At 41.9% G+C, this 57671-nt stretch carries 45 protein-coding genes and 1 pseudogene (1 of these 46 running past the window's edge); 7 read left to right on the forward strand and 39 right to left on the reverse strand.

What is annotated here, in order from left to right; translation table 11 throughout:
- The 5 genes from DWY07_RS10080 to DWY07_RS10100 form a co-directional block, all read right to left on the reverse strand.
- Positions 1-840, reverse strand: the 5' portion of a protein-coding gene (locus tag DWY07_RS10080; protein ID WP_117822951.1) for a HAMP domain-containing sensor histidine kinase. The gene continues 549 nt to the left of window position 1, outside the view; 840 of the gene's 1389 nt are visible here — the first part of the coding sequence; the start codon lies at positions 838-840; its stop codon lies beyond the left edge, outside the window.
- Entirely contained in the window at positions 834-1502 is a 669-nt protein-coding gene (locus DWY07_RS10085; RefSeq protein ID WP_021943577.1) for a response regulator transcription factor, read from the reverse strand. Before DWY07_RS10085 ends, DWY07_RS10080 begins: the two co-directional genes overlap by 7 nt.
- A gap of 148 nt (positions 1503-1650) precedes the next feature.
- Positions 1651-4227, reverse strand: a complete 2577-nt coding sequence (clpB, locus tag DWY07_RS10090; RefSeq protein WP_117822953.1) for an ATP-dependent chaperone ClpB — start codon at positions 4225-4227, stop codon at positions 1651-1653.
- Between the two features lie 146 nt (positions 4228-4373).
- Positions 4374-5522, reverse strand: a complete 1149-nt coding sequence (locus tag DWY07_RS10095) for a HAMP domain-containing sensor histidine kinase (protein ID WP_117822955.1) — start codon at positions 5520-5522, stop codon at positions 4374-4376.
- Positions 5519-6199: a response regulator transcription factor gene (locus DWY07_RS10100; RefSeq protein WP_117808733.1), complete on the reverse strand. Its 681-nt coding sequence runs from the start codon at positions 6197-6199 to the stop codon at positions 5519-5521. The genes DWY07_RS10095 and DWY07_RS10100 overlap by 4 nt, the downstream gene beginning before the upstream one ends.
- Before the next feature lie 98 nt (positions 6200-6297).
- Here DWY07_RS10100 and DWY07_RS10105 point away from each other — a divergent pair, with 98 nt between their 5' ends.
- From DWY07_RS10105 to DWY07_RS10115, 3 genes are read left to right on the forward strand one after another with little or no spacing between them, the layout of a single operon-like run.
- Complete coding sequence (locus DWY07_RS10105) at positions 6298-6441, forward strand: CD1871A family CXXC motif-containing protein (RefSeq protein ID WP_117785383.1); 144 nt, start codon at positions 6298-6300, stop codon at positions 6439-6441.
- Positions 6434-7339, forward strand: a complete 906-nt coding sequence (locus DWY07_RS10110) for a 4Fe-4S binding protein (RefSeq protein ID WP_117822957.1) — start codon at positions 6434-6436, stop codon at positions 7337-7339. Before DWY07_RS10105 ends, DWY07_RS10110 begins: the two co-directional genes overlap by 8 nt.
- Positions 7340-7391: 52 nt before the next feature.
- Positions 7392-8291, forward strand: a complete 900-nt coding sequence (locus tag DWY07_RS10115) for a TlpA disulfide reductase family protein (RefSeq protein ID WP_117822959.1) — start codon at positions 7392-7394, stop codon at positions 8289-8291.
- A gap of 90 nt (positions 8292-8381) precedes the next feature.
- On the opposite strand, the gene DWY07_RS10120 is transcribed toward DWY07_RS10115, so the two are convergent.
- From DWY07_RS10120 to DWY07_RS10155, 9 genes are all read right to left on the reverse strand, one after another.
- Positions 8382-14282 carry a leucine-rich repeat protein gene (locus tag DWY07_RS10120; protein WP_181983908.1) on the reverse strand — a complete coding sequence of 1967 codons (5901 nt, stop codon included), beginning with the start codon at positions 14280-14282 and terminating at the stop codon, positions 8382-8384.
- A gap of 59 nt (positions 14283-14341) precedes the next feature.
- Positions 14342-14992, reverse strand: a complete 651-nt coding sequence (locus DWY07_RS10125; RefSeq protein ID WP_242997336.1) for a TetR/AcrR family transcriptional regulator — start codon at positions 14990-14992, stop codon at positions 14342-14344.
- Between the two features lie 152 nt (positions 14993-15144).
- On the reverse strand, positions 15145-17562 hold the full coding sequence (locus DWY07_RS10130; RefSeq protein ID WP_117822965.1) for an HAD-IC family P-type ATPase: 2418 nt from the start codon (positions 17560-17562) through the stop codon (positions 15145-15147).
- Positions 17563-17705: 143 nt separating this feature from the next.
- Positions 17706-18233 (reverse strand): phosphatase PAP2 family protein, encoded by a 528-nt coding sequence (locus DWY07_RS10135; protein WP_117823230.1) that lies wholly within the window; start codon positions 18231-18233, stop codon positions 17706-17708.
- Positions 18234-18350: 117 nt separating this feature from the next.
- Complete coding sequence (locus tag DWY07_RS10140; protein ID WP_117822967.1) at positions 18351-19325, reverse strand: hypothetical protein; 975 nt, start codon at positions 19323-19325, stop codon at positions 18351-18353.
- 218 nt (positions 19326-19543) lie between these two features.
- On the reverse strand, positions 19544-19669 hold the full coding sequence (locus DWY07_RS13525; RefSeq protein WP_021943566.1) for a hypothetical protein: 126 nt from the start codon (positions 19667-19669) through the stop codon (positions 19544-19546).
- A gap of 83 nt (positions 19670-19752) precedes the next feature.
- Positions 19753-20217: an Hsp20/alpha crystallin family protein gene (locus tag DWY07_RS10145; protein ID WP_117822969.1), complete on the reverse strand. Its 465-nt coding sequence runs from the start codon at positions 20215-20217 to the stop codon at positions 19753-19755.
- Between the two features lie 346 nt (positions 20218-20563).
- A complete protein-coding gene (locus DWY07_RS10150; protein ID WP_021943564.1) occupies positions 20564-22357 on the reverse strand; it encodes an ammonium transporter in 1794 nt (597 codons plus the stop codon).
- Between the two features lie 337 nt (positions 22358-22694).
- Positions 22695-23867, reverse strand: coding sequence for a sugar transporter (locus tag DWY07_RS10155; RefSeq protein ID WP_117822971.1), 1173 nt, complete (start codon positions 23865-23867; stop codon positions 22695-22697).
- 475 nt (positions 23868-24342) lie between these two features.
- Here DWY07_RS10155 and DWY07_RS10160 point away from each other — a divergent pair, with 475 nt between their 5' ends.
- Positions 24343-25764, forward strand: a complete 1422-nt coding sequence (locus DWY07_RS10160) for an alanine/glycine:cation symporter family protein (protein WP_117822973.1) — start codon at positions 24343-24345, stop codon at positions 25762-25764.
- Between the two features lie 611 nt (positions 25765-26375).
- Here the strand turns inward: DWY07_RS10160 and DWY07_RS10165 are convergent.
- From DWY07_RS10165 to DWY07_RS10240, 16 genes are all read right to left on the reverse strand, one after another.
- Positions 26376-27314 carry a D-2-hydroxyacid dehydrogenase gene (locus DWY07_RS10165; RefSeq protein WP_117823232.1) on the reverse strand — a complete coding sequence of 313 codons (939 nt, stop codon included), beginning with the start codon at positions 27312-27314 and terminating at the stop codon, positions 26376-26378.
- Between the two features lie 287 nt (positions 27315-27601).
- Positions 27602-29188: a glycerophosphodiester phosphodiesterase family protein gene (locus tag DWY07_RS10170; protein WP_117822975.1), complete on the reverse strand. Its 1587-nt coding sequence runs from the start codon at positions 29186-29188 to the stop codon at positions 27602-27604.
- Positions 29189-29205: 17 nt separating this feature from the next.
- Positions 29206-29595 (reverse strand): glycerol-3-phosphate cytidylyltransferase, encoded by a 390-nt coding sequence (gene tagD / locus DWY07_RS10175; RefSeq protein WP_021943559.1) that lies wholly within the window; start codon positions 29593-29595, stop codon positions 29206-29208.
- 1 nt (position 29596) lies between these two features.
- Positions 29597-31639, reverse strand: coding sequence for a CDP-glycerol glycerophosphotransferase family protein (locus tag DWY07_RS10180; RefSeq protein ID WP_117785279.1), 2043 nt, complete (start codon positions 31637-31639; stop codon positions 29597-29599).
- A 120-nt stretch (positions 31640-31759) separates the two neighbouring features.
- Entirely contained in the window at positions 31760-33946 is a 2187-nt protein-coding gene (gene ppk1 / locus DWY07_RS10185; RefSeq protein WP_347465491.1) for a polyphosphate kinase 1, read from the reverse strand.
- 70 nt (positions 33947-34016) lie between these two features.
- Positions 34017-34676: an HD domain-containing protein gene (locus DWY07_RS10190; RefSeq protein ID WP_117822979.1), complete on the reverse strand. Its 660-nt coding sequence runs from the start codon at positions 34674-34676 to the stop codon at positions 34017-34019.
- A 414-nt stretch (positions 34677-35090) separates the two neighbouring features.
- Entirely contained in the window at positions 35091-36428 is a 1338-nt protein-coding gene (locus DWY07_RS10195) for a citrate/2-methylcitrate synthase (RefSeq protein WP_347465503.1), read from the reverse strand.
- The gene (locus DWY07_RS10200; RefSeq protein WP_117808847.1) at positions 36406-36927 is read right to left on the reverse strand and encodes a MarR family winged helix-turn-helix transcriptional regulator; all 522 of its coding nucleotides are present in this window, start codon (positions 36925-36927) and stop codon (positions 36406-36408) included. The genes DWY07_RS10195 and DWY07_RS10200 overlap by 23 nt, the downstream gene beginning before the upstream one ends.
- Before the next feature lie 943 nt (positions 36928-37870).
- Complete coding sequence (locus DWY07_RS10205) at positions 37871-38809, reverse strand: transketolase family protein (protein WP_117822981.1); 939 nt, start codon at positions 38807-38809, stop codon at positions 37871-37873.
- On the reverse strand, positions 38797-39633 hold the full coding sequence (locus tag DWY07_RS10210) for a transketolase (RefSeq protein ID WP_117808845.1): 837 nt from the start codon (positions 39631-39633) through the stop codon (positions 38797-38799). Before DWY07_RS10210 ends, DWY07_RS10205 begins: the two co-directional genes overlap by 13 nt.
- Positions 39634-39663: 30 nt before the next feature.
- Positions 39664-40380: an NAD-dependent protein deacylase gene (locus DWY07_RS10215; RefSeq protein ID WP_117808855.1), complete on the reverse strand. Its 717-nt coding sequence runs from the start codon at positions 40378-40380 to the stop codon at positions 39664-39666.
- A gap of 95 nt (positions 40381-40475) precedes the next feature.
- Positions 40476-41705: a CdaR family protein gene (locus DWY07_RS10220; RefSeq protein ID WP_117822983.1), complete on the reverse strand. Its 1230-nt coding sequence runs from the start codon at positions 41703-41705 to the stop codon at positions 40476-40478.
- Positions 41695-42639, reverse strand: coding sequence for a diadenylate cyclase CdaA (gene cdaA / locus DWY07_RS10225; protein WP_117808843.1), 945 nt, complete (start codon positions 42637-42639; stop codon positions 41695-41697). The genes DWY07_RS10220 and cdaA overlap by 11 nt, the downstream gene beginning before the upstream one ends.
- A 115-nt stretch (positions 42640-42754) precedes the next feature.
- Positions 42755-43732, reverse strand: a complete 978-nt coding sequence (locus DWY07_RS10230) for a hypothetical protein (protein WP_117808842.1) — start codon at positions 43730-43732, stop codon at positions 42755-42757.
- 2 nt (positions 43733-43734) lie between these two features.
- Complete coding sequence (locus DWY07_RS10235; RefSeq protein WP_117808841.1) at positions 43735-44154, reverse strand: hypothetical protein; 420 nt, start codon at positions 44152-44154, stop codon at positions 43735-43737.
- 115 nt (positions 44155-44269) lie between these two features.
- Entirely contained in the window at positions 44270-45301 is a 1032-nt protein-coding gene (locus DWY07_RS10240) for a cellulase family glycosylhydrolase (protein ID WP_226801031.1), read from the reverse strand.
- Between the two features lie 233 nt (positions 45302-45534).
- On the opposite strand from DWY07_RS10240, the gene DWY07_RS10245 reads away from it, so the two are divergent.
- Entirely contained in the window at positions 45535-46278 is a 744-nt protein-coding gene (locus DWY07_RS10245) for an AraC family transcriptional regulator (RefSeq protein WP_181983909.1), read from the forward strand.
- On the opposite strand, the gene DWY07_RS10250 is transcribed toward DWY07_RS10245, so the two are convergent.
- The 3 genes and pseudogenes from DWY07_RS10250 to DWY07_RS10260 form a co-directional block, all read right to left on the reverse strand.
- A complete protein-coding gene (locus DWY07_RS10250; RefSeq protein ID WP_117822987.1) occupies positions 46252-46569 on the reverse strand; it encodes a hypothetical protein in 318 nt (105 codons plus the stop codon). The two genes, DWY07_RS10245 and DWY07_RS10250, sit on opposite strands and share 27 nt — an antisense overlap.
- Position 46570: 1 nt before the next feature.
- A pseudogene (locus DWY07_RS13445) lies at positions 46571-46756 on the reverse strand (alpha-amylase family glycosyl hydrolase); the annotation flags it as partial.
- 76 nt (positions 46757-46832) lie between these two features.
- Entirely contained in the window at positions 46833-47384 is a 552-nt protein-coding gene (locus DWY07_RS10260; RefSeq protein ID WP_242997337.1) for a PTS sugar transporter subunit IIC, read from the reverse strand.
- Positions 47385-47635: 251 nt separating this feature from the next.
- Here DWY07_RS10260 and DWY07_RS13110 point away from each other — a divergent pair, with 251 nt between their 5' ends.
- Positions 47636-48937: a hypothetical protein gene (locus tag DWY07_RS13110; RefSeq protein ID WP_181983911.1), complete on the forward strand. Its 1302-nt coding sequence runs from the start codon at positions 47636-47638 to the stop codon at positions 48935-48937.
- 881 nt (positions 48938-49818) lie between these two features.
- On the forward strand, positions 49819-50838 hold the full coding sequence (locus DWY07_RS10270; protein ID WP_117822991.1) for a PD-(D/E)XK nuclease family transposase: 1020 nt from the start codon (positions 49819-49821) through the stop codon (positions 50836-50838).
- Positions 50839-50975: 137 nt separating this feature from the next.
- Here the strand turns inward: DWY07_RS10270 and DWY07_RS10275 are convergent, their stop codons facing one another.
- The 6 genes from DWY07_RS10275 to DWY07_RS10300 all read right to left on the reverse strand — a co-directional run bounded on the left by DWY07_RS10275 (position 50976) and on the right by DWY07_RS10300 (position 57467).
- The gene (locus tag DWY07_RS10275; RefSeq protein WP_021943205.1) at positions 50976-51287 is read right to left on the reverse strand and encodes an AzlD domain-containing protein; all 312 of its coding nucleotides are present in this window, start codon (positions 51285-51287) and stop codon (positions 50976-50978) included.
- Positions 51280-52020 carry an AzlC family ABC transporter permease gene (locus DWY07_RS10280; RefSeq protein WP_117822993.1) on the reverse strand — a complete coding sequence of 247 codons (741 nt, stop codon included), beginning with the start codon at positions 52018-52020 and terminating at the stop codon, positions 51280-51282. The genes DWY07_RS10275 and DWY07_RS10280 overlap by 8 nt, the downstream gene beginning before the upstream one ends.
- 27 nt (positions 52021-52047) lie before the next feature.
- Positions 52048-52668, reverse strand: a complete 621-nt coding sequence (locus tag DWY07_RS10285) for a GDSL-type esterase/lipase family protein (protein ID WP_117822995.1) — start codon at positions 52666-52668, stop codon at positions 52048-52050.
- A 647-nt stretch (positions 52669-53315) separates the two neighbouring features.
- Positions 53316-55220, reverse strand: a complete 1905-nt coding sequence (locus tag DWY07_RS10290; protein WP_117785376.1) for an ABC transporter ATP-binding protein — start codon at positions 55218-55220, stop codon at positions 53316-53318.
- 13 nt (positions 55221-55233) lie between these two features.
- Positions 55234-56985, reverse strand: coding sequence for an ABC transporter ATP-binding protein (locus DWY07_RS10295; protein WP_117822997.1), 1752 nt, complete (start codon positions 56983-56985; stop codon positions 55234-55236).
- Between the two features lie 17 nt (positions 56986-57002).
- Positions 57003-57467 (reverse strand): MarR family transcriptional regulator, encoded by a 465-nt coding sequence (locus tag DWY07_RS10300; protein WP_008402340.1) that lies wholly within the window; start codon positions 57465-57467, stop codon positions 57003-57005.
- Positions 57468-57671 lie beyond the last annotated feature (204 nt).

A 57671-nucleotide genomic window follows, 5' to 3' on the forward strand; every position in this document is an offset into this window, starting at 1 on the left:
TGCTTCTTTATCCTGCTTCTTTTCTGCCACCTCTCTCGACACCTGGCATTGTGCATGCATAACAGCAATAGGCGTACGAAGTTCATGGGATACATTCGCATTAAATTCTTCCTGACGTTCCAACTCCTGCTGCACTCTCTGGTACAAATGATTATTTGCATCTGTTAACATCTGAAGTTCTTTAAAACATCCTTTGTATTCCAGACTATCCGTAAAATCCAGATTCTCCCCGCTCTTTTTTATCGATTCATTCAACTGTCTCATTGGTACAGCGATCAGATATCTTAATAAAAGGGCAAATAAAATAAAAAATACGCCAACAACTCCTATCACCAAATATGACTGATGCCACAGTCCGCGATAATTTTCTTTCACCGCCTGTTCCGACATCATAGCACATACCAGATAAAAACTGTCATCCTCCGTTCCATTCTTCCTTTTTCCTCGTCTGGTTGCTACGTAATAACGCTCTCCCTGAAAGGTTACTTTTGTAAGACTCTGTAATCCGATATCAAGCCCGGTTCTGGAATCATCCGGCATTCTGCCATCAAGAAAACTTCCGTCTCTTGACTGTAAAAACACATATACATTTTCGTTATAAGTATCTTTCTCTTCCAGATCGTAAAAATCGCTTTTTATATACGGATTCTCATTCTCATCAAATCCTATATTTTTTTTTGCACGTTTCACTTCCTGCGCCAGTTCTGTATAAGCCAGATATTTAGTATCCTCTTTGATCAGATTCTTCTGCATCAACAAAAGACATATCGTTCCTGCTGCAATGATAAGTCCACAAACAATAACAGTAAAATTAATAAATGAGATTTTCCTTTTTAACATTCCAGTCTATAACCTACTCCCCGGATCGTATGTATCAGTTTTTCTTCAAAAGGATCATCGATTTTTCTGCGAAGATATCGAATATATACATCAACTACATTTGAATTGATATCATCATCAATGCTCCATATATTTGCACGGATCTGCTCTCTTGTGACAACAATGTTCCTGTTACGCACCAGATATTCCAGAATTGCATATTCCCGGACTGTAAGATCGACAGTCACACCATCCCGGACAACCCGGTGATTATTTGTATCAATCTGTAATGACCCATAATTCAAAATGCTGTCATTACTTATATGTACAGTACGAAGCATTACCCTTAACCTTGCGAGCAATTCCGAAAACTCAAACGGTTTTGTCATATAGTCACTGGCTCCTGCATCCAGTCCCCTGACAATATCCTGCGTTTCGGACTTTGCAGTCAAAAAAAGCACCGGAACCTGTATTCCTTCTGCCCGGATTGTTTTTAAAACCGACATACCATCTTTCTTCGGAATCATAATATCCATTATAGCTCCATCGTAACTTGCCGTCTCCAGATAATCAAGTGCTGCCTGCCCGTCAAAACAGGCATCTACATTGTATCCTTCTTTTGTCAGTTTATTACATATTATATGATTCAGATCCAATTCATCTTCAACAACCAAAATGCGCATGGACACAACCTCCCTATCTTAATATACAATGGCATACCATCATTAAAATAAGATTAAAGGGACTGACACCGAAAAATATTTTCAATGCCAATCCCTTTTATCATGCTTATTTTAGTTGTCACCAGGCATTTACTACCTGTTTATATTACTACTTCTCATTTCTCGCTGTCAATTTCTGACCGTCATAGTCAATGATGATCGCTGACTGGGTGGATACTTCACCTGCAAGGATCATACGGGCAACCAGTGTCTCAACATTCTTCTGAATAAAACGCTTCAATGGTCTTGCACCATAGACCGGATCATAGCCCTGATCGATGATCGCACTCTTAGCCTCATCCGTAAGCTTGATCGTGATCTCCTGTCCAGCCAGACGTTTGTTCAGATCCTTGACCATAAGATCAACGATACTGCCAATATTCTCTTTGCTTAATGACTTGAAGATGATCGTCTCATCGATACGGTTCAGGAACTCCGGACGGAAGTGCTGTTTCAGTTTGTTCATAACTGTCTCCCGTATCTCATCCGTGATCTCGCCACCGCCTTCTGCGATATCCACACCACCGATATTCGATGTCATGATGATGATCGTATTCTTAAAGTCTACCGTTCTGCCCTGTGAGTCCGTGATACGTCCATCATCCAATACCTGTAATAATACATTGAATACATCCGGGTGTGCCTTCTCTACTTCGTCGAACAAGACAACCGAATATGGTTTCCTACGGACTGCCTCGGTAAGCTGTCCGCCTTCATCGTAGCCTACATATCCAGGAGGCGCTCCGATCAGTCTGGATACACTGTATTTCTCCATATATTCACTCATATCGATACGAACCATGTTCTGTTCATTATCAAATAAAGCTTCTGCCAGTGTCTTTGCAAGCTCTGTCTTACCTACACCGGTTGGTCCAAGGAACAGGAATGAGCCGATCGGCTTGCTTGGATCCTTGATTCCTGCTTTGGAACGGATAATCGCATCGCTGACATATTCAACAGCTTCATCCTGACCGACAACCCTCTTATGAAGTTCATCTGCAAGATTCAGTGTCTTACTCTTTTCACTCGCCGTCAGTTTGGCTACCGGAATACCGGTCCACTTGGATACAATCTCCGAAATTTCTTCTTCTGATACGACCTCATGTACCAGCTTTCGTTCTTTCTCCGATGCAGACTGCTCTGCCAGTTCCAGCTCTTTCTGAGCTGCCGGAAGTTTGCCATACTGCAATTCGGCTGCTTTGTTCAGATCGTAATTTCTCTGGGCAACCTGAATATCATTCTTGATCTTCTCGATCTCCTCTTTCAGGTTACGGATCTTCTCAACGCCTGCCTTTTCATTCTCCCATTTGGCTTTCAGGTTATTTGCTTTATCCTTTAATTCTGCAAGCTCTGACTGTATATCCGCCAGTCTCTGCTTACTCAGGTGGTCTTCTTCTTTCTTCAGTGCGGCTTCCTCGATCTCAAGCTGCATGATCTTTCTTGTGATCTCATCGACTTCGGTCGGCATGGAATCCAGCTCCGTCTTGATCATCGCACAGGCTTCATCGACAAGGTCGATCGCTTTATCCGGAAGGAAACGATCTGTAATGTACCGATTGGAAAGTACCGCTGCACTTACCAATGCGCCATCCGAGATCTTAACTCCATGGAACACCTCGTATCTTTCCTTGATACCACGAAGAATGGAGATCGTATCTTCTACCGTCGGTTCATCGATCTGTACCGGCTGAAAACGACGTTCCAGTGCTGCATCCTTTTCAATGTACTGTCTGTATTCGTCAAGTGTCGTTGCACCGATACAATGCAGTTCGCCACGGGCAAGCATAGGCTTTAACATATTGCCTGCATCCATTGCACCATCTGTCTTACCGGCTCCAACGATCGTATGCAGCTCATCAATAAAGAGGATGATCTCACCTTCTGATTTCTTTACTTCATCCAGAACCGTCTTCAGACGTTCCTCAAATTCACCACGATACTTGGCACCGGCAACCAGCGCACCCATATCCAGTGCGAATATCTTCTTATTCTTCAAGCCTTCCGGCACATCACCTCTGACAATACGCTGTGCCAGACCTTCTGCAACCGCTGTCTTACCTACACCGGGTTCACCGATCAGAACCGGGTTATTCTTGGTCTTACGGGAAAGGATCCGGATCACGTTTCGTATCTCAGCATCTCGTCCGATAACCGGATCAATCTTCTGCTCTCTTGCCCGTTCCACCAGATCATATCCGAACTTCTCCATTGCTTCATAGGAATCTTCCGGATTCTCACTGTCTACCTTTTTATTTCCTCTGATATCTGCCAGAGCCTTTAAAAATGTGTTCCGATCAATCGCCCATGTTTTAAGCAATGGCTTCACATCGGAATCGGCTTTTTCAATCAGTCCAAGGAACAGATGCTCAACTGATACAAAGCTGTCTCCCATTTGCTTTGCTTCCTTTTCCGCCTGAATAAGTGCCTTTGAAAAATTATTTCCGGCATACAGATTTCCGCCACTTACCTTTGGCAGTGATGCAAGTTTATCTTCCACCCTATTTACCGCTGCTGTTACATCTATATCGAGTTTTTCAAAAATCTTCGAAATAAGGCTTTCGTCTATCTCAAGCAATCCTGCAAGTAAATGAATCTGTGCAAGCTCCTGATTATCATATTCCAGGGCTTTATCTTTCGCTTTTTCTATTACTTCAAGCGACTTTCTTGTATATTTGTCCATATCCATAATCATTTACCTCCTGACATATAAAAACTACTGTAATTCAAGATACACTTTCATTACAGTAGTTAACATAACACTTTTTGTTAGCACTGTCAATAGGTGAGTGCTAATTATTTTGTTTTATTTTTTCACACACATTTCAGGAATGATCACTGGGTAAAACTCACATCAAAAATCGTACCTCCGGATGGATTAGACCGGACTGTAATTGTCCCATCATGCGCACTTACGATTTCATGAACAAGCGCAAGTCCAAGTCCGACACCACCAAGTTCCCGGCTTCTGGATTTATCCACACGAAAGAACGGTTCAAACACACGCTGCCTGAGTTCCTCCGGGATTCCATTTCCGGTATCCTCTATTGACAGGTAAATATGTTTTTCCTTTTGATATGCGGTCACTGTAACCCGTCCCCCAGAATGATTATATTTTATAGCATTCTCAACAAGATTGTATACCATCCTGTAAATAAGGATATCACTTCCGATCATCCTTATATCCGTGCATTTTCCAATAAGTTTTATATTTTTTTCCTGTGCAAGCGGTTCCAGATCCGCCAATACTTCATCAACAAGAGCATTGACCATTATTACATCGTCTCTCCCCACAGTTTGAAGCTCGCTCATATCCAGAAGGGTTTTTACCATTTTACCGAGTCTGTCATTCTGTTCCGTAACCATCTTTATCGTTTGCTCGGTATCTGCATCATTGCCCGGATGCGGATTGGAATTATATGAATCAAGCTGTATCTGCATTAAAGATAATGGGGTTCGAAGCTCATGTGCCGCATTTGCGGTAAATTGTCTCTGTATATCAAATGCATCCGAGAGACGTTCAAGCATCTTGTTATACGAAACACTCAGTTGGTTCAGTTCTTTAACATTGTTTTCTTCTATTCGTGAATCTGCCAGATTTTGTGCCTGTACCTCTTCAATCTTATCAGAAAACTTACCAATCGGCTTTAGGGCATGTCCACTGATAAAATACGTGGCCACACCACCCAGAAGCGCCAGCAAGGCTGAAATTATCAGGCTGTTTTTTTTGTAGTCTGCCTTGTTATTGTACACCTGAACGGAAAAATCATTTGCAAAATCATCCCAGTTATCCTCCGGAATGCTGATATATATTTCATCCGAAGAGCTTCCGTTATCATCTCCCCTGGCATCAACAGTCTCTTGCAGAGAATCAATATAGTACACACCATTTTTATAAATAAGCATAGTCAGACATCCACATATAAGCGCAATATATAATGTAATTATACATGTAAGTCTCCACTGTAGCGATATTCTTTTCATCTGTCGGCCTCCTCTCGTATTTTATACCCTTCTCCCACCTTGTTCAAAATCGGATCATATCCAAGCACTGCCTTAAGCTTTCTTCTAAGCGAGGACATATGTACTCTGATTGCTCCACTAAAGCTGTCCACGGATGCATCCCAGACATGCTCCATCAATTCTTCCTGACTTACCGGTCTTCCCAGATTGAGAAGCAGATATTCTAAAATACCATTTTCTTTTCTTGTAAGGGAAACCTTTTCCCCTTTTGCATATGCCTCACGTTTTATCGTATCAAAGCTTATCCCGCCGCTTTCCAGACATACATCCTTCTGCACAAATTTTCTTCTTGTCAGACTTCTGATACGTGCTTCAAGTTCCTTTATATGAAATGGTTTTTCCATATAATCATTTGCACCTGCATCCAGTCCCTCAACCTTATCCGCGATCTGTCCTCTTGCAGATAATATAATAACCTTTGTCTCCTCATTTTCCCGTCTGAGTTCTCTTAAGATTTCCATTCCATCCATACCGGGCAGATTCAGATCCAAAACGATCAGATCATAATCCTCCGTAAGGATACATTCAAGAGCCTCTTCCCCATCATAACAGGTATCCACTTCATACCCAACACCATACAGGCTTTTCGCAACCATATCACATATTTGTTTCTCATCTTCAACTATTAATAATCTCAAAAATCTTTCACCTGTTTCTTAACAAAAATTTTACAACAGCTATTGTATAATACCTAAGTCAGCTGGTCAACAAACACAATCAAGAAAGGAGCTGCAATATCTTGAAGTACAGGAAAATATCTCAGATCGTTTTACTCATCACAGGTATAGCAATGATCAGCTATGGTGTAGTCAGAGGTGAAGCGGCTGCCGTGCTCAGCAAAGCAATAAAATTATGTCTGGAGTGTGTAGGAATTGGATAAGAACAAATCAATATCAAAAAAAACAGCCAGAATACGCGGATGGATACAGGCAGCTGCCACGCTGCTTACCAATATTCACATCCCCAATTTATTTAAAGGCAAGATCTATCAGGGCAAAGCGAAAACAATATGCGTACCGGGATTAAACTGTTACTCCTGTCCCGCTGCAACCGGAGCGTGTCCGATCGGGGCATTCCAAGCAGTTGTCGGCTCATTCAAATTTAAATTTTCTTACTACATAACCGGTTTTTTCATTTTACTCGGTGTGATTCTCGGAAGATTTATATGTGGATTTTTGTGTCCATTTGGATGGTTTCAGGATCTGCTTCACAAAATTCCCGGAAAAAAGTTTTCCACAGCCAGGCTGAAACCGTTAAGATACCTGAAATATATCATCCTGATCGTTTTCGTTATACTTCTGCCGATGCTTGTAACGAACTCCATAGGAATGGGTGATCCGTTCTTCTGTAAGTATATTTGCCCACAGGGTGTTTTAGAGGGAGCTATACCACTTTCACTTGGAAATACCGCTATACGGTCTGCTCTCGGAAAGCTTTTTTCTTTTAAGTGCCTTATTTTAATTACGGTTATTATACTGAGTATTTTGTTCTACAGGCCTTTCTGCAAATGGATTTGTCCGCTTGGAGCAATCTATTCATTATTTAACAAGGTCAGCCTTCTGAATATCAAGGTTGAAAGCAGCAAATGTGTCGGATGCGGTAAGTGTTCAAAGGCATGCAAAATGGACGTCGATGTCTGTAAGACTCCGAATCATCCGGAATGCATACGATGCGGAGCATGTATAAAGGCCTGTCCAAAAGACGCGATCTGCTATCAGTTTATGGGAAGACCATGTTCCCAAAAGGGACATAAGCAATCTTCCAAAACCAACGTGTAACAATCAGCCACACTAATATTATCTAAATTATTATTTAAAGGAGCAATTATCTATGAAGACAAAAAAAACATTACTATCTATTATCACTCTCTGTGCAGCATTATCTCTCACGGCATGTAGCGGATCAGGATCTGCCACAACTGAGAGTTCACAAAAAACCCAGACAGAAGCCACCACTGAAGCTGCGGACAATTCCAACACGAAGCTGGATGATTTATATCAGCAGGAGAACCAGATTTTTGCAGATCATGCGGATGTATGGAACAAGGTATTTGGCATGATGAATAAAAGCAGCGCTGATCCAAGCGGAGATTATGCCGATTATCTGGCCGGCACCGTGGAATCAAACAAGGAATCCTTTACAGATGATGAACTGAAAACACTTAACGATGATATTGAAACCATCAGACAGATTGAAAAGCAGATATCCGAAATCGAAAATAATAATACAGGATCAGAAAGCACCGACCAGAACGACAGTTCCGAAGAAATCACACCTTTCAAAAGTTTCTCCGGCAAGGATTTTGATGGTAATTCTGTTGACGAAAGCCTGTTTTCCAATAATGCAGTAACTGTCGTTAATTTCTGGTTTACTGGCTGCAAACCTTGTGTCGCAGAATTATCCAAGCTTAATGAATTAAACGATGCCATCAAATCGATGGGAGGCGAGGTAGTAGGTATCAACACAGAGACCTTTGACGGAAACGAAGATGCTATCAAGGAAGCCGCAGCCATTCTTGACAGTCAGGGTGCCAAATACCGCAATATTTCCATTGACTCTGATTCAAACATAGGTAAATATGCCTCCGACATCATGGCATTTCCTACAACCATACTTGTCGATAGGAATGGTAATATCGTCGGAGATCCTATGCTCGGCGGTATCGATGACCAGAATAACTATGACACTCTTATGAAACAGATCCAATCAGTAATCGATGCTGATAAATAGAATAAATAATCAGATTCAGGGGCAGGATAAAAAGCAAACTTTTTATCCTGCCCCTGATTACATTCTTAATCATGCTCCTTTGTCTTAATCTTATTTTGTTATCTTGACCTTCTTTACTTTACTGTATTTACCATATACTTTCCTGCCTGTAGAATCCTTCTTATATGCACGGACCCGTACATAATAGGTCTTTCCTTTTTTCAGCTTCTTTATGGTCTTCGTTCTCTTCGTTGTATTGACAACCTTCTTGCCCTTGGTGAACTTAGAATTGGTCGCGTATGTGATCTGATATCCCTTTGCTCCGGATACCTTTGAATACTTCACAACCAGATTCCTGCCATTCGTATTCGTAACCTTAAGTCCGGTTGTCTTCTTCACCTTTATCTTCGACCACTTCGCATATACGGTATAATTCTTCTTTGAGCCTTTCTTGATCGAGGTTATCTTCTTCGTATAATTACTATTTGTATACCATCCCTTGAATGCATATCCCTTCCGGGTCGGTTTCTTTAATATAACCTTCTTCGCTGATGTATAGGTCTTCGGATTCTTCTTGTTATTCTTACCCTTATTTAACTTATAAGTAATCGTATATTTTTTCTGGCTTAACTTGCTGACCTGACGTTTCTCAACCTTCTTACATACAGAGCAGGTTCTGCTTTCTTCCCCTGCATTTGAGGTAGTCGGCTTCACTGTCACTGTCCATGCAGTCCAGGTATGACCCTTTGCTGCTATACTGACATTTGTCTGCACTGTCTTTCCACAGGTATCACAAACATAATGTCCACTTCCTGCCGCCGTACAGGTTGCTTTCTTATCTGTTACCAGACGCTTTGATACATGCTTGCAGATAAGCTGTGCCAGCTCTCTTCTCTCAACCGCTCCACATACAGAACAGGTTCTTGTTTCTTCTCCTGCCGTATCATAAGTAGCAGGTGTAACAACCTTCCATTCTCCACAGGTATGTTGATCCGCAAATTCTACTATGATCTTCTGTGGTTTTGTCACATTTTTGATCGTATACTTTCCATCTGCAAATTCTATCCTTGTGCCATTTGCAGATACAAGAACACATCGACCGGCTGCAGCCTTAACTGTAAAGGAATAATCCTCGCCATAACTGATTGTTTCTCCCTCTTTCTCCGGAAGGATCGTATAATCATCCCCACCGGATGGGATTGTAACCTCATACCGGTTCGGGATCACATCTTCTGCTTTCACATCTATGATGTAGTCTTTTCCAATGTTCTTAATAGTATAGCATCTGCCATCTGTCTTAAGTGCCTCTGCCACTTCATCAGACAGTTTATAATAGTTACCATCAAATCCCCTCACCGCTTCGTATACATAGACAACCGCATGGGCATTGCTGTATCTATCTCTTGCCGATAATGTATAGTCTGAATCTTCAACTACGTCGCCACCTGTTTCTTCCAGATAGTCCTGCGCATTCTCTGTAAGTGTAACTCTGTAATACTCGATGCATCCGTCAGGTTTCGTATTTGTCGCTCTGTTCATCGAAAGCTTAAGATCCCGACCGGTTACATCCGATCCCTCTAATCTGACACCAGCGGTTTCACTCTCTGCCTTCCAGTTATTCTCATAATACTTTATGGCTGCTAACTGATATTCTGCCTCTTCTAATTTCTCAAACCGATAAGAGCCATCTTCTGCTGATGTCGTCTTTTTTGTATCACCGTTTCCTTTTAATTTAACTGTTACACCCGGTACAGGATTGCCTTCGGGATCGCGAACAGTTCCGGAGATCGCATAAGTCTCTATATTCTTTTCAAAGATTGCGGTGTAGGTCTCGCCCTCAAAAACACCGTTTACCGCAGTTGGATAGAGTCCGGTTATGGAATAGGACGGACTACCCTCCTTGCTGTCAACCCACTTCACGAAATGCCAGCCAAGATCTGCCACCGGAAGAACTCCCTTTGGTGTTCCGCTTACTGCCTTGATCGTCTCTGTCAATTCACCGGAACCGGTCTTGTCACCTACCCATTTTACTGTTCCATGCTCGCCGGCCTTGTAGGTAAATGTAACTTCTGTTTCCTTTGTTGTAATCTCTACCGTATGATTTGCTGAGATATCGGATATCGTATAATTGCCATCCTCATCCGGCTTCAGTGTCTTTCCATCCAAGCTTACCCCTTCTAATATGCATCCTGTATCCGGTGTTACTGTAAATACAACAGTCTCACCGGTCTCGGTGATAAGCTCTGTCACTTTCTTCTTATCAACGCTTGCCGATGCATAACTACCTTCCGTCAATTTAAATTCCAGAGTATACAGGTCATATGCTTCTGCATATACATCCTTATCTGTAGTTAATACATGCGTGAAATCATACAAGGTCGTATGTTCCTTATCTTCATACCAGTCGAATGTATGAATCGCATCATTCTTTCCTGTTACAGTCGGTGCCTGGGTCTCGGTAACTGCATGGTTGTAATTCGTATATCCATATCCTGCAAGATCTTTACCACCGGTCGTATAATGGAAGGTCATCTGCATAACGCTTCTGCTTGTTTCTTCCTCTGTTAAATCAAGATACGGATATCGTTCGATTTCTGCTCCGCTTATTATCTGTTTCCATACAAATAACTGCTTTCCTCCGGAAGCCTTCAGATCTTCATTGATACCATTCTGCAGTTTCCAGGCAGCCTTACCGGATTCAAAATCTTCCGCTGTCATAGCTTCATTATCAGTAAATGTCACCTTATGTCCCTTCAAATCCATGGAATATCCGTAAGCTTCCACATCAATATCTCCCACATAACAGCAGGCAGATACCACTGCATTTCCCAAATAAGATGAAACACAACCTGCAATAGGCGCTGCAAATGCATGCGGTTCATTATTCTGGAAGCTGGTTGCAACATTTGTTGTCTTTATATTCATGGAATAATTATAGCAGTCTCTTATCAGAGCATTCTCTACCCCTCCTACAATTCCTCCGGTATGGGAACCACCTTCAACATCTCCTGTATTATAACAGCCATAGATCGTACCCTTACTACATATTGCATAAGCAGCAATACCTCCGGCGCAACTGTCCGAAGCTGTAACAGCTCCTGTATTATAACAATAATAGATTCCATACTGTGACAGAGAAACCGGAACCAATTCCTCCGCTTCCGTAGAACCGCTTCCCGAATCATCTGAAGATCCGCCGGATGTATCTTCCCACCCCCCAATAGATGGATTTACGATTATTACATCACCGCCTTCTGCCACACCGGTTCCTGCTGCAATACCTCCGACATATGTTCCTGTAAGTGCTCCTTTATTATAGCAGTTAGCAACATATCCCTTGTTATCTCTTACAATACCGGCTGCCTGACCGGTTGATGTAATTGGCGCTTCATTATAACAGTTCAGGATCTTGCCCTTATTCCAATCACAAATTCCTCCCACATCTCCGCTAATGCGTCCTCCGGTATTATTGATTGCTCCACGATTGACACAGTTTTTTACAATGCCATAATTCATATCTACTATGCCAAAGCAATTTTCACGCTGTTTATCGATCCATTCTACATCTGCTGTATTCACACAGTCATCCATAATTCCATAATTCTTATATACAAAAACAGCACCGCCATGCCCACAATATTTTGTGCGCAGTCTTCCGGCTGTACAGTTCGTAACGGATCCATTATTGAACCCTGCAAATACTGCACATGCAGTTACATAAGACTTCTCTATCGTCAGATTCTTTAAAGCTCCCGATCTGCCGATATATCCGATCAGTCCGCCCTGATTATCATATCCCGGATTTTTCCGATACAAGCCCCGGATCGTCTTATGATTTCCGTCAAAAACTCCCTGATATATAATGTTATATTTCGTAAAATTAACATTATAAGATCCGAGAGATGGCCAGTTGATCACATTTGTCGTTTCATCTGTCCATACATCCCATTCACTTGTATCATTCATCTCAATATCATTGCAAAGAACGACATTCTCCGACAGATGTGCCGTAGCATCATCTCCGTTTCCATTTACATAATCAGCAAACCAGTATAACTGTCCGGCATTGCTTACTGCATAGTATCCTATGTAATTTTCGTCTAATCCAAATGCCTTACAATTCTCCGCCGTGACCTGCTCAGCCGGCTGATAGGAACCATCCACCGTTGCAAATCCATTTTCATCATAGGTCAGGCTCTTGCTGACTTCTCCACATGTACTACATTCTGCCGTATAGGTATATATGCCATCCTTTACACCGGCCAATTTCCAACCCACCTTTTCCTCATGGAAAGTGATGTGATCTCTTGGCACACCAAAGGTCTCTGTCAGGCATCTGTAAACCTCAAATGAATGTACTGTATAATACATCATCTTTAAACCTTTCCCTATCGTCTCTTTCGATGTAGTTCCATAATCTGTTAAAGTTAACTGCAAAGAATCCTTATCTGTGTGCGGAATCTCCACTATCGTTCTGTTCCACGAACCACAAAATACATTCATATTTAACTCTTTTAAAGAAAGAGGCAGCTTAATCTCACGTTGTTCTTTCAGATTTGTATTATTTTCTTTATATGTAGAAAATAAGCCTTCCGGCAAGGTATTCAAGGCACATCCGTCTTCAAATGTTATGTACTTGATTTTTGCATTTCCGCCACCATCCAATGAAGTCGCTGTAAAATCCGTCAAGCATTTTGGATATTCAAGGCTTCGCAGATTACTGATGCTAAATGCCCGGGTTCCAATGGTAGTCACGTTCTGCATATACGGCAGCTCGGTTATATATATATAACGGAACGCTTCATCTTTAATTGTCTTAACACTGTCCGGAATCCGGAGTGATGATACCTTTGAGCATCCCATGAAAGCCTGCTCTTCAATTATCTCTAACTGATCAGGAAGTTGTATATCGGTAACATTACCGCAATATGCAAATGCTGCTTTTCCAATTGATGTCACGGAATCCGGAATTGCGATCTCCTGTAATCCGTCACAATCATAAAATGCACATATACCGATCGTTGTGACTGTACCAGGAATCACAAGCTTCTCCATCTGATCCAGATTTCGGAATGCTGATTCTCCGATCGTTGTAAGTCCTTCCGCTAATTCAACATCTTTCAAAGCGTAACAGGCATAAAAAGCTTCCTTTCCTATGCTTTCAACCTTTGAGCCTTTTTCGAACCGGATCGTCTCAAGATACTGTGAATTATAAAAGCACCTCTCCGGTATCGTTTCAATGGAAGCCGGAACCGTAAATTCTTTTAAAGACTTACAACCGTAAAGTAAATATTGAACATTCTTTCCAAATGAAGTAAGCTTGCATCCTTCCTCAAATGTAATCTTCTCCAGTGACTCATCCATATAGAACATGCCATGATGGAACGAACCTGAATTGAATTCTGTAACAGATGCCGGAATCGTGATCTCCTTCAGCTTCTTCTGTTGCTGCACCAGTGCTGTTGTTAATTTCTGCATCGTACTTGGAAGATAGATATATTCATACTGGAGATTTTCTGGTGGACTATATACATTAAAATATGTCAGTCCTTCTCCAACTTCTACCTGCACGATATTGTACTTGGCAAATACGTCTGCATAACCTGAGAATACACTAAACTCACCAGCCCTGCTGCTGTTTGTATCTACGCCTCCATATGTGATCGTAGCAATATATTTTTTCACTGATGTATCTTCTGTATCCACTGCATCTGCTGTGTCTGCCGTAGCTTCCGTATCTGCTGTATTTTCTGCAGCTGCATAGATCCGCCATATATTTCCGTTGTTATCTTTTTCCTCCACCAATGGTTCACCAGTCTTCTGATAGTGATATCCGGTTTCTTCATTGGTTACTTCACCAGTATCTTCACCAGATTCTGCCCCGGCCGCGTCATCTGTCTGTGCATACGTTGTCATTGACCCATAAAGTGTTATGGGCGTCGCAACCGCAAGCATAGCAAGCATGGCGGCTGCCAGATAATGCTTTTTTCTCTTTGTTTTTAATTTACTCATATTTACCTCCCTTTCATTCATGCACGTATCCCTTATATCCCTAGTACCCCTGCATCCTGTTATACGGATGCTGTCGCATAGTTTATGATCATTTCCTTTAAACGTATCAACTCCGGCATATAATCCCTGTTATCCTCTGCGCCCCATATAAAGCCTCCCGCGTAGTAGGTACATGCTGCCATCATCGTATGTACGGTCACACGCATAAATTCATCCTCCGGTATATCCGTGCGAAGGGTATGATCTTCCTTTGCTTTCTCATACATCATATGCAATCGAGTATCAGCCGAATACACCGACGCATGAAGCCTCTCAAGCTGTTCCGGATCTACGCCCTCATGTGTGACGTAGTGATTAAAGTTATCATTGTACTGAAGCAGTTCCTTATGGTTCAGGTACATTTCAATATAACTGTCCAGCGTGAATATGAATCGTCCGACTGCCGGAATATCCTGAACCGATGAGATTGGTCTGTTCTGATCCAGCTCGTCCAGATATGCTTTCCACTGTGCCGCACAGACTGCAATTACAAGCTCTGTCTTATTCGAATAGCACCGGAATAAGGTCGCCCTGCCGATACCGACCGCCTCAGCGATCTCGCCCATACTTACCGCTTCAATCTTCTCTTCTACAAAGATGCGAAATGCAGTATTCAGAATCCGCTGTCGACGTTCATTTTCTTTTGCTTTTTGTTTCTCTGATTTGTTCATTACCGTGTTCCTTTTTGATACGTACTGTATCATTTATTTTATAAGAAATAATATGTAATGTCAATGCGCATAAACACATCTTATATATAAGTCAAGGATTTTTTCCTGACCTCAAAAAAATCAGGCAGCCCTGCTTTGTGGGCTGCCTGTCTCTATTTAATCTCCAGATATTTCTTAAGCTTTGGTTTTTTCTTTTTATAGTATTCCTGCAGCTTCTCCACCAACAGGGTGAGGTAGCGGAACAGGGATTCTGCCGCGAATCCGAATACCACCATAAGCAGTACGCAGATATTTGACAGATCGGTCAATGCAAATAACTTCTTCAGGAAAAATCCTGAGAATATAAATCCAATGATGTTCAGTCCGATCACACCATATTTCATCTTGTTTAACGGCTCACTGATCTTAAACAGGATCATAAAGCCAACAACGCAAAGCACCATTGTTGCGATCGTACCGATGCTTTCTTCCGGCAGGGCAAATACCTCACCGCAAATCACTAACGCGCCAACCGCAATTACGTCAGTAAGGCCACCCGGAAATGCTTTGAACATGACATTTGTAAGGAAATGTCCTTTGATCCGGTCTCTGTTCGGTTCGAGTGCCAACAGAAATCCGGGAGCACCGATCGTAAACATACTGACCAATGAGATCTGCGCCGGTTCCAGCGGATAGGTGATCATAAAGATAACCGAGAACAGTGACATCAACAGTGAGAATATATTTTTAACAAGGAACAAGCTGGCGGAGCGCTGTACATTATTTACAACCCGTCGTCCTTCGTATACCACATCCGGCATATGTGCAAAATCGGAATCCAGCAAAACGACCTGTGCTGCCTGTGTGGCAGCTTCACTACCGGACGCCATCGCCACGCTGCAGTCCGCATCCTTCATTGCAAGGATATCATTGACACCATCACCTGTCATCGCCACGGTATGCCCCTGCTTTTTAAGTGCCTGCACAAGCTTCTGCTTCTGCTTCGGTGTCACACGACCAAATACCGTATATTCCCGTACGGCTTTTTTTATCTTCGCATCCGTATCAAGTGTCGTTGCATCCACATAACTTTCTGCGTTATCAATACCCGCCTGAACTGCGATCTGGGATACCGTCTTTGGGTTATCACCGGATATAACCTTGATCGCTACATCCTGACTCTTAAAGTAGGCAAAGGTTTTTACCGCATTTTCACGGATCGGATTTGCCAGTGCCACAAAGCCAAGCGGTGTTACCCTGTCAGATAATCCGTTTGCAATACTGCTTCCTTCATATCTTCCAAATAACAGCACACGATCTCCCTTTTCGGCATAAGGAAGGATCTCTTTCTCGATTGACGCATAATCATCCCGCATGATGAATTCCGGTGCGCCAAGCAGATAGATTCCATCCGAAAATGTAATACTACCGTATTTCAAACTGGATGAAAATGCCAGACGGTCAAGCGGTACTCTGTGTTTTCCGACACTACCGTCTGCCTCATCGGCATATTTCTTCAATGCCTCCATCGTAGCGTTATTATCCTGTGACGCTGCTGTATAATCGATCAGCAGCCCCTTTAATTCATCTGTCGTCTTTAACGGATTCCGGCTGTTCTTACTTAAGAATACATCCTTGATACTCATAACTGGTTCTGTGATCGTTCCGGTCTTATCCACGCACAGCACATCGACACGCGCCAGTGTCTCGATGCTTTTCATATCGTGCAGCAGGACTTTTCGTTTTGCCAGATTCATCGTACTGAGTGCCAGTGCAATCGTAGTAAGAAGATATAAGCCCTCCGGGATCATACCAAGGATAGCTGCAACCGTTGAGGTTACACTCTTCCGGATCGAGTCATCATTTACGAAATGACTCTGCCAGAACAGGATGAGCCCGATCGGAATAATAATGATACCAACCCATTTTACAATCAGATTGATCGACCGGATCATCTCGGACTGTTCACCGCTTCCCATGGTCTTTGCTTCCATGCTGAGTTTTGAGATATAAGATTCATTTCCAACCTTTTCGAGTCTGGCATAGCATTCACCGGACACCACAAAGCTGCCGGACAACAGGGAACTGCCGCTCGTCTTTTCTACCTCGTCCGCTTCACCGGTAAGGAGGGATTCATTTACCTGAATGCTGCCATCGATAACAACCGCATCTGCACAGATCTGCTTTCCGGCTGTCAGTAAAATGACATCATCCTTTACCAATTCTTCCGAACGGATCTGCTGCAAAACACCGTCTCTGACTACATCTGCATGAGGTGCATTTAAGAAATTCATTTTTTCCAGTGTCTTCTTCGCACGCAGCTCCTGTATGATACCGATCAATGTATTACCTATGATGATCGGTAGAAAGGTCAGGTTCCGAAAGGAACCAACAAGGATCAATAATACTGTGATAATAAGAAATATTAAGTTAAAGTATGTAAGTGTATTCGACAGAATGATCTCTTTCGTCGTTTTATCCGTCGATATATCGGTCTGATTCGTCAGCCCTTTTTCGATTCGTTTCTTTACTTCGTTTTCTGTCAGTCCCCGGATCGAAGGATTGATCTGATTTGCATTTGTATCGTCCATAAGATTTCCTCTCTGGTCTGTGTTCTTAAAACTTTTACACCATTCTACTACATTCTTATGGAAAGAAAACGAAAATAAATGTTAAATTTTGTTAATTCTTTATTCGTCTTTATTCAGGTGATAACCAGCCCCCCATTTTCTTTCTATCCGTTCATTGAACCAAACTTCAGTTTCTTTCTTGTAATCAGATATGCTATTACTCCACACAGAATTCCAACCAGAATGCCACCTAAGATATCGGTCGGGTAATGCACATACAGGTATAGTCTGGAAAATGCGATCAGCACCGCAAGCACCAGTGCCGGATACCGGTATTTCTCTTTTGCAAAAAACAATGCAGTTACTGCTGCAAAGGAAGCTGCCGTATGACCGGATGGGAATGAATAATCTGTCGGCTTCTTCACTAACAGGGAAATCCCTGTATTTACATCAAAGGGTCTTGTCCTTGCTACCGCATTCTTCAATATTCCATTACAAAGTATAACATCAAATACCAGTGCAAGTGCCATCAGAATCCCTGTTTTTCTGTGCTTCTTACTGATCAACAGCACGACCGTAAGTGCAATCCAGATAATCCCTGCATTTCCAAGTGTTGATACAAATGGCATCCCTACATCAAGAAATGCATTTCTCATATGTTCCTGTATAAAATCCAAAATCGTTAACTCCATCTGATTCACCTTTTGTCCTCCTGCCTGTATGTAAATCACACACTGTTTCTACCGGTCTGCTCTGTTGCTTCACTTATGCAAGTGATTTGGTATATCTTTCAGATAAGTATCACTTATTTATTTTCCCCGGAGGATCTTCACACCACGAACAATCATGAATACACCTACGATCAACAATGCCGCCGACATTACAGTTGAGAACAATGAACTCATAACAGCCATAAGGCTTGCTGTCTGAATAAGCATGACAATAAAACTAAGCACGATAATGCTGTTTGCCAATATAAAACAACCTCCGACCACAATACATATGACTCCGGCATAAATATTTGCACCTTTTTGAACTACAGAACCAACCTTTCTTGCCTTCTCCCGCTGTGCAGAATCCATACCCATGCCGTTCATCATCTGGTCAAATTCCGGTGACAGTCCGCTTCCATATCCTGCAGCATCATCATTTACCTGACTGGTATAGACCTTATTTTCCGCACTTCCTGAATATGGTGTGCCTGGAGTTCCCTGCTGCCATTGTGAATCCTGTCTGGTATCTGTGACCCATGGTGATGTTTTCTCGCTATTTTCTATTATTATGTCTGCGGGTTGGCTGCCATACACACCATATGGGCCGTTATATCCGGACTGACTGTTGTATCCGGACTGACTATTATATTCGCCATATTGACTGTTATATCCGGAAGTCTGAACGACATCATCGCTCTCTCCTTTTATAAAGTTACGAATTCCCTGTATCAGAAGCAGCACTCCTATACCACCGAAAAACAAAAGGAAAAGTCTCATAATGCCTAACCCTTTTGCCAAAAGACCTACAAAGCCAAAACTCATGAATACCAAAGTTCCCAGAATGCAACCCAGTAATTGTTTGACCCGATTGGATACACTTTCCATCGAATTAATAAACAATACGATTCCTGTCAATGCAAATATCAATCCGAATCCAAGTACGATCCCCCATGTTAAGATTCCTCCCTGACCATACAGGTTTGTTATGCCCCAGACTCCGAGGGCAAGCATCATCACACCAAAGCAAAAGAAAACAAATGCTCCTATTTTTGCTCCTTTTTGTTCCTGCATAAAACCACCTCCGTTTATAGAGTATCACAGAACTGTGGCTTTTTGCACTCCTCCATGTATATTTTTTCGATTTTGTCACCAAATGCCTTCGATGAAAATGCTTCCGATGATACTTCTGTTCCTATAAAGCAAAAAAATCCCCCGCACTTGTCTCCTGTAGTTCTTCGGGCTACAGGCAAATGCGGGGAACCTTTTCTTTATTTGTTGATTTATTCACTCTAATAAGTATGTTTCTTTGACTTTGGTGCTGCAGCTTCAACCTCCTGTGCATTATGATTAGCTGTTGCACATACCTTCTGAACTGCTTTCTTTTTCTTCAATGGATGCTTTGGATTCTTATCCATGATCTACACTCCCTTTCTTATATCTGTATACATATACATAAGGGGTCATGTTTTTTATTCGCACGGCTCGATATCAACACATTTTATTCGATGGCAATGAAGTTCTCCTTTTCGATTGCTTCCGGTGCTTTCTTTGGAAGGGTCAGACGAAGAATACCACTTTCATATTTTGCATGTATATCCTTCTGGCTGATACCGTCACCAACATAGAAACTTCTGCTCATGCTGCCGGCATAACGTTCACGTCTGATATACTTACCGGTCTTCTTATCTTTCTCATCCTTATCCAGACCTTTTGCAGCGGAAATGGTGATGTAGCCATCTTCCAGTTTGACATTTACTTCATCCTTCTTAAATCCAGGAAGATCAATGTCTACTTCATAGCTGTCATCTGTTTCACGGACATCCGTCTTCATCATGTTCTTAGCATGTTTGCCATACAATGGGCTTTTCTCCGGAAACATTTCCTTTTCAAATTCCTTACCGAATGGGAAATCATCCATCCAATCATCAAATAAACTTTCTCCAAAAATACTAGGTCTTAACATAAGTCATTACTCCTTTCAATTTCAAACCAGTGTCGGAAATCTCAGCTCTTATGGAACCTTGAGGCACTTAGACTTTTGTATGTTTAGCACTGTCAGAGAAACCTGAGGTGTCGAATTTGTATGTTATAAGTTCCGGGATTTTTTCTTTTATCTTCTTTCTTAATCCCTTTCCTTATCTTTAGCTATGTTATAGCACCATTTATTAGCACTGTCAAGAGGCGAGTGCTAATTTTATGTGAAGATTTTGTGAACTATCTGATTTCTATTTCTACACTTAAAAGAAAAAGCCAGACCGGCACTCACCGGTCTGGCTCTTTCTTCTATATAATTATAGGTTATCTGTAATTTACTCTACATCCTGTAAAGCTGCAAAGTCTTCCTCACCGGTACGAACCTTAACAACCTTATCAACACTGTATACGAAGATCTTACCATCACCGATATGTCCGGTATACAGAGCCTTCTTAGCAGCTTCAATAACTGCACTGACAGGAATCTTGCTGACTACGACTTCTACCTTAACCTTTGGAAGAAGGGTTGCATCTAATTCAACACCACGGTACATCTCGCCGGCACCCTTCTGGATACCACAGCCCATAACCTGATTCATTGTCATACCAGTTACACCAAGATCATTCAATGCCTTCTTCAAAATCTCAAACCGTGCAAGCTTTGCAATGATAACTACCTTGTAGATACCACTTGGAGATGCTGTAACAGGAGCTTCCGCAACCTTAACTGCTGCATTCTTTAATGTATCCGAAGCCTTATCATAATCAGCTACACCAAGATCTGTGTTTTCATTTACATCCATTGTCATTGTATTTGATACATCAACGATACTGAAGCCAGCATATGCAGATGGAAGACCATGCTCGCATGAATCCAGACCAACAATTTCCTCTTCCTCTGATACACGAAGGCCGAAGATCTTCTTAATAAGAAGGAATGCAATTGTAATCGTAACTGCTGTCCAGAGGATGGTCGCGCCCATACCTACGAACTGAATACCGAGCTGCTTGAAACCACCGCCATAGAATAAACCTTTGGCTGCAATCTGGTTTGCACCATATGTTACGCCATCACCGATACCTCTTGCAAATGCAGGAGCTGTATCTGTAGCGAAAAGACCAACTGCGATTGTTCCCCAGATACCATTTAAGCAGTGAACTGCAACAGCACCTACAGGATCATCAATATGTAATTTGTAATCTAAGAGCCATACACCGAATACAACCAATACACCGGCAACAGCACCGATCACGATAGCACCGAAAGCATCACAGACATCACAAGGAGCTGTAATTGCTACCAGACCTGCAAGAGATGCATTCAGACACATTGAAACATCAGGCTTACCATATTTTACCCAGGTAATGATCATTGCTACAACTGTTGCAACAGCAGGAGCAATTGTTGTTGTTACAAATATTGAACCAAGTTCTGAAACGGTTGTTGCCGCTGCACCATTGAATCCATACCAGCCAAGCCAGAGGATAAATACACCGAGACAACCGATCGGAAGGTTATGTCCAGGGAATGCATTTACTTTTTCAACCTTACCATCCTTGCCCTTTACAAACTTACCGATACGAGGTCCAAGGATTGCTGCACCGATCAATGCACAGATACCACCAACCATATGAATACAGTTAGAACCGGCAAAATCATGGAAGCCCATCTGAGCCAACCAGCCGCCGCCCCATGTCCAGTGTGCCTCAATCGGATAAATAACTGCTGAGATAATTGCTGAATATACACAATAAGAAATGAATTTTGTACGTTCTGCCATCGCACCGGATACGATTGTCGCTGTTGTTGCACAGAACACTAAGTTAAATACGAAGTTGGACCAGTCAAAATTTGCATAATCAGTAAATATGTCAAATCCCGGTTTACCGATCAAACCAACCATGTCTTCACCAAGTAAGAGTCCAAAACCAAGAAGGATAAATACAACTGTACCAATACAGAAGTCCATCAGGTTTTTCATCAGAATGTTTCCGGCATTCTTTGCTCTGGTAAATCCTGTCTCTACCATCGCAAATCCTGCCTGCATCCAGAATACCAATGCCGCTCCGATCAGGAACCAGACACCGTACACTTCACCAGAAATTGCATCTAAAATTTCACTTGTCATAGTTCTTACCTCCTAAAACTCAAAAATGCGATACATGGAGACTTATCCTTAACAGACGCCCCATTGCATCGCATTTTACTTCATTTTTCCCCTCATCCGGTCCGCGCGTATAGCCGGATATCAGGTTTTTCTTTGTCCTGTACCGGGGAACTTATGCCTCCCGATAAAAGAAAAAGGCACTACGAATATTTCGTAGCGCCTTTGCTATGTCCATGAGTATAGCACCGGGGATTACTCATGTCAACGATAAATTTATATTTTTTTTAGAGATTATTAACCATGCCTTTTCCAACTGATCATCACAGTTTATAGTTTCGCATTCTATACAAGTATTTATCTACTTTCTCTTCATCTGTGGGATCAGTATAAAGCTGCAATACAGGATTGCTATAACTGCCATGATCCCCCCTGCAAATCCGATATACCCCATCGATGCATGTGTACATACCAGTCCACCGATCCAGGTGCCACATCCAATTCCCAGATTATAGATTCCTGAGAACATCGACATGGCAACAGCGGAGGCTTCCTCCGGAACCGCTTTGATTGTCTCTGACTGGAAAGTAACGTTAAATGCCGTTACAGCCATACCCCACAGCATACAGATCAATATCATTGTCCACGTAAATTTCGATGCCGGTTTCAGGCAAAGCATGACAACAGCAATCAGTGTGATCGATGCACGGATAAAATGATATCTGTGTTTGTCATATACACAGGAGAACAGAAAACTTCCAAGAATTCCGGCCGCTCCAAACAACATTAAAGTTATAGTAACAAGATTATCCTTAAACATTGCAACCTGCTTCAAAAACGGCTCAATATAGCTGTAGCCTGTATAGTATGCACCCGCAACTAAGAACGACATTAATATGATCCCAAGCATAACCGGGTTCTTCAATATCACCGGCAGTTCTTTCATTTTAAAGGATGTACCGCCTTCAACCTTCGGAAATACAAATGCCATATAGATAAGAACAAGAAATGCAACAACCGCAACACAGAAAAATGTCATTCTCCATCCTACATATAAACCAACAATCCTTCCAAGCGGAAGCCCAAATATCATCGCAATGGATGTACCGGTTACTACCATACTCATCGCAAACGACCGGAACTTCTCCGGCACGATCTTAACTGCTGCCGGTGATGCGATCGACCAGAAGACCGCATGTGCACAGGCAACTATGATCCTTGCCGCCATCAGCATCGCATATCCGGTTGCAACCGCTGATAATATCTGACCGATTCCAAATAATGCAATCGTTCCCAGCAACAGTTTTCGGAAGCTGATCCTTGATGCAAGCAGCATGAGTGGCAGTGATAGCAGCATAACCGCCCACGAATATGCTGAAATCAGCATCCCCGCTTTTGCCTCCGTGATCCGAAAATCATCTGCGATATCGGTCAGAAGTCCGATTGGCATGAATTCCGATGTATTAAATATAAATGCCGCTACCGTCATTCCGATGAGCGGCAGCCATTCCCTGATAGTTAATTTCTGATTCATTCTGCAATTATATCCTTTCCTGTAAATTCCTGTATTTTTCTATTTATACATTTACTGTTTTGCAACGCAGTCCGCTAATATATATTCTGTACCATGCAACGCAGTCTGTTAATATGCCTCCGTATTATGCAACACATTTATATGAAACCGATCTTGTATTATATGGTATTTTTTCCTATGAACCGCATCTGATATTATCCGGCATTTTTATTTTTATAGTAATTTTATTATCGGATTCCCAACTCCGCAAGTCAAAAAAATAGTCTTCTTCTTGTAATTTTTGCTGTTTTTACCGCTGTTTTTTCACGAAATTAAGCAAATTCTGTTGCATTAGCGTAGAAAAGTATGTATTATATTAAAATGTTGTGTTATTTTTATAAATATTTGATTTTTTCATAATATAATTCTTTATTTTATTCATATAATTTATCAGAATAACACATCACCACAATACAAAAATGAAAAGGAGAAAATCATGTGGGCAACTGTAAATGAAATCTTAACAAAAATCGATGATTTTGTGTGGGGTCCTCCACTTATGGTCCTTATTATGGTCGGTGGAATTCTTCTCACAATCCGGATGGGCGTTCTTCAGATCCGCAAACTGCCATTAGCACTCAAATGGATGATCAAAAACGAAGAAGAAGGCGAAGGCGAGGTTACTTCCTTTGGTGCACTGTGTACTGCTCTTTCCGCTACGATTGGAACCGGTAATATCGTTGGTGTAGCAACTGCGATCGGAGCCGGTGGACCGGGAGCATTATTCTGGATGGTACTTGCTGCATTCTTCGGAATGGCAACCAAATACGCAGAAGGTCTTCTGGCTGTCAAATATCGTGTCGTTGACAAGGACAACCATGCACTTGGCGGACCATTCTACTATATCGAAAAAGGTATGGGTTCAAAATGGAAATGGCTTGCAAAAATATTTGCTTTCTTTGGTATCTGTGTAGGTCTGTTCGGTATCGGAACCTTCTCTCAGGTAAATGGTATTTCTTCCGCTGTTAATTCATTCTTTGATCCTGACATGCAGTGGACGGTTAATATTCCAGGAATCGGTACTTATTCATGGACCGTTGTTATCGCTTCCCTGATCTTAAGTGTATGTGTTGCACTCGTTCTGATTGGCGGACTGAAGCGTATCGCAAGCGTATCCCAGATCATCGTTCCATTTATGGCTGTTATCTATGTTGTTATATGTGTGATGTTACTGATCTGCAACATCACTAAAATTCCTGAGGCTGTTGTTATCATTGTAAAGAGCGCTTTCAAGCCTTCTGCTGTTGCGGGTGGTATCGCCGGTTCATTTATCGTTGCTATGCAGAAAGGTGTCGCGCGTGGTATCTTCTCAAATGAAGCCGGTCTTGGTTCTGCTCCTATCGCAGCAGCCGCTGCCCAGACAAAGGAACCGGTTCGTCAGGGACTTGTATCCATGACCGGTACTTTCATCGATACTATCATTATCTGTACAATGACAGGTCTTTCCATTGTTCTTACCGGTGCATGGAAAGTGGAAGGTTTACAGGGTGTTCAGGTTACCACATATGCTTTTAACGAGGGACTTCCGATTCCTGCAACGATATCAAGCTTCCTGTTAATGCTCTGTCTGGTATTCTTTGCATTTACGACGATCCTTGGATGGGATTATTATTCTGAGCGTTGTCTGGAATACTTATCCGGCGGCAAAAAGAAATCCATCATGATCTACAGATGGTTATACATTCTTGCTGTATTTATCGGACCTTACATGACAGTTTCTGCTGTATGGACGATCGCCGATATCTTCAACGGACTGATGGCTATTCCTAATATGATCGCCATCTTTGCTTTAAGCGGTGTGGTTGCAAGGGAAACGCGTGATTTCTTCAGCCGTCATAATAAGCAGCCTTTTGAATAAATTGTTAAAATAAAATAGAGGACCCTGAGATCTAATTCACATATTATTACGCAAGACACTTTCGTTCTATCTTCATGTAGCGGTACTAGGCTCCTGCTTTCGCAGATCGCTAAGGACCGACATTCAGATAGGCTTGCTTCATAATAGTGAATATATATCTCAGGGTCCTCTATTTTATTTTTCTGCACTATACTAATTCTTTCCCCCCGCTTCATATAGTTAATGGGTATCAAGTCACTTTGCAACACTTCATACCACATCTTATTTTATTTTTTGGGGTATCTGCTTTTATTTTAATAATCTATACCCTTATCTCTACCTTACTTTCGGGTATTATAGCCCATAGTAAGCATCCATACCCTGAAATCATTTTATTTATGGGTATAAAATCATTTTATTTTACACTATACCCATCTTCTTAATAATTTCCGGGTATCAGATTAATCTCATAACATTTATACCCGTATATGCGTTCAGGCCAATGACAATTCCGGGTATCAGGTTAATCTCATAACATTTATACCCATATATGCGTTCAGTTCAATGACGATTCCGGGTATCACATTCATCTTCCGCATATTAAGCTATCCAAACGTTTTTTTGTATCAATGCTACCTCTCCGCAACAAAATTCCTTACATGGTCAAGGACGATCTGCATCAGGCGGGTACGGGCTTCGGTGCTTGCCCAGGCGATATGTGGCGTGATGAGCAGCTTATGGCTGTCCTTTATAGCAAGCAGCGGATTGTCCGGCTGTATCGGTTCCGTCCGAAGGACATCTAAACCTGCGGCTGCGATCGTGCCCTGCTTCAAGGCTTCTGCAAGATCTTCTTCTACTACGATCGGTCCACGTCCAAGGTTCAGGAAAATCGCATCCTTTTTCATCTTTACAAATGCCGCTTTATCCATCAGATTCCCGGTATATTCATTTAATGGCGCATGAACCGATATGACATCAGAAGTCCGAAGAAGTGTATCCAGATCAACCTGCTCATAACCCTCCTGTGACGGTCTGCCAGATGCTGAATAATAGATCACATGGGCACCAAATGCCTTTGCTATATCTGCTACCTTCCTTCCGATCGCTCCAAGTCCGATGATGCCCCATGTCTTTCCGGCAAGCTCTGTAAACGGCTCGCCAAACCAGGTAAATACATCATTTTTCTGGTAAGAGCCATTCTTTACATAATCATCATAATACCGAAGTTTTTCAAGCAGATAAAAAAGCATGGCAAATGTATGCTGTGCAACGATCGTAGTGGAATATCCGGCTGCATTTCTCCATTCAATTCCCCGTTTATCCAGATAGTTCTTATCCAGATTGTTTGTTCCGGTTGCCGCTACACAAACCAGCTTCAGATTCTGAGCCGTTCCAACCGTCTGCTCATTTACCGGGACTTTATTCACAATGATAACATCTGCATCCTTCGCCCGCTCCGGAACTTCTTCCGGCTGTGACATCTCATATGTTACAACTTCTCCCAAAGCCTCAAAGCCCGTCAAGTCAATGTCTTCTCCTATCGTCTTACGATCTAAAAATACTATCTTCATATTTATTTTTAATCCTTTCATCTATTTTTGTTATCCGACATTCCATTCGCCTGCGTCTGCTGTCAGGGTGGATAGAAAACATAAAGTGTAATTTCCGTTATGATGCCTGCACCAGCTGCCGGCACAAAGCCCTTGTCTGAACCCGTAAGGGTAAGTTAGGGCGGCTGACGGCAAATAGGCGTGCGGGCAGAATAGGAAATGAAACGTGTTTTCTATCCCCCCTGACAGCAGGCACAGGCAAATAGAATAACTGATAAGCATATAAACTTATTTAAAATATGGGAGGATCAATCAAGATTCTCCCATACTGCTACCATAATTACTTTCATATTCTTCCTGACATCGAAATCCGGGAGCACATCTCCATCCTTGAAAATACGTGCCTGAATGCTCTTTCTGACCGTATAGTCCTTCGCTGCATGGAATAATCCATCCGTCGAATACCACAAATTTTTTCCTTCAATGGATATGCGCAGTTTCCATCCGGCAAATCGTTTTCCCGATACTTCGTATCCGCATGCCCGCAGTGTCTGATCTCCGGTATGTTCCCAGATCGTCTTGTCCCTGTATTCCAGATTTCCACTCTTCAACCGGGTAAGTGTTCCTACATTCCCGGTTCCATCGACTGTCTCCGGATAGTGACTGACCGCTTCCTTATGGTTGCTGTTGTACCACACCATAAACGGATATCTGCCAAATGTTTCCTTCGTTGCTTCCAGTGCTTTTTCCGTTACAAAATCTGTACAGATCATATCCACACCAAGCTGGAATAGATAATTAGCATAAACAGCATCATCTGAAACCGTATAACAAAATGCATACAGTCCGGCATCATGTACCTTACGGACATTTTCCTTTGTTACAAAATTCGTCCGCATTGCAACACTGCATATTCCATGATCCAGACAATAAGTGAGGATCGCATCCAGCTTATCGATATTTAATCCAACCAGATACATATAATTTACAAAATGATATACGGAGTCGATCTGCTCATACATCGGCTGGCTGTATACCTGCATCAGCAGACGATCGAGCAGACCTTCATCCTGCCGGAAATCCTCCAGCATAGCGGCAACCCGTTTCTCGTTCCCTTTTTTTATATTATGGAAATCAATTTCAAATGTATAGGCAGGTTCATTCTTTACTTTTTCATAGAACTGTCTCGCGTCCATGATCGAATGTCCGTGGATCGGTATCTGCATTGCCTGTTCATATGTCATATGCGCAAATTCCGGCTTATATGAAACCCCGGTGCACTTACAATTATTCTCTGTCCAGCCATGACACAATACCAGACGGTCATCCTCCGTATAGGAAAGATCGATCTCAAACGACTGATAGCCTTCCTTTTTCCCATGTTCAAATGCCTCTGCCGTATTATGATAGGTTGTACCATCCATACCGCCAAATGCATGTGCCATCAGTTTTTTCGAGAATATCTCATATCCACAGTTTCTGCGGATTCCATGTTCATCCTCCCACTGTGCAACCAGATAGATCTCATCATCCGCAGCTTCATACAAAGATTCTACCGATGCTGCGATCGGTATCAACTGCTTGCAAACCGTGCCGTCATAAAAGGAATCGTGCCAGTTATGATCCGTTCCATACCATATCCAGCCTTCTTCTGTACGCTTTCTGGCATAATAACCGATGCACTTCAGATTGGAATTGGAAAATACTGTTTCAACAGTCAAATCCCCACCATCAGTATTTGAAACAAACTTTTTTTCTTTCCCGAAGCTCACATTCGGAAGCCAAAATGAACGGCGGACAAAACGTTCACCGTTCTGTCTGCCGCCATTTCCATCATAGATCAATGTATATTCTTTCTTTTCCTGTTCCCGTTTCCAAGGCAGATGAAACTTCATTTTCCGCTACCATCCTTCTATTTTCCAAGATCATCTTTGATCTGGGTGGTTGAAATGTCCGGTGTTCTTGGAAGATACACGACATCACAATAGTCTTTCAGAAAATCAAACTTCCCTTCCCAGTCATTTCCCATAACAAAGGTATCGATCTTAAATTCTTTGATATCTTCTGATTTCTGTTCCCAGCATTCCTCCGGAATGACAAGGTCAACATAACGGATCGCCTCTAATAACTGCTTTCTTTCCTCATAAGAAAAATAACATTTCTTATGCTTCTGATTCCAGTTAAATTCATCTGTTGAAAGTGCAACGATCAGATAGTCTCCTAATTCCTTTGCTCTCCGTAACAGATTAATATGTCCGTAATGCAGCAAATCAAAGGTTCCATATGTTATTACCTTTTTCATATTATTCTCCTTCTCTTATCACAGCAGCGTTGATCGCCTGTGTCAGATCTTTTGCATCCTTCATATAACAAACCGGACATGCATCCCCGATCATCTGACTGATATATGCATACTGCTCTTCATTCTTCACAAATACTGCCCTCATATAAGATGCACTTACCTGTAAGGCATCCTTCAGGAATGTATTATTGTTTTCTGTGATCTCTTTGTACATAAGGTCACTGATAATCATTATTTTATTTGGCTGATCCATAAATGTCAATGACAGAAGTTTTTCCGGATCTGTCACATCAAGCAATACAGCCAGATCAAAGGCAGCACGTCCCAGAAAACGCCTGACTGCTGCTGCATAATCATATTTCCATATGGACATTGCCTGTCCTATCGTAATCTTCCCACTTTCGTAGAGTTTCTTCGCTGTACGTCCCATCGCACTTGGGAAATAATCAGCGGTTGTTCCAATAACCGGAACTTTATTCAGCAATGGATATGCTGAATCCTTATTCTCATTGACCATATCCTGATTGCAGGAAATAAATAATTCCACCGTATCACTTCCGGCACAGTTTTCCGCTGTTTTTCTAAGCCACTGTGTCTCCGTACACTCGGATAGCGCATCTGAATAGATCATTACTTTCTTTTTCTTATTTTTCGGAATCGCTTCTACTACAACTTCATCCTCGGTTCCCAGGAATAAACTGCAGAGCTTGTGCGCATTCTCAACAGAATCGTAAGCACAGAACTCCTGATATGCTGCTTCATCATCATAGGTCTTACCACGGTTGATCGCCGCAAGTACCTCTTCCGGTGTTACTGCCTTATCAAAAGGAAGCTCCATCAGATCCATATAAGTGCCACGTTTCTTACGATACAGCTCATAGTCAGCGCAATATAAAACAATCTGCCGGCGAAGTGCCAGATAATCATAGAATACACTGGAGTAATCCGTGATCAGTGCATCCGTCAATGCCAACAGCTTATAGCTGTCCACTGTCGGAGGAAACTGGCGGATCCTCTTAAACTGACTGTAATCCAGCGAATCACTGACTCTGTGATGCAGATTTACATAGAGGATCTGATCCTCTCGGAGATTTGCATCCAGATAATCCAGAAGCTCCTTTGATTCCGCAACAACCTGATCGACCTTAAGATAATCCTTCCAGGTTGGCATGTAGGCATAAATGTGCTCCCCGTTCGGTGCAAGCATCTTGCGCAATTCTGTCTGGTCACTCTGCGCAGCCTCTAACATACCACCGGTTCTTGGATAACCGAGCTTTAAGACCTTACCCGGCATCAGGTCTGCAACCTTATAGGATTCCAGCATATGTTTTTTTGTATAATCATTTGGATATAACAGATAGTCTGCATCAATGAAATTGCTCTGCTGAATGCCATTCTTATGCTTTCCTTTTGCATTCTTTGCAAGTCCCAGCTTTTTAAGCGGGGTTCCATGCCAGATATTAATGTACATCTGACCTTCTTTCTTCACCCATGCAGCCGTTAAATACACCTCAGTCAGAAGAAACTGTGCCGTTTCGATCAACTCCATATAGACAGAATCCGGAGTCACCACTTCTGTACGGCTCCATCCGTTCTGTCTGATATAGGTCTTTACAATCTCTTCTGTATCTTTAGCTGTTTTGACATAGATATGAAAATCTTTAAATGCATCGTTATGATTTAATTCATTTAAAATATACTGCATACTGCCACGGACATTTTTTCCGAGTCCCATCAGTACAACCCGTCCCGGTACGATCTTACTGTCATAGTAATAATCGGTCACCGTACGCTTGCCGACCGGAATCTGGTTCTCTTTCGCCCATGCCTCCATCTGCTGTAAACTGTTTTGCCGTTCCTGATACTCCGGTGTTCCTTCTCCGGTTACAGCATGATAATCCACCAGTCCATCTGATGATGGCTTCTTCCATGTATCTGTCTGAATTATGGAAGCCGGTTTCTTTTCCTGACCTGCATCTATATTCTGCGGCTTTTTTTCTTCCTTTACATGCCGCTTAAATAATCCTGTTATCGAAAGCTTCATATCGTGTTAAAACTCCTTATCTTTTTAACCTGTTTTACCACTTATAGTATATCTATTTACAGGTAAACTTTCAATAACATTTTCCCCTGTGTCAGGTTCTATTTTCTGACTTTGTCTGAATTACACCGTCTGTTTCTTCTCCGTATCCATATCCTGCTTTCTTAAAAGCTGATGAAAAGCATCTCCGGCTTCCATATATGCTTCCTCGTAAAAATATTCCTGTGAATTTAAGACAGGTCCCACCATTGACAGTTTCTGATAACTGCCATCCGGCTGCTGCTCTCTGGCTTTCACATTATCGCGAAGCATCGTTGCAAACATCTTCCTGACTTTATTCTTCACCGTCTCATCATAAAGCGGCGCTGCGACCTCCACACGACGAAGTGTATTTCTCGTCATAAAATCAGCCGATGCGATATATACCTTATCCCTGTCATGCGTTCCGAAAATATAGATTCTGGAGTGTTCCAGGAAACGTCCTACAATACTTACAATATGAATATTATCGGTATCTCCCGGTATTCCACTTCTTAAGCAGTTAATGCCACGGATCACCATGTCGATCTTTACTCCGGCTCTGGATGCATCGATCAGCTTATCTATGATCTTCTTATCCGTCAGTGAATTGATCTTGATTCCGATATAGGCGGGCTTTCCTTCCTTTGCGATCTGAATCTCATTCTCGATCATGGCAAGAACCTTATTCTGGAGACATTTTGGTGCAACCAGCAGATGTTCCATATCTTCTACTACAGAACCAAGCAGAATCGCCTGAAATACCTTTGCTGCTTCTTCTCCAATTCTCTTATCTGCTGTGATCAACGACAGATCCGTATATAATCTGGAAGTCTTTTCGTTATAATTTCCGGTTCCGACCTGCGTAATATACTGAATCTCATCTCCAACCTTTCTGGTGATCAGACACAGCTTTGAATGAACCTTTAAGTCATCAATTCCATATACGACATGGCAGCCTGCATCCTCTAACGTACGGCTCCACTCAATATTATTTGCCTCGTCAAATCTCGCCTTTAATTCAACCAGTACATCGACCTGTTTGCCATTTTCAGCAGCTTCGGTCAGTGCCTCTACCACCTTGCTATTTCTTGCCAGACGGTAAAGTGTCATACGAATAGAGATAACCTCCGGATCACGGGCAGCCTCCTGAAGCATCTGCAGAAATGGTTTAATGCTCTCATACGGATAGGATAATAAAACATCATGATCCAAAATCTGTGGTATGATATGTTCATTGCTCTTTAACATCGGAGATGGCTGCGGTACACGTCTCTGATAGACCAGATTTGCATCTTTTCTCAGAATATCCTCGATCTGGAACAGGAATGAAAGATCAAGCGGAGCCTGATTTAAGAATACATGTGGCTCTTCCATCTCTGCATACTCACATACCTGTTTTATCATATCTTCATTGATATCACGGGATAATTCCAGCCGTACCGGTGCAAGCTTCTTTCTGAGCTTTACGATCTGTGCCATCTTATCTCTGTAATCAAGATCTTCATCATAGACGGCATTAAAATCAATATCCGCATTTCTCGTTACGCGGATCACAGATTTTTCCAGAACCTTATAGCCCTTATACACCTTTGGCAAGAAATGCAGGATCAGTTCCTCGACCAGCATATAGGTATCATCCTTTGTCGGAATCCGGATCAGCCTTGGGAATACAGAACTGCTGCATGGAATGATCCCGATTTTTTTCTTACCATTTCTTGTGCCAAGAACAGCAAGCGCGTAAATCTCCTGTCCCTTCAAAAACGGAAATGGCTGCTTTCTTCCAACGATCATAACCGATAACAACGGTACAATCTCTTTCATGAAATATTCTTCCAGATATTTGCTCTCTGATTTTGCAAGTGCTTTAAAATCCGTCAGATGAACGCCCTTCTCACCAACCTCCTTCATAATGGAAGCATAGACGGCATCCTTTCTTTCGTTTAGTTCTGCAACTCGTTTTAAGATTGCCTCGATCTGCTCTCCCGCTGTCATATTTGTCTTGTTCTCCCGGAGTTTCTGGCTTAACAGCTTCTGATCCTCCAACGAACCGACACGCACCATAAAGAATTCATCCAGATTGCTCTGAAAGATAGACAAAAATGTCATCCGCTCGCACAATGGAACACTGGTGTCCTCGGCTTCTTCCAGCACTCGTTCATTGAATTTCAGCCATGATAATTCACGATTTTCATACAATCCGATATGATTCACCTTTTTTACCCGCTTTTCTTGCTGTATTTTCTCATTTGCCACTTCTGCATTTTTCAGATTCTTTTCTCCGTTATTCATTCTTTTTATCGCTCCTGTTATTTTCTCTTTTATGTACTGAAATATTCTTTGAATCGCCATACACCCCCTGTCAGATTACCCGTTGTTTATTGATCGTAAGCCAGAATTCCAGCCCAAGCACCTCGGCTGATTTCCTGCACAGGATCATACGTTGTAAAAAGATCTCAAAATAATCCATAACGGCACACATAGATTTATCGATCTTTAATTTCAGCCCAATATGTGAATCCCTGGTAATCTTCAGTTTGTTTTCTTTTACGGCATAGTTCACTCTGTCATGAATATCAAAGGATGAAATATCCGTATTTCTGACTCTCGAATTTCTCACATCACTTTTATCCGCGATCAGCAATGCTGCTGCAATCGGATTTACCGGAAATGCCGCCGACTCATCGTGATTGCCTATTGCTGTTATGATCGTCGCTGTATCCTCCGGATCTGCACCCATATCGTCCAATATTCGAAACGCCATGACCGCACCGGACTGCGCATGTCCTTCCCGGTTCACAACATTTCCGATATCATGCAGATACCCTGCAATACTCGCAAGCTCTGCTTCGCGCTCGGAATAGCCAAGTGTCAGCAGTATCTCCCTTGCTGTCTCTGCTACACGTTCCACATGTGCAAATCCATGCTCTGTATATCCCATTGCATGTAAGGATTCGTCTGCCATCCTTATATATGTCTGAACCGCTCTGTTCTTTTTTACATCTTCAAATGTTACTTTCATACGTCATCTATCTCTCTTCTGCTTCACTGTTCTTCAATTTACACCATCCCATTTTTTGCTGCTATCAATCACTTGAAAATTCTTTGTAAAATTGTAGTAAAATCATTCATTTTCGATGTATTACCAGCATCCTCCAAATGATTCCCCATATTTTCAGCACTTTCGGGTCCCTCTGAAAAGCACCCGAAAATTTTACATTTCTTTCTAAGTATATGTGATCCGTTGCATTTCTATTTATGTAAAATGTATGTTTATGCAGATTCCTTCTGTATATTTTCTTCTGTATTATCTGATTTATTTTATAGTCGATACAGCGATCCATACATAAAAACAGACAGATTATAAGAACCTCAATGGGCTCTTATAACCTGTCTGTTCTCATGTTATAAACTACGCTTTGTTTTTGGCTTTTGTTTATATCTGGGGATTTTTCTCCATGATACTCATATATGCCGGACGCATGATCCGGTTATTCGTGATCAGCTCCTCGATCCTGTGTGCGCTCCATCCAACGATACGTGCAACTGCAAACATCGCTGTATAAAGCTCCATCGGGATTCCCAGCATGTCATATACAAATCCGCTGTAGAAATCCACATTTGGACTTACACCCTTGAAGATCTTGCGCTGCTTTGCGATCAGCTCCGGGGCAAGCTCCTCTATGTTCTCATACAACCTGAGATCTTTTTCCCTGCCCTTTTCATGAGCCAGCTTAACGACATAATCCTTGAACACCCGCTCTCTCGGATCTGACAAGGAATATACGGCATGTCCCATACCATAGATCAGTCCCTTATTGTCAAATGCTTCCTTGTTCAGGATCTTGCTTAAATATGCTTCTATCTCATCTTTATCTTCATAGTCTTTTATATGTCCGCGAATATTATCCATCATTTCCATAACCTTGATATTGGCACCACCATGCTTTGGTCCCTTTAAGGATGACATAGCAGCCGCCATTGTGGAATAGGTGTCCGAACCGGAGGACGTAACAACTCTTGTTGTAAAGGTTGAATTATTACCACCACCATGCTCCATATGAAGGATCAGTGCCGTATCAAGTACCTTTGCCTCTACCTTGGAATATTTCTTATCCGGACGAAGCAGCATGAGAATATTCTCAGCCGTTGACAGATTCTTTGCCGGACGATGGATGAACATACTGTCATTCTTTACATAATGATTATATGCATTATATCCATATACAGCCAGCATCGGAAATTCACTGATCAGCTGGATACACTGACGCAGAGAATTATTCACACCGGTATCCTTTGCATTCTTATCATAGGATGCAAGCGTCAGGATACTACGTGTCATGGAATTCATGATATCCTCTGTCGGCGCTTTCATGATAACATCTCTTGTAAAATTCGATGGCAGCGTACGAAGCCCACCGATGATCTTCTCAAATTCATGCTGTTCTTCTGCATTTGGCAGCTCACCCATCAACAGAAGATATGCCACCTTTTCAAACCCCAGTTCATCTTCTCCCAGACTTCCGATCAGATTCTCCACCCGATAACCCCTGTACCAGAGTTCTCCATCACAAGGTACTTTCTTGCCATTCTGCACCTTAGAGGATACAATCTTTGAAATATTCGTCAGACCGGTCAATACACCAACTCCGCGGTCATCGCGAAGTCCGCGATTTACTCCATATTCATCATATAATCTTGGTGCGATATAATCATTTTTCTCGCATATCTTTTCCTGTATTGCCACATACTCATTCATTTTCATCAGACTCATCATCGTTCTTCACCACCTGCATTTCTTCAATCTCACTCTCCATAACCGTATCCAGCTCCTTCATCAGGATCAACAGATTGATCATATTCTCTTTGCCGAATTTGTTAATTACATTTCCGTAAAAGTCCTTAATGATCGTTTCCTGCTCATGAAGCTGTTTCGCACCGGCATCCGTGATCGTTACATAAGTGCCGTCCGTACCATTTCCATCATGTGACCATTTGACATAGCCGCAATCTCTGAGATCCCTTACCGTCTTTGATGTCCTGCGAATGCTCATCTGCATCCGGACGGACAGATCAGTCAGATATGCCTTGCCGCCATAAATAGCAGAATCCCCGCTGATCGCCTCTATACTTTGCAGCGCGACATATTCCGCAACACTTAATTTAGAAAATAAATGCCGTACGGAGTCCCTGCTCATCATGTATTTTCTGTAGGTAAATTCATTCGATAATTTCGTAATATCAATTTCCTGTTCGACTTTCTGTTCCTGCATAAACAACCTCCCTTTCCGGTACACATATAAAAGCCCCTGTTATCACTCCAACGTATATTGTTTCACTGAATTGTACACAATAACAAGTATAAGTGTCCCTTTGCTCTGTCAACTCTCTGTCCCTATGTAGTTTTATTTCCTGATCTTTTTATAGATTTTTCGTATCTGTTCCAAACATGAACGGAACAATGAATGAAAAGATTTTATTGAAATAATAGATTTAAATATACTCTACTTGATATGATAAATGAAACTTCCGGCTTCTGTCAACCGACTTTATCCTTATTTAAGAACTGCGCCGAAAATTTTAGAATTATGATAGAGAGGGATGGCGGCAGACAGGAATCCATGTAAGATACACATATATAGTTTTATTTGCAAGTAGCTGCCCTTAATGAATTAAAAATGAATAAGAATATACATATTATTCCGTAAGACGCTTCCACTCGTATCCTCGTGCAGCGGTACATAAAGTTGCAAAAGACGCAACTTAAGTACCGGCCTCGGATAAGGCTTACTCCATAATAGTATATCTCTCATCCATTTTATTCATTAATGGGCAGCTCAATATAATCTATACTCTACATATGTGTATCTCATTTTATTGCCCTGTCTGCCGCCATACCCTCTATCTATAAAAAGCAGCGTTATAAAGGCACTTAGATACAAAAATAAAGATACATTATCATCATGCAGCAAGCACGTTCGGACACGAATACTTAAAGTACAAATGGAAAATAGCATTACTATTATGTAGCAAGCCTTTTCCAACGCCGGTTCTTAGTGAGTCGCCATAGGCGAGGAACTTAGTACCGTTGCGTTGGAATAGAGTGCAAACGACTTGCGTAATAATATGTAATGTATTTTCCATTTTGTTTCAAAGGCTCCCGAACGTGACTTGCGTAATAATAAATAATGTATCTTTATTTTTGTTACATAGCCTTTATAATGCTGCTTTGATCTGCTTATAGATGCCCTCTGCGTCGAGTTCATACTTATGAAGCAGGTCCTTTGCCGGGCCGGACTCACCGAAGGTATCGCGAACACCGATCCTTGTTACCTTAACCGGATTCTTCTCTGCCAGACATTCCATAACCGCTGAACCGAGTCCACCGATGATCGAATGCTCCTCTACCGTGAACACTCTGCCGGTTGCCTGTGCTGCCTTTACGACAAGTTCCTCGTCAAGCGGTTTGATCGTGTGGATATTGATCACCTGTGCATCGATACCGTCCTCTGCCAAAAACTTCGCAGCTTCTAAGCTCTCAGATACCGGAAGTCCGGTTGCTATGATCGTGATATCCTTTCCAGGCCGTAATTCTACGCCCTTGCCGATCTCAAACTTGTAGGTTATCTCATCATTAATGACCGGTACTGCCAGTCTTCCAAATCTCATATAGACAGGTCCTACATATTCATATGCTGCCTTTACGGCTGCTCTTGCTTCTACATCATCACATGGATTGATAACCACCATGCCAGGGATCTCTCTCATCAGTGCAAGATCTTCATTACACTGGTGGGTTGCTCCGTCTTCTCCTACGGAGATACCTGCGTGAGTTGCTCCGATCTTTACATTCAGATGTGGGTATCCGATACTGTTTCTTACCTGCTCAAAAGCTCTGCCTGCCGCAAACATCGCAAAGGAGCTCATAAACGGCACATATCCACAGGTTGACATTCCGGCTGCGATGCCTGCCATATTACATTCTGCGATACCACAGTCTACATGGCGTTCCGGAAATGCTTTCTTGAAGATTCCGGTCTTTGTTGCTGCTGCAAGGTCTGCATCCAGTACGATCAGGTTCTCATGTTCTTTTCCAAGCTCAACCAATGCATTACCATAGCTGTCTCTTGTTGCGATCTTCTTTACTTCTGACATAACACGTCACCTGCCTTTTCCAGTTCTTCCATTGCAATCGCATACTCCTCGTCATTCGGAGCTTTACCATGCCATCCCACATTGTTCTCCATGAATGATACTCCCTTACCTTTTACGGTATGGGCGATGATCGCTGTCGGCATTCCCTTGGTTGCCTTTGCTTCCTTGAATGCTGCATCGATCTGATCAAAATCATTTCCGTCGATATTAATTACATGGAAATTAAATGCTTCAAACTTCTTATCGATCGGATATGGGGAACATACATCCTCAACGGTTCCGTCGATCTGAAGGTTATTATTATCTACGATCACTACAAGGTTATCCAGCTTTCTGTGACCTGCAAACATAGCAGCCTCCCAGATCTGTCCCTCCTGGATCTCTCCGTCTCCGCACAGGCAGTAGGTTCTGTATTCCTTACCGGACATCTTTGCTGCAAGTGCCATACCGACTGCTGCAGAAAGTCCCTGTCCGAGAGAACCGGATGACATGTCCACACCAGGAATGTGCTTCATATCCGGGTGTCCCTGTAAATAAGAACCGATATGACGCAGGGTCAGAAGATCCTCAACCGGGAAAAATCCTCTCTCAGCAAGGGCTGAATAGTAACCCGGTGCTGTATGTCCTTTGGATAATACAAAACGGTCTCTGTTCTCATCCTTTGGATTCTTCGGATCCACATGTAATTCCTCAAAATAAAGATAAGTAAAAATGTCTGCTGCTGAAAGTGATCCGCCCGGATGTCCTGCTTTTGCAGAATGTACGGAGGAAACAATTCCCTTACGGATGTCAACAGCCTTTTTTTGAAGGTCTAGTTTGTTCATGTCTTTCTCCATTTCGTTTTATTTTCATTTTTATAATTGTCCCAGCACTTTTCCGATCTTGTCAGCGATCAGAAGATCTGCCTGACTGTCCGTCTGTGTCGGCGACATATTAATAACTACCAGGTGTTTTCCTCTGAAATACCGGATCAGTCCGGCGGCAGGATAAACAACCAACGAGGTTCCGCCAATGATCAATGTATCTGCCTCCGAAATATACCGGATTGCATTCTCAATGTCGTCATTGTTCAGACCCTCTTCATATAATACTACATCCGGCTTAATTATTCCACCACAACTGCATTTTGGTACACCATCTGATTGAATAATATAATCCAGATCATAGAATTTGTGACATTTTGTGCAATAATTTCTATGGATCGAACCATGCAGCTCAATCACATTCTTACTTCCTGCCATCTGATGCAGGCCGTCAATATTCTGTGTTACGATCACTGCAAGTTTCCCCTGCGCTTCCAGTTCTGCAAGTTTTTTATGTGCCATATTCGGCTTTGCATCTTGATAGATCATCTTATCCTTATAGAAACGGTAAAACTCTTCCGGGTCACGCATATAGAAGCTGTGACTGATGATCGTTTCAGGTGGATATTTGTATTTCTGATTATACAATCCATCCACACTGCGGAAATCCGGAATCCCGCTCTCTGTAGAAACACCCGCTCCACCAAAGAAAACCATACGTTCCGAACCTGCAACAATTTCTTTTAACTTTGCAATTTTCTCATTCATTTGTTCCATATATCAGTCTCCCTTCTGCATAATACAGGATCAGGCAATAGCGCAACCTTCCTATTGTAGTTCTACTATTGCCTGTCCTTGCTGTGTCACGGCATTGCCGTAACTTCTATATCCACTTTACAGGTACTGTCCACTGTGTATGTATCGCTGTCTTTTATCGACAGCTCAACCGTATTTGCACCAATGGATAATGTTTCCGCATCAATCGTTATCTTCAGATCCTTCGCTGTAAGCTTGGCAACCTCATCAGAAAGCCCTGATATCACAACTGTATTTCCCTCCGGAAACTGAACAGCATAATCATAGTCCGTCAGTTTATTCTCAATCGTAATATCATTGGCTGATATCGTCATTGTTCTGCTGATATTCCGTTCAATCGCTACATGGACGCTGATGCTTGTATTCTCATCTGCCAGAACAACTCCATCAGGCAAATACTTAGATATCTCGATCGTACTTTCCAGATCTTCACTGCATCCGGATACATCGATATCATCTACTGTTATCTCCGTGAGATTCTGCAGCACATCTGCCGGTCCTCCAACTGTTATTTCATTCGGCACATATTCTACGTTCACTACTTTATAATTATCTGCCGGAACACCGGTTGTGTCCAGCTTTACTGCTACCGTTTTCGTCTTATAAACCGGTATAGTTACAGACACTCCGGTCACCTTGCTTTCCAGCTTCTTACCGGATACCGCGTCACCATTTGCATCATAGAAGATTGGTGTGCAGGTTGCTGTTACATCTGAAGTCCGTCCGGATACGTCCACCTGTACCTCTGCCTTCTCAATCCGTTCGATCACGCTTGCTGCTCCCTTTACCGTTATCAGATTCGGCGTAGATACCGGAATACCGGTCGTATATCCTTCTGCCGTTTCACCCTTTGTCGTAACCGTTACCGGCAGGGATGCCGTCTGTTCCTCCTCCAGTTCTACCTGGAGTACATTATCTACGATCGTAATGCTGATATTGTTATTTACAGACGATGAATTCGCTGTCACCGTAATATTTACAGCATTTGTGATCGACAATTTTGACATATCCGCAACTGCTGTAAAATCAGAAGCTCCAAGTGCATTTACAACTGAACGTCTGCCCTTTACGATGATGTCCACTGTTTCACCGGACACAATATCATACAACTGATTCTTGTCCGTAATCGCATCTGTATTGATCAGGGTAACCGGTATATCTCTGATCTGCCGTGTGGTTGAATAATCATCCACATTTAAAACTGTGACCCAGACAACAAATCCAAGGATCAATGATAAGAGTTTCCATCCCCAGTTACTGAATAATTTATCTTTCATTGCCGTCAGCCTCCTTTCTCTTATCAGAAGACTTTCCACTTTTTACATTACCTGAACTGGTCTTTTTCTCAGTACTCTTCTTTTTGCGTTTGCCATCCCTCTGCCGGCGTTCATCCTTTTTCTTTCCATCCTCCTGATTTAACAGTTCCAGATGGTTCCGGACACTTTCTGTATCCAGGTTTCGATACAGCTCGCCACCCTTTGCGATCGAGATCGAGCCGGTCTCCTCTGATACGATCAGTGTTACACTATCGGACACCTCACTGATACCTACACCTGCACGATGTCTGGTTCCCAACTCCTTGTTGATAGAGAGATTGGCTGACAATGGAAGATAACAGGTTGCTGCAACCACTCTGTTATTTCTGAGGATGACTGCACCATCATGAAGCGGTGTATTATGCTCAAATATATTAAGCAGAAGCTGGTTCGTTACAACCGCATCAACAGGGATTCCCGTATCAATATATTCACCCAGTGCGACCTTGTCTTCAATAACGATCAATGCACCTGTCCGGTTCGCTGATAAAACAGTTACTGTCTTGATCAGCTCATAAATCGTTTTGTCACTCAACTTTCTTTCATCTGCATCTTCATGCATGATATAATCAAAAAATTTCTTTCGTCCAAGTGTTTCCAGACCTCGCCGGAACTCCGGCTGGAATAAAATGATAACTGCCAGAATACCTATGCTGAACACATTTTTCAATATATACAGAATCGTATTAAACTGGAACAGGGATGCCAGAATCGTAAATAACAGGATTAGAACAATACCCTTTAATAGTGTCCATGCACGATTGCTCTTAAACCACATCAGTATCTTATAGATCACATATGAAAGGATCAGGATCTCAATAATGTCACTGATATCCGGTGTGGTAATGTAAAACCAGTCAAAATATGTTCTCATAAATGCCAGGATCTTATCCATTCGATATCTCTCCTTTCTGAATATTCCGGATATACAAAGGCTGTATCAGCCTTCCTATATGGTGGGATAAAGATATGACCTGACAAAAACGTCAGGTCATATGCAAGAATTCATTTTACCTCGTAACACCACTTACTGAATCTTCATCAGCGATATTCTGTGATACTGTATTGATCTTTTTTACGTTCTTCTGCTGTTTCGTCATAACGATCTTTGGAACAGCTTTTACATAATAATAATATTCCTCATCTTCAAACTGTGTATTCTCCACTCTTGAATAATCCACAACTGTTTTGAAGAACTGCGCTACAACCGCAATGATCACTGCACAGATCGAACCCAGCAGAATCTCTCCAATCGAGATGCTTGCATTGAGTACAACATTTCCAACCAGGAATAAGATAATCTCAAACAGACCACCAACAATAATTGCCGCATACCATGAATATTCAACCGATAATCTGTATATCACATGCGTAATAATAAGAACAACTGCAAATACAACAATCGTAAGCAGAAGATCTTTATTATCAATCAAATGCTGGAATATATATTTATAACTTTCAAGCATATTTTCTGTATCTGTTGTCTTACTCAGTTCTGCAAGATAATTGGATGCATCTAATGAAAAATAATAGAAGACAGCACCAAAAGCTAACGGAACGATCGCGATCGGTCCTACAAACATACCTGCAAGAATCGGAAGCACATACTGCATTTTAATAATGAAAAATAATGGGGCATACATGACCACCCATGTTGCTTTCGGGAAAAACCGGATATACAGGCAATACATGATAATAAATAAAACAATAAATGATATGCCTGTTTCTTTATTGCCCGAAAAATAATTCATAAATGCAACAACTCCACCAATTGCATAAGTAAGACTTTCCGGAATAAATGCACATACAACAGCAAGAAGAAAAATAACCAGCCCGCTGGATATCGTTTCATTATGTCCGCCTGTAATATGTACAATGGACCAGAACATCAGCAATGCGAGAATGAACCGGATAGCCGGTGCTACGATCCTATCGTATTTACTGCAAAAATTCTTAATTCCATCTCTGAATGTCAAAAGTGATGCCATGTTTACTTCCTCCTCTTCTTCCCTTTGGTTTTGTCCTCTTTCTCATAGAAAGCAATCAGCTTCTTCAGATCCTGATTGTACTTTATGATATGAGGCTTTGCCTTGGTGTATCTATAGGAGTATAGAAACCATGCAAGAACCATAAATACTACGCAAACAACCGCATATACTATAAGAAGTTTATATGCCAGACCGAACAGATCTATATCTACAAGCTCCGTGATCAGTTTGCCCATATTGTAATAAATATAGGCCGCTACCACGATCACAAATAATATCGTTGTCGATACCAGGGTCTTCAGACAGTTGTATTTTACATAGTCTGATTTGAAATATCTGCCTTTTTCCAGATCTTCTTTTCCTGTAGATTGTTCGTACATGGCAAGTCTGGTCATCAATCTGACCTTTTCTTCGTTTACCATCTTGTTTTCTCCTACTTCTTTTCTTTCTACAAAAATCAGCTTTTGTTATTATAATCCATACGAAAAGAATAAGCAAGCATGCGCCGGAAAAAGTTTCTTAAATAGAATTAACGCCTTAAAAATATTTCTTGAGTTCAGCAAATACCGGTTTCAGACGATCAGCGCGAAGATCGAAGTCCATCTCCTTGTATGACCATGCCGCACGGCCGATACCATATTTTGCAAATACTTCATGGATGGCTTTATACCATAATACAGTGTTTGCCGGATCTGCGTTTTCGATCACACCATATTCACCACAATAAAGTGCTACATTTCGCTCCTTTGCAACAGCGATCGCATCGGCAAACAGGTCTTCAAAATATGCTGAATCAAGATTGCCCTTATAATCAAGGATCGACAGCGTTCCCGCAAGTTTTGCAGGCAGGTGTGCTTTTGCATATGCACAAAAATCTTCCATGCTGCCTTTGAATTCCATATGATAATCCGCCGGCATATCATCTACCCACTGTGCGCCCTGATGTGTAAAAAGAAGAGGGTCATAGCTGTGGAAATTATATATGATATGTTCATCCATCGGCATCGGAATATCTCTGACTGCCTGCACGCTGTTATGCCAGTAACCACCGATCAGAATATCAGTTGCCGGTGCATATGCACGGATACGTTCGACACACTTTGGTGCGATCTCTGCCCATACGGCACCATCTTCTTTATCTACTACCTCATTTAATAATTCAAATGCAACTTTATCTCCATATCCGCCAAAGCGCTTTGCAAATTCTTCCCATAATCTGTAGAAGCGTTCCTGAAGAGCTTCGTTTCCAAAAAATCCACTCTGTTTTTCTCCCGGATCAAAAGAATAACCGGCGGTCTTATGCAGGTCAAGAATCATATTGAAACCATATTTATGTCCGAGTTCCAGTGCACGTTTGATCCGTGCAAAACCTTCTTCCTTATACTGTCCGTCTTCTGTCTCTACCAGATTATAATCCACCGGCAGTCTGAGATGATCCAGTCCCCAGCTTGTAAGCTCTTTAAAATCATCTTCCGTAATAAAATTATTGAATCTGTCCTCGGAATAATCACACTGGGAAAACCAGCCTCCCAGATTAACACCCTTCTGATACCCTTTCCATGTCTTCATATGCATGATCTCCTTTTCATTTAGCAAATAATAAATTTGTAATTGTTATTTTCTGAATTTATGATACTATAAATGCATATGTAGGGAATATAATATATCCGATTTTTATATCGCATAGCTGACCTTCATTGTTCTGATTGTATTTTTAGAGATGGACAATCCGTTCATTTGATAAAATAATGCCTATATGCAAATATTTTTATAGCTGTATATTATATGAAAGGAGTATTTCCATGAATAAAGAATTACAGAAACTGTTATTAGCGCAGCAGGAGGAACAGTCTTATCACCTGCCGATGGAGGCAGAGTATTCATTTTACCAGCGGATCGCAAATGGGGATATGGAGCTGCTGAAGCTAAATATGAATGCAGATACCATGGAAGGCATGGGAAAGCTGTCTTCATCCCCACTGCAGAACAAAAAGTACCATCTGGTCATTCTGACTGCCATGATCACACGTTTCTGTATCGAGGCCGGGTTGGATCCGGAACAGGCCTATACTTTAAGTGATATGCATATCCGAAAAATCGACGCATGTCTGACACCGGAACAACTGAATCCGCGAAAAGGAGCTGTTGTGAAGGATTTTGTACTTGCCATGCACGAGCTTCATAACAGTCCCGGACTGTCTTATCATGTCATGCAGGCCGTCTCCTACATCAACAACCATATCACAGAACCGATCCGGGTATCGGATGTCGCCGATGCAGTGAAGCTCCACCCGGACTATATGACCCGTCTGTTCAAAAAAGATATGAACTGCAGTCTCTCACAATATATCATAAAAGAAAAATGCAGGACGGCTCGCTACATGCTGTTAAACAGCCAGGCGAGCTGTACAGAAATCAGTTCATTTCTGTATTTTGCGTCCTGCAGTCATTTTGTAAATTGTTTTAAAAAAGAATATGGTCTGACACCGAATGCCTACCGCAAACAGATGGGTGGTCTGTCAAATGAGCGAAGCGATGCGTTCTAATACAACAGCAACGCCGTCTTCATTATTTGACAGAGTCTCATTCATGGGAATACCAAGCATCACCGCAAGTGTCTGAAGTCCTGCTGCTTTAGTTGCATCTGACCGGTTAAATTCAAGGTTATCACAGCCACCATCTACAGCATGGACACCCGGCCTTGTATTCAGATATTCTCTGGTTTCATCCCAACCGATCAGAATGCCATCCTCAGAGGAAGAAAAGAGAATGGCTCCTTTCTGAACATCGCGGGATTCTTTTCTAACATATCCTGCCAGATCATCCACCAGATGCATAATAGATATCTAACGCTTCCAGATCTCTGTATTCGCTGATCTCTGTGAAATCTGCATTTGTCATACCGAGTTCTTCACCTTCATATACATAAGGAGTTCCCTGCATCATATGAAGACAGGTTCCAAGCATCTTGGCTGAGATCACACGGTATTTCTCAGAATCATTTCCGAATCTGGAAACGGCTCTTGCAAGCAGGGGTTCAAAATCTGCCATTGTTCCAAGGCTTGGATCTATATCTTTGTAATCTGCGATATCATATCCGTTATCCACCTGTGGAGATACTCATCGAAATCATCTCCCTCTGCTTCATATGTTCCTGCTCCGGCAACTGCTGTAGCTGCAGGGGCATTTGCTTTTTCAGTTCACTTGTGAAATACCAAAATGTTGCTGCAAATCCTACGATCGCAATACCGAGCACCGGTACGGAAAGGTATGCGGAAAGGACAAATCCGATCAGCACGAATGGAAGAAATTTCTTGATCGGCATGTAACGCATCAGCATACCGATACCGACAACAGGAAGGATACCTGCTGCGATGGAAAGACCATCCGTTACCCATTCCGGAATTACCTTTAAAATGAAGTTGACTACATTTGCACCAAAGATTACAACAATAAGCGTCGGAAGTGCTGTCTGTAAGGAACAGAGCAGCGGCCCGCACCATGCAAGGCGGTTCATGCTCTTCCATTTGCCTGCATTGTTATCATTCTGCATACGATGAGCAACAAAGTTGTCATCAATAAATATATATTTTGTACCAGGTCCACTTCCTATTTTTCTCAAAATATCATTCTGAATCATTTTATCTAGCAACTTACATGCACCTGCTCGTATTTTATATTCACACAGTTCCATTGCCTGTTGTGTTGAAATACTATCATGGTTTTTAAGATAATGCATTACTCGTTGCTCTTTATTCATATTGCGTATTTCATCTGCTTCTGTTGCTGCACATGGAGAAAAAGCAAAAAAAACAAGCAGAACTTGCCGGCAGAGAATCAGGTTATACACTGACTTGGAATGACAATAAAGGACGATTTATCTGTAAAAAAAACGGCTCCAAATTGAATAATGGCTGGAGTTTCGATTCATCGAAAAGAATCGCCTATTGCACCGGAAAAAATGGTTATTTGTATGCCAAAATCAAAGACGGCAAATACTACACATATACTGCTAACAATAAAAAACCATCTTCAAAAGTATTCAAAAACAAGAAAAATACCATCATTCGGCTACATAAGAAAAATTTCTATGTAGGGGCTAACGGTCTTATTAACCTAAACAAAGGCTGGAAATTAAATAATAACGGATTATATACTTACTATGTTAAAAAAAACGGTACTGTTTCTGTAAAAATAACAAATGGTAAATTTAGAGTCTGGAACGGAAATAACACTAGATGGGATAAGAAAGATTTAAAGAAATATAAGGGAAAAATTTATACCTATAATGAAAAATCTTTTTTCGTGAATACGAACGGAAACATTTCAAGAGCAATGGGTTGGCAGGGGTCTTATTTCATCGACAATGATGGATGTGTAAAGTATTATGATGACGGAAGCACTTCTTACCGGATCACAAAAAATGGTGACATCAAGGCGTTGAAAGATGGCTGGAACGATGATGTTTATGTAAAAAATGGAAAGATACAGCGGTCAACAATCGTTAAATCAAGTGGCTGCAATTATTTTGTAGATAAAAATGGTAGCAGACAGGATTTTAAAGTGAAGAATAATCAGATTGTAAGGCCCGATAATAGTATGGCGGTTTCATCCGGGATCTATGCTGCAGCCGGAAAAAAATATCCGGTTGATAACAAGGGGAAGATCCAGAAAAACAGCACTGTGTTTATCAAGAATAAGGCTTATGAAACTGTGAGTGACGGATCTTTGTCTAAACAGCCGGCGAATCATGTTCATTTATGGAAGGCGGGTTCTGTAACAGAACAGATTGACCATAAAGCCAAGACAAAGGAAGTTCAGATCCCGGTCAAAGAGTGGGACGAAGAAGTGTGGTCAGAGGATATAAAACACGTTTGTTTAAATTGTGTATGGAATAAAAAGCCTAAACAGGGCGAAAGCTGGGTTGACATTAATGGAGATGGAAAGTGGACAGCGAGGAAAGAAGGACAAATATATTTTAAAGACTTCTGTTATGATAGCGCCTCTGATCTAGAGGCTCATCAAAGAGGAACAACCCATGGACAGGCAGCATATGCCAAGGTCCTCCTTGATACCATCCATCATCCAACCGCAGACGAACCAAAGTATGAAACTACGACCGTTATAACCGAACAAGCCCGGTCTGAATATTATCAGGATTATACCTGTCGGGTTTGTGGAGAAAAAAATGAGCGTTTCTGCTAATATGGCTTATCCTGCTAGTATATATAATGGAAAACAGATAACAAGCGAACAATCATTATCAAAATACGGATTTTGTTATCTTGGAGAAGAAAGTAAATCAGACAACATCCTTCTCCCAGATACTTACCTGCAGTTACTCAAAGACCATAATATTCAATGAGTTACTAGATAAGATATGGTAAAGAAATATGGATCAGGAGATTGGGTTCATTGACATTACTATCTGGATATTTTATAATAAATATGTTAATAAATTCATTTGATCCTATTATAGGATGGGCGGAGAGTATATCTTTCCGCCTTTTTTTTACCAAAGTTAAAGCCCGAATCAAATACCGTAATCTTTTGGTTTTCAATATCCCGTAAATGGGGAAAGTGAGATAGGGAGAAAATTGGAGTAAAAAATCATTATTTATAATATTAAATGATTAATAATAGCGCATTGTGTCAAGTATAAGTATACTCCCTACAAACCAACGCATAGACACATAAATTTATATATTTCTTAACCAGCAACGAATTGACAGTCCAAAATACAAATGTTTATAATAAAGTATGTCCTTTGAATACCACCCTGGTACGCATTCCTCGCGACCGGGGTGTTGTTATTTTATTAACGACGCGGACTGCGGCTGCGATCAGCTTCTTATAGCCGCCGCTTAAAAATTCGGTTGGCACTTTACCGAAAACCATAAGTAAAATTTTGAGATTTTATCAAAAATACTTACCGGAAAAATATTTACAGATTGTCTTTATAAGCATCCACTTACCAAAAGTTACATCAAACCATACAAGTTATTACATCAACGGTTTTTAAACCATTATTTCTGGTATGGTGGTTTTGTCGACAAATCAGGTACCGGAAATTAAGAGGAATTTTTATGTATAACAAGGACAATACTACCATTTCACAAAACTCAAGCACCAAACATTCCGCATTCAATATTTGTCAGCTTTTTCCACAACGAACGGAAGATGAATGCCTTGCAGAATTAAAACAATACCCAAAACTTTATTGGACATATAAGAACTGGCCTGATGACTGGAAAAAACGTTTTATGGAATTTATGGAAGGCAAAAAAAGTCTGCCACTAACCTATGATCCATTTTTCAAAAAAATCTTCAACCCAGATATATACCCGGAACGATTATCACGACTGATCAGCAGTATTATCGGCACAAATGTAACTGTTAAATATATTATGTCAAATGAAGACAGCATGCTTCCATCAACATCTCTCCTACTTCTGGATATTATCGTCCAGTTAGAAGACGGTTCTATCGCAAATGTAGAAATACAAAAAAATCCATACACATTTCCCGGTGAGCGAATGTCATGCTATTCCGCAGATCTACTACTTCGCCAATATACACGCGTAAAAAGCAACCTTGGGAAAGATTTCACATATAAGGATATGAGAACTGTTTATACAATTGTTATGTATGAAAAGAGTCCAAACGAATGTCTGAAAGACCGTTTTGCAAATATCTATCTGCATCATGGAAGAACCATTTTTAATACTGGTGTAAATCTGAGTCTTTTACAGGAATACTATGTCGTTAACCTTGACGTATTTAAAAATAGCAAGTATGCTAAAGATATCAACGATCTAAATGCATGGTTGTCTCTGCTAACCGCTGACTCTACAGACAACCTTGCCACACTGATATCCAACTATCCATGGATGGAATCTATATGCCAGGATATATCTGAATATCTGTATCGCCCTGAGGAGGTTATTAGTATGTTTTCAAAAGCATTAAAAAAGATGGATGAAAATACTGTTAATTTTATGATCGAACAGATGAAGAAAGCGTTGGAAGAAAAAGATGCCACAATATCTGAGAAGGATGCTGAAATTGCTGCATTACAGGCTAAACTTGCTGCGTTAGAACACTAACGCACGGTTCTTTAGCATAATTATTTTCCAACAATGTGATCATATAAAATAAAGTAATTTCGTTACAACGGATACTATAAAAAAGGGCTGCCGCACTAAGTGATTGGTGCGACAGCCCTTTTTTTCGGTGTCATTGCTCATAATAACATATACACAATCGTACTGCCTATGATGCTGACAAATGTATTCTTTTTCCACACATGAAGGGCGACACAAACTGCGGCTGCGATCAACTTCTTATAGCCGCCGCTTAAGAATTCGGTCGGTACTTCCTTCAGGCAGTATACGATCAGCACAGCCATGATGGCTGCCGGAAGGATTCGTCCGAGATACCGGATTTTTTCGGGGATTTGTTTTCTCTTTCCAAGAATGGTAAATGGGAGCGCTCGCATAAACAAAGTCGCCGCTGCAGACACAAGGATACAGATCAATACATATCGATCATTCATGGGCTTCCACCTTTCTTTCACAGATCAGCAACAGACCTGATACCAGAATCAAAGTTGGGAGAAGGAAATAATCTTTTCCTATTAACAGAAGCAACAGCACACCTCCGATAAACCCGGCAAGTGCCGGCAAATGCACTTTCACACTTCTCCATTGATCGATCGCGATCGTAATAAATAACGCTGTCATACAAAAATCGATCCCCTCTAATTTCACCGGAAGGATCTGACCGAGTATGCCGCCAAGCACAGCGCCCACCATCCAGGATATACGACTGAATAATGCCACATAAAACATAATATCAAATCTGCGCTTCCGGTCATTTTCCTTCTCTGCGTTACGATCTCTTATCACCTCAGAAGACAGCATGGAACAATTGACGGCATATGTCTCATCCGTCATTGTGTGAACCATATATGGATAACGCTTACCCATTTTCTTGAAATCTTCAACAAATGTCAGTCCGTAAAAGAACTGTCTGCTGTTCATGAACAATGCAGTCAGTGCGATCGTGAGGATCGATGCACCGCTACTTAAGAATGTTACCAGCACAAACTGAAATGCGCCGGTATATACCGTCAGGCTGGTAAACAACGACCAGAACCAGGAAAGTCCTGCTTCCTGCATCGTAAGTCCGTATGCCATACTGACAAAGAGATAACTTCCTGTGATCGGCAGAGCCTTCACAAATGCCTGTTTTAATACTTCTTTTCTGTCTACAGTCTCCCCAATCATAATTTTTCTCTGTACTCCTAACTCACATTACAATATCTCTGAAATCTTTTCCAGTACCGCTTCTGCCAGCGCCTTGTGTCCTTCTTCATCCATGTGCTCCTGATCCCGTTCCGATGGTACGGCATAATCAGAAGCCGCCAGATAATAAAGTTCCTCTTCTTCTGCGATCTGCCGGTAAATCTCCGGCAGCTCTTTGGACACTTGTACAGAATTTTTTCCAAATTCCGGATCAAATCCATCCCAGACCTTCTCGCCCAGTGCGATCGGTGACATCAGAAGGATCTTCGCTGATGGCGCACCATCCCGGATCTGTCGCACAAGTTTACGGATACCTAAGCCGATACTGCCTGCCGTTGCACCATAAAATGTCTTACAATCATTTGTTCCAAGCATTAAAATGATCAGATCTTCCGGCTTATGGGTTTCTAATATGATTGGAAGGAGTTCACTGCCACGTCTGCCCGGACGAAGCGGATCGTCAAATACTGTGGTTCTGCCACACAGACCTTCCTCCTGTACAATATATCCCTTTTCCATCAGTCCGGTTCCTACGATTCCCGTCCATCTGGTATCCCAGTCATAGCGTTCCGCCGTTCCCGGCACATAACCATATGTGTTTGAATCACCAAAGCATAATACCTGTCGCATGGCATTTCCTCCTTCTTATATTTTACTAATGCCGTAACGTAATATCATCATGTTTGAACACTTTCGGCATTACCAATCAGAGGACGCTTCCGCTCGTTTCGTCCTGCAACGGTACTAAGCTGCCGCTTACAGCGCCACCTAAGGACCGGCGGACTCAAATGCCTCTGTCTTGGTAATCCGAAGTGTTCAAACTTAATACAATTTTTGTTTCTGCGCATCATTATCTTACTATTCCTATTCGGAATGTATGAATTATATAACAAATTCCAACTAAAATACAATACATAAATATTAGAATTCGTTATAACTTTCTCTTATAGCAAACCTAGTCATGCTATAATCAATACGCTATCCACCATTTACCGCCTGCCTAAAAATAGCAAAAAACTCTACTGCTTCCTAGGGCTGGGTATTATGCTTATTATAAAATAATATTGCGAGATTTCGTTGTTGCCGGATCAGAGTAAGCTACACTAACCTCAAACTACGCTAACGCTCGTCTTCACTAAGTGCTCCGCTCAACCGAACGCGAGTTAGCACAGGAGTATTTACGAATCAGGCATATGCAGTGAACAGAAATCGCAGCACGTTATTTTATAATAAGAGCAACCACCAGAGACAGATAACAGTAGAGTTTTTACTATTTATCACTCCAATTCAAATGCTCCGGTATAAAGCTGGTAATAGGTTCCTTTCTTTGCGATCAGATCCTCATGTGTACCACGTTCAATGACTGCGCCATGATCCAGTACCATGATAACATCCGAATTCTTAACTGTAGACAAACGATGTGCAATGACAAATACGGTTCTGCCTTCCATCAGCCGGTCCATTCCCTGCTGAACCATCGCCTCCGTTCTTGTATCGATCGAGGAGGTTGCTTCATCCAATATCATAACCGGCGGATTGGATACGGCTGCTCTTGCGATCGAGATCAACTGCCGCTGTCCCTGTGACAATCCGCTTCCATCTCCGGCAAGCACCGTGTCATAACCATTTGGCAGCATCATAATGAAATTATGCGCATTCGCAAGCTTGGCGGCTGCAATACATTCCTCATCCGTGGCATTTGGATTTCCATATTTCAGGTTCTCCATAACCGTTCCGGTAAACAGATTGACCTCCTGTAATACAATACCGAGAGATGCCCGCAGATCCTTCTTGCGGATCTTATTAATATTGATTCCGTCATACCGGATCTTACCATCGTCTATATCATAGAAACGATTGATCAGATTGGTGATCGTCGTTTTTCCTGCTCCGGTCGCACCTACAAATGCGATCTTCTGACCCGGTTTCGCATAGAGCGTCACATCACGCAGGATCTGTTTGTCCGGATTGTAGCTGAAATCCACATGATCCAGAACGATATCGCCCTCTAATCTCTGGTAAGTAAGACTGCCATCCTCATGTGGATGCTTCCATGCCCAGATTCCGGTTCGTTCTTTCACTTCCACCAGCTCACCATTTTTCTCTTTGACATTTGCAAGTGTTACATAACCATTATCCACTTCCGGTTCTTCATCGATCAGCTTAAAGATACGTTCCGCGCCTGCAAGTGCCGTTACGATCGCATTAAACTGATTCGAAAGCTGTGAGATCGGATTGGTAAAGTTCTTCGACAACGTAAGGAAGGATGCGATCATACCAAGAGTGGCTGTATTCGTTCCGACCAGCGTCAGATTCGTTGCACCGGAGATCGCAAGCCATGCTCCAACAACCGCTACAACTACATACTGCACATAACCAAATGCATTCATCATCGGCATCATTCCGCTTGCATAACCATTTGCACTGGCTGCTGCCTGCTGCCATTCCTGATTCTTTTTCTGGAAATCTTCTCTGGCTTTCTCTTCGTGGCAGAATACCTTAACAACCTTCTGGCCATTGACCATTTCCTCGATATAACCATCTAATGCACCAAGTGTCTGCTGCTGTTTTATAAAATAAAATCCACTCTTGCCACCGATGACCTTCACCAGCTTCATGATAAAGAACAGCATCACGACAACGATCAGTGTCAGATAAATGCTCTGATATAACATACAGCAGAATACCGCAACAACCGTACATATCGATGAGATCATCTGTGAAAGGGACTGTGCGATCATCTGGCGGAGCGTATCAGTATCGTTGGTATAGCAGCTCATGATATCTCCGTGTGTATGCGTATCAAAATAACGGATTGGCAGGCTCTGCATCTTCTCGAACATCTCATCTCGTATGGTTTTCAGAGTTCCCTGTGCGATCCCTACCATCAGGTAGTTATAAAACCATGTAGAAAATACACCGATCAGGTAAATAACGCCGACCATACAAAGTGCCTTGATCAGCCCGGTATAGACCGGATGATCCATTGCAAGGATCGGGGTGATATAATCATCGATCAGTATCTCGATAAACATTGCCGACGCTACACTTGCAAGTGCACTTAAGATAATACAGATAAATACAACAACCAGCGTCTTCTTATATGCTCCGATATAGGACAGCAGCCGTTTGGCTGTATTTTTATTGACCCTGCTGCCCTGCTCTCTGTCGGGTGCGTCCATCTGTTTCTTCTGTTTACTCATCCTGACCGCCTCCCTTCTGCTGTGATTCATATACTTCTCTGTAGATCGGACTCTTTACGATCAATTCTTCATGCGTACCTACATCCATGATCTTACCATCATCCAATACCACGATCTTATCTGCGTGCTGAACAGAGGAAATTCTCTGCGCAATGATGATCTTGGTCGTGTCCGGCAGGTATTCGGCAAATGCTTTCTGGATCATCGCATCGGTCTTTGTATCAACCGCACTGGTCGAATCATCGAGGATCAATATCTTCGGTTTCTTAAGAAGTGCCCGCGCAATACAAAGACGCTGCTTCTGTCCACCGGAGACATTTGTTCCACCCTGTTCAATGTAGGTATCATATCCATCCGGCATCGCCTCAACGAATTCATCCGCGCAGGCAAGACGGCAGGCTTCTTTTACTTCTTCATCCGTCGCCTGTTCATTTCCCCAGCGGAGGTTCTCTTTTATTGTCCCTGAAAACAGTTCATTCTTCTGAAGAACCATTGCAACTGCATCACGAAGCACCTGCAGGTCATATTTGCGGACATCCACGCCACCGACCATAAGTGTTCCGCCTGTCACATCATACAGACGAGGGATCAACTGGACAAAGGAAGACTTCGATGAACCGGTTCCACCGATAATACCAACGGTCTCACCGGATCGGATCTTAAGATCTGCTCCGTCAATAACTTTCTTATCTGCCCGTTTGCTGTAAGAGAAATCCACATGATCATACACGATCGAACCATCTGCAACAGTCTGAACCGGGTTCTCCGGATTCTGTATCGTAGTTGTCTCCTCAAGCACCTCAACGATACGTTCCGTTGAAGATCTGGATATCATGATCATGACAAATACCATTGATAACATCATAAGTGCCATCAATATCTGCATCGCATATGTGATAAGTGCAGTCAACTTACCGGTCGTAAGTCCAAGTGCTTCATTATTTCCGCTTGCCACAATGGCTTTTGCACCGATCCATGAAATTGCGATCATACATCCATACATGAAGAACTGCATCAAAGGAGAGTTAAATGCCAGGATTCTTTCTGCCTTTACAAAATCCTTATAGATATCACCTGATGCATGTTTGAATTTGCCGATCTCGGCTTCCTGCGAATTAAAGGATTTGACAACCCGCATTCCCTTTACATTTTCCTGAACGATATTATTTAAACCGTCATATTTGTGGAATACCCGTTCGAAGATCGGGTGCACCTTGGTTGCTATAAATATCAGACCGAATCCCATAAACGGAATAACGATCAGGAATATCCATGCCAGCTTTGCATTGATCGTAAAGGAAACGATCACGGAAAAGATCAGCATGATCGGTCCTCTGACTGCAATACGAATGATCATCTGATATGCGTTCTGAATATTCGTTACGTCTGTGGTCAGTCTTGTTACGATAGATGAAGTGGAAAACTTATCTATGTTAGAAAATGAAAATGTCTGGACATTATCATAGATATCCTGTCGCAGATTTGCGGAAAATCCTGCTGACGCTTTCGCACCGAGAACTGCTGCAAGCACACCTGTTAAAAGCTGTAAGGCTGCAAGCACAATCAGCCATGTTCCATCCTTTACGACAATACTCATCTTTCCACCTTCGATACCAAAATCCAACAGATCAGACATACAAAGTGGAATTAAAATCTCAAATACTACTTCAATTACTGCACAGAATATCGTAAGCAGTGTCGGCTTCTTATATTCCCGCAAACTTTTTAATAATTTTCTGATCATACGTCCTCCTTCTTTCTTTATCTGATATTTTCATATAATTTTTCAAGCAGCTTTTTCGCCTGCGCCACCTCATTCTCTGAAAAAGAATGAAGCAGTCTCTGTTCCGCAGCTCTCCTGCCTTCATACATTTTATTGAGCAGTTTTTCAGCTTCACAGGTGCTGCATACCATCTTATTTCGTTTGTTATTCTCATCCAGATGACAGTTCAGATAACCTTTCTTTTCCAGACGGTTCACGATGCCGACAACTGTCGGATGCGCTACATCCAGAAATACCTCGATCTCCTTCTGTGTCACCATTCCACCATTCCAGTACACATATTCAATCACTCTTGCCTGTGAACTGGTCAGATCCACGTCACATAAATATGCGTCAAATCCGGCCTTCAGCTTATCATTGATCCGCTTAATATAATAACCGATGTCCTTCTCCGGACCACACGGCAGCTTTCGATCTGCATCCATATCCTTTTCCTGTTCCATTACGGTTCCTTTCTTTTATTTACAGCTATGTATAATTCCCGGAAAATGCTCTTACATTTAATGTTATATAGCTTGCATATCTTATACATACTATACATCTTTTTTCATGTGTAGCACGCTACATTTTAGTTCAAAAAAAAGAATGTGTCAACACCACTTCCTGTATTTTATATTAAAAAACATAAAATCTTTCTCTTATAGTCA

It is taken from the genome of Clostridium sp. AF23-6LB, from assembly GCF_003461085.1.
Taxonomy (GTDB): Bacteria; Bacillota; Clostridia; order Lachnospirales; family Lachnospiraceae; genus Coprococcus; species Coprococcus ammoniilyticus.

Coding starts and splice junctions, on each gene's coding strand:
- DWY07_RS10220 (WP_117822983.1), bottom strand. CDS start 41,705: ATGAAAGATAAATTATTCAGTAACTGGGGATGGAAACTCTTATCATTG.
- DWY07_RS10290 (WP_117785376.1), bottom strand. CDS start 55,220: ATGGACGCACCCGACAGAGAGCAGGGCAGCAGGGTCAATAAAAATACA.
- DWY07_RS10230 (WP_117808842.1), bottom strand. CDS start 43,732: ATGGCATCACTTTTGACATTCAGAGATGGAATTAAGAATTTTTGCAGT.
- DWY07_RS10200 (WP_117808847.1), bottom strand. CDS start 36,927: ATGCAGGAACAGAAAGTCGAACAGGAAATTGATATTACGAAATTATCG.
- DWY07_RS10240 (WP_226801031.1), bottom strand. CDS start 45,301: ATGAAGACATGGAAAGGGTATCAGAAGGGTGTTAATCTGGGAGGCTGG.
- DWY07_RS10210 (WP_117808845.1), bottom strand. CDS start 39,633: ATGAACAAACTAGACCTTCAAAAAAAGGCTGTTGACATCCGTAAGGGA.
- DWY07_RS10085 (WP_021943577.1), bottom strand. CDS start 1,502: ATGCGCATTTTGGTTGTTGAAGATGAATTGGATCTGAATCATATAATA.
- DWY07_RS10140 (WP_117822967.1), bottom strand. CDS start 19,325: ATGCAGGAACAAAAAGGAGCAAAAATAGGAGCATTTGTTTTCTTTTGC.
- DWY07_RS10095 (WP_117822955.1), bottom strand. CDS start 5,522: ATGAAAAGAATATCGCTACAGTGGAGACTTACATGTATAATTACATTA.
- DWY07_RS10295 (WP_117822997.1), bottom strand. CDS start 56,985: ATGATCAGAAAATTATTAAAAAGTTTGCGGGAATATAAGAAGCCGACA.
- DWY07_RS10190 (WP_117822979.1), bottom strand. CDS start 34,676: ATGAAAGTAACATTTGAAGATGTAAAAAAGAACAGAGCGGTTCAGACA.
- DWY07_RS10180 (WP_117785279.1), bottom strand. CDS start 31,639: ATGAAGCTTTCGATAACAGGATTATTTAAGCGGCATGTAAAGGAAGAA.
- cdaA (WP_117808843.1), bottom strand. CDS start 42,639: ATGGATAAGATCCTGGCATTTATGAGAACATATTTTGACTGGTTTTAC.
- DWY07_RS10170 (WP_117822975.1), bottom strand. CDS start 29,188: ATGAAGTTTCATCTGCCTTGGAAACGGGAACAGGAAAAGAAAGAATAT.
- DWY07_RS10125 (WP_242997336.1), bottom strand. CDS start 14,992: ATGAACAAATCAGAGAAACAAAAAGCAAAAGAAAATGAACGTCGACAG.
- DWY07_RS10130 (WP_117822965.1), bottom strand. CDS start 17,562: ATGGACGATACAAATGCAAATCAGATCAATCCTTCGATCCGGGGACTG.
- tagD (WP_021943559.1), bottom strand. CDS start 29,595: ATGAAAAAGGTAATAACATATGGAACCTTTGATTTGCTGCATTACGGA.
- DWY07_RS13525 (WP_021943566.1), bottom strand. CDS start 19,669: ATGGATAAGAATCCAAAGCATCCATTGAAGAAAAAGAAAGCAGTTCAG.
- DWY07_RS10275 (WP_021943205.1), bottom strand. CDS start 51,287: ATGAATGATCGATATGTATTGATCTGTATCCTTGTGTCTGCAGCGGCG.
- DWY07_RS10235 (WP_117808841.1), bottom strand. CDS start 44,154: ATGGTAAACGAAGAAAAGGTCAGATTGATGACCAGACTTGCCATGTAC.
- ppk1 (WP_347465491.1), bottom strand. CDS start 33,946: ATGAATAACGGAGAAAAGAATCTGAAAAATGCAGAAGTGGCAAATGAG.
- DWY07_RS10155 (WP_117822971.1), bottom strand. CDS start 23,867: ATGAATCAGAAATTAACTATCAGGGAATGGCTGCCGCTCATCGGAATG.
- DWY07_RS10245 (WP_181983909.1), top strand. CDS start 45,535: ATGAATAAAGAATTACAGAAACTGTTATTAGCGCAGCAGGAGGAACAG.
- DWY07_RS10270 (WP_117822991.1), top strand. CDS start 49,819: ATGTATAACAAGGACAATACTACCATTTCACAAAACTCAAGCACCAAA.
- DWY07_RS10215 (WP_117808855.1), bottom strand. CDS start 40,380: ATGAATGAGAAAATTGCAAAGTTAAAAGAAATTGTTGCAGGTTCGGAA.
- DWY07_RS10145 (WP_117822969.1), bottom strand. CDS start 20,217: ATGTTAAGACCTAGTATTTTTGGAGAAAGTTTATTTGATGATTGGATG.
- DWY07_RS10195 (WP_347465503.1), bottom strand. CDS start 36,428: ATGAGTCTGATGAAAATGAATGAGTATGTGGCAATACAGGAAAAGATA.
- DWY07_RS10115 (WP_117822959.1), top strand. CDS start 7,392: ATGAAGACAAAAAAAACATTACTATCTATTATCACTCTCTGTGCAGCA.
- DWY07_RS10160 (WP_117822973.1), top strand. CDS start 24,343: ATGTGGGCAACTGTAAATGAAATCTTAACAAAAATCGATGATTTTGTG.
- DWY07_RS10300 (WP_008402340.1), bottom strand. CDS start 57,467: ATGGAACAGGAAAAGGATATGGATGCAGATCGAAAGCTGCCGTGTGGT.
- DWY07_RS10150 (WP_021943564.1), bottom strand. CDS start 22,357: ATGACAAGTGAAATTTTAGATGCAATTTCTGGTGAAGTGTACGGTGTC.
- DWY07_RS10205 (WP_117822981.1), bottom strand. CDS start 38,809: ATGTCAGAAGTAAAGAAGATCGCAACAAGAGACAGCTATGGTAATGCA.
- DWY07_RS10165 (WP_117823232.1), bottom strand. CDS start 27,314: ATGAAGATAGTATTTTTAGATCGTAAGACGATAGGAGAAGACATTGAC.
- DWY07_RS10120 (WP_181983908.1), bottom strand. CDS start 14,282: ATGAGTAAATTAAAAACAAAGAGAAAAAAGCATTATCTGGCAGCCGCC.
- DWY07_RS10135 (WP_117823230.1), bottom strand. CDS start 18,233: ATGGAGTTAACGATTTTGGATTTTATACAGGAACATATGAGAAATGCA.
- DWY07_RS10280 (WP_117822993.1), bottom strand. CDS start 52,020: ATGATTGGGGAGACTGTAGACAGAAAAGAAGTATTAAAACAGGCATTT.
- DWY07_RS10250 (WP_117822987.1), bottom strand. CDS start 46,569: ATGCATCTGGTGGATGATCTGGCAGGATATGTTAGAAAAGAATCCCGC.
- clpB (WP_117822953.1), bottom strand. CDS start 4,227: ATGGATATGGACAAATATACAAGAAAGTCGCTTGAAGTAATAGAAAAA.
- DWY07_RS10285 (WP_117822995.1), bottom strand. CDS start 52,668: ATGCGACAGGTATTATGCTTTGGTGATTCAAACACATATGGTTATGTG.